Source organism: Rhizobium sp. BK275 (assembly GCF_014193555.1).
Classification (GTDB): domain Bacteria; phylum Pseudomonadota; class Alphaproteobacteria; order Rhizobiales; family Rhizobiaceae; genus Rhizobium.
In genome coordinates this window covers 395,776-453,446 of the sequence record NZ_JACHZL010000006.1, presented here as the reverse complement: position 1 = coordinate 453,446, position 57,671 = coordinate 395,776, and the positions used below count along the sequence as shown (strand labels likewise).

Genomic DNA, 57,671 nt, shown 5'->3' with positions numbered 1-57,671 from the left:
GCGCCCTGGGCTGTCAGTTCGGCCTCTCCCCGGCGAATCGCTTCCTCGTAAAGAAGAGCGGCAGAGAGGTTGTAACGGACGCTCCGTATGTCGCCGAAACCGATCGTCGCCAGCTCGATTGCCTGGTTGTGAACTCCGAACGTCTCCATAGCTTTTCCCTTCGCTGAGGCGCCTTGGCCGCTAAAATCTAAGCGAAAGTAAGAGGAGAAATTTTAAATGGCAATAGCCTATAACTTAGAAAATATAATAATATCAAATAATTAATCGATTTAAATTCCGAGAATCTATTTTAAATCGTTTGAAGACCTCCTGTTGAAACAACTTGTCGCACCACTTGCGATTGCGGCTGATGAGAGCTGGCAATCTACCCCTTTATCTTTGCCACAATTTGTTCCACCTTTATCCTCCATAAGCGCAACCGGTCACGAAGACCGCCTGGGGACGACCAATCCGGGAGATTGCGCACTGATGACGGAGACCAACACCATGCCGACAATCGCGCTCGTTGACGACGACCGCAACATCCTCACTTCCGTGTCGATTGCACTGGAGGCAGAAGGATATAAGGTCGAGACCTATACGGATGGCGCTTCCGCGCTGGACGGTCTGCTGGCGCGCCCGCCGCACCTGGCGATCTTCGATATCAAGATGCCGCGTATGGACGGCATGGAGCTGCTTCGCCGCCTTCGTCAGAAGTCGGACATGCCAGTCATCTTCCTAACTTCCAAGGATGAAGAGATCGACGAGCTCTTCGGCCTGAAGATGGGCGCCGACGATTTTATCACCAAGCCCTTCTCCCAGCGACTGCTGGTCGAGCGCGTTCGCGCAGTGCTGCGCCGCGCTTCGAGCCGTGAGGCCGCCGCTACCGGCGGCGTTGCGACCGTCGGTACGCCAAAGGCAGGTGCGGTTCAGCAGGCCCGTTCGCTCGAGCGCGGCCAGCTGGTCATGGACCAGGAACGCCACACCTGCACCTGGAAGGGTGAGGCCGTCACCCTCACCGTCACTGAATTCCTGATCCTGCATTCGCTGGCCCAGCGCCCGGGTGTGGTGAAAAGCCGCGACGCCCTCATGGATGCCGCCTATGACGAACAGGTGTATGTTGACGACCGCACCATCGACAGCCACATCAAGCGGCTGCGGAAGAAGTTCAAGATGGTCGATACAGACTTTGATATGATTGAAACGCTTTACGGTGTGGGTTACCGCTTCCGCGAAGCAGCCTGACGCTTCAAAGCGCAGGGAGAGACGAATGAGGGCGGCGGGCCGGCCAAGCTGGCCCTGCCCTCCGAAAGGGCCGTGATTGGCACAGTTGGTGCAGGAAAGGGATCTGGATGATGCGGAGGGCGTGAGCACCCGACGCGTCAGGGGTAGGCGTTGGTCGCATCCCTTCACCCTGATCCGCCGTATCTTCGGCAATGCTGTCTTTTCGAGCCTGACGCGTCGCATCGTCTTCTTCAACCTCGCGGCCCTGCTCGTCCTCGTCGGCGGTATTCTCTACCTCAACCAGTTCCGAGAAGGCCTGATCGACGCGCGCGTCGAGAGCCTGCTGACTCAGGGCGAAATCATCGCCGGCGCGGTTTCGGCTTCGGCTTCCGTCGATACGAACTCGATCACCATCGATCCGCAGAAGCTGCTCGAACTGCAGGCCGGCCAGAGCATCACACCGGTGCCGAACGACGAGGATCTCGAATTCCCGATCGATCCGGAAAAGGTGGCGCCGGTTCTTCGACGGCTGATCTCTCCGACCCGCACCCGCGCCCGCATCTTCGATGCCGACGCCAATCTGCTGCTCGATTCCCGCCATCTCTATTCTCGTGGCCAGGTGCTGCGTTTCGACCTGCCGCCGGTGGAGGAAGAAAAGCAGACCTGGGGCGAATGGTTCACGGCCCTCTTCAACAAGGCTCTGCAGCCGGGCAATCTTCCTGTCTACAAGGAAGCACCAGGTGGTGATGGTTCTATCTATCCCGAGGTGATGAACGCGCTGACGGGTGTGCGCGGCGCAGTCGTGCGCACGACGGAAAAGGGCGAGCTCATCGTTTCGGTTGCCGTACCGATCCAGCGTTTCCGGGCCGTGCTCGGTGTGTTGCTGCTGTCGACGCAGGCCGGCGATATCGACAATATCGTGCATGCCGAGCGTCTCGCCATCATGCGCGTCTTCGGCGTTGCAACGCTCGTCAACGTGCTGATGGCGCTCGTGCTTTCCTCGACGATCGCCAATCCGCTGCGACGGCTTTCGGCGGCGGCCATCCGGGTGCGCCGCGGCGCCAAGGAACGTGAGGAAATTCCAGACTTTTCCGCGCGTCAGGACGAAATCGGCAACCTTTCCATTGCGCTGCGCGAAATGACGACGGCCCTCTACGACCGGATCGATGCGATCGAGAGCTTTGCGGCCGATGTCAGCCATGAGCTAAAGAACCCGCTAACCTCGCTGCGCAGTGCCGTCGAAACACTGCCGCTCGCCAAATCCGACGATTCCAAGAAGCGGCTGATGGATGTCATCCAGCACGATGTCCGCCGCCTCGATCGGCTGATCAGCGATATCTCGGATGCATCGCGTCTCGATGCCGAGCTTGCGCGCGTCGATGCGGGATCTGTCGATCTGGAAGTATTTCTGCGCGATCTCATCGACGTGTCGCGCCAGATCCGCAGCACCAAGAAAAAGGTCGACATAGACTATGCCGTGGATCGCAAGCCGAACGTCAAGACGCGCTTTGTCGTCAAAGGGCATGACCTGCGTATCGGCCAGATCATCACCAACCTGATTGAAAATGCTCGCTCCTTCGTGCCGGAGCAGGACGGCAAGATCACGGTGCGCCTGGTCCGTACCCGCTCCCGTTGCGTCGTCTATATCGAAGACAACGGTCCGGGGATCCAGGCAGAGAATATCGACCGCATCTTCGAACGCTTTTATACCGACCGACCGGAATCCGAAGGTTTCGGCCAGAATTCCGGCCTCGGACTTTCCATCAGCCGGCAGATCGCCGAGGCGCATGGCGGTTCATTACGGGCCGAAAACATCGTCGACGACGAAAGCGGTAAATTGCTTGGTGCCCGCTTCATCCTTGCCCTCCCGGCCGATACCGCGGCATGATCAACATCCACGCCACCGCAATCGTCATTGGAAAGACCGGCCTGCTGTTCACCGGCCCTTCGGGCTGGGGCAAGTCGATGACCGCTTTTACGTGCATGGCGGAGGCGCGGCGGCAGGGAATATTTTCTGTCCTCGTGGCCGATGATCAGGTGCTTCTTTCGAAACAGGACGGAGCAATCACTGCCGCCTGTCCGCCTGCCATTGCCGGGCTTATCGAACTGCGCGGCACGGGCATCGTGAAGCACGATCATATTACCCAGGCGGCGATGCATTTTGCAGTCCTGCCAGGCAGCGCCAGGGGCGAGAACCGGCTTCCTGCGGAAGGGGAAACCGCCGTTCTTGCCGAGGGTTTCGAGTTGCCTGCACTGCGATTGTTGCCCAACCTCTCCCTGCCCCTTGCAGTGTTGATGGCAAAAGCGCCGGAAATAGGAAGTTGAGGCCTTCCGGACGGCCTGATACGGCCTATATATTTATATTTTTATCTTGCACTTCGGCTTTTGATCGCCAAGATGTGCCCCCACCGGTGGACGTAATTGCTGCGTTGCGATATTGGGGCCACGGTTTGCGTATGCCATGGGAGCAGTAATATCATGATCGGACTTGTGCTTGTCACTCATGGCAAGCTGGCTGAAGAGTTTCGTCATGCCGTAGAGCACGTCGTCGGTCCTCAGAAATTCATCGAAACGGTCTGCATCGGACCGGAAGACGATATGGACCAGAGACGACAGGACATTCTCGAAGCCGTTTCCGGCGCAGACGACGGCCATGGCGTCGTCATTCTTACCGACATGTTCGGGGGTACACCTTCCAACCTCGCAATCTCTGTCATGAGCAGCGGCCATACCGAAGTCATCGCCGGCGTCAACCTGCCGATGTTGATCAAGCTCGCCGGCGTGCGCGGCGAGAACAATATGGAAAAGGCGCTTGCCGAGGCTTCCGAGGCCGGCCGCAAATACATCAACGTTGCGAGCCGGGTCCTGAGCGGAAAGTAAGAAACCTCCATGACACCGCTTTCCCGGGAACTCCTCATCATCAACAAGCGTGGCCTGCACGCACGCGCTTCGGCAAAATTCGTCCAGACTGTCGATGCCTTCGATGCAACGATCACCGTTTCCAAGGACGGCATGACGGTCGGCGGCACCTCGATCATGGGGCTGATGATGCTTGCGGCAAGCCCCGGCTCCAGCGTCGTCGTCTCGGCGACCGGCAACCAGGCGGCCGAAGCGCTGAATGCCCTCGATGAGCTCATCCAGAACAAGTTCGGCGAAGAGATCTGATCTCCAGCGCCATATAAAGATATAAAGACTTCTTTATATCCCCGTTGCCTTCCCGACCGAAGCCTGCTAAACGGCGAGCATGACGTGCATTCCGCACGCGTTCGTTCCGTTGCGGTCATCGTCGCGTCCTTGCGATGGTTTTGAGACGTTTCAGCCTGGAGAGCCCTATGAGCATTGAAAAAGATTATGTCGTCGCCGATATCGGCCTTGCAGATTTCGGACGCAAGGAAATCACCATCGCTGAAACCGAAATGCCCGGCCTCATGTCCTGCCGCGCTGAATTCGGTGAATCGAAGCCGCTGAAGGGCGCACGCATCACCGGCTCATTGCACATGACAATTCAGACCGCCGTTCTCATCGAGACACTGGTTGCCCTCGGCGCCGAAGTCCGCTGGGCATCGTGCAACATCTTCTCGACGCAGGACCATGCCGCAGCAGCAATCGCCGCTTCCGGCGTTCCGGTCTTCGCGATCAAGGGCGAGTCGCTTGAAGATTACTGGGTTTACACCGATAAGATCTTCCAGTGGGCCGATGGCGGCCTCTCCAACATGATCCTCGACGATGGCGGCGACGCCACCATGTACATCCTGCTTGGCGCCCGTGCCGAAGCCGGTGAGGACGTTCTTTCCAACCCGCACTCCGAAGAAGAGGAAATCCTCTTCGCCCAGATCAAGAAGCGCCTTGCAGCAACGCCCGGCTGGTTCACCAAGCAGCGCGATGCCATCAAGGGGGTGACCGAAGAGACCACGACGGGCGTCAACCGCCTCTATCAGCTGAGCCAGAAGGGCCTGCTGCCTTTCCCGGCCATCAACGTCAACGACTCCGTCACCAAGTCGAAGTTCGACAACAAGTATGGTTGCAAGGAGTCGCTGGTCGACGGCATCCGCCGCGGCACCGATGTCATGATGGCGGGCAAGGTTGCCGTCGTTTGCGGTTACGGCGATGTCGGCAAGGGTTCTGCTGCCTCGCTTTCCGGCGCCGGCGCCCGCGTCAAGGTGACCGAAGCCGATCCGATCTGCGCCCTGCAGGCCGCCATGGACGGCTATGAGGTCGTTCTGCTCGAGGACGTCGTTTCCTCGGCCGATATCTTCATCACCACCACCGGTAACAAGGATGTCATCCGCATCGACCACATGCGTCAGATGAAGGACATGGCGATCGTCGGAAATATCGGCCACTTCGACAACGAAATCGAAGTTGCAGCACTTCGTAACCTCAAGTGGACGAACGTCAAGCCGCAGGTCGACCTGATTGAGTTCCCGAAGGGCAATCGCATCATCCTTCTCTCCGAAGGCCGCCTGCTGAACCTCGGCAACGCGACGGGCCATCCGTCCTTCGTCATGTCGGCTTCCTTCACCAACCAGACGCTGGCGCAGATCGAGCTCTTCACCAAGCCCGGCCAGTATGAAAGCAAGGTCTACATCCTGCCGAAGCACTTGGATGAGAAGGTCGCGCGCCTGCATCTCGACAAGCTCGGCGTGAAGCTCACCCAGCTCAGCGAAGAGCAGGCTGCCTATATCGGCGTGAAGCCGCAGGGTCCTTTCAAGTCTGACCACTACAGGTACTGATCAAATCCTAGATATCCACAAGATGTGGTGGCCCTGGCATTGACAAATGCCGGGGCTTATTTTTTAGGCGCTCTCTTTCCGACGATTCCCTTCCGAAGTATTATTTTAAGACTTGATTCGTGGCTCGGAGCTCTTCGTTTTCCACGAAAATGGGATGTCTTGTCGTGATGCGGCACATTAAAGGACGGAGACATACCGCCGATGTCGGAAATGAAACACAGCCTGCTCGGTCAGGCGGAGGATAGCGCTTATGCTGCTGATCGCCCGCTTCCGGCAGGCCAAAAATATGGGTTTGCCGCAGTCCCCGTGACTGCAGGGCAAAAAAACTGGTCTGTGGCACGTATTGCAAAGCTGTGCGCTGTGAGCACCGCGATCTTCGTCCCGGCTTGGCCGGTTCTGGCGCAAGCAGAGCCCGTCATCGGCGGGTCGGCGCATCTTTTCACCTCCTCGCAGGTTGTCGGCCTTTCCGTCGTCATTGGCGTGATTTCGGCTGCCCTGCTTTCGACGCTCTGGCTGGTGCGCCAGCGTGGCAATCTCGAAAATGAGAGCCGCGAGATTCGCTCGGCGCTGTCGGATGCGCAGCAGCGCATTTCCCAATATCAGGCGCTTATTGCCGACAAGAACCGGCGTATCGTCATCTGGGACGGCGTCGCTCGGCCTGAACTCCTCGGTCAGCTTCCACCGGAAACCGGCGCGCCGCAGGACAATGAATTCCTTGCCTTTGGTCTCTGGCTGAAGGCACGCTCGGCTTCCGAACTGGAACGGGCGATCGGGCGGCTGCGTGAGCAGGCCGAAAGCTTCGACATGGTGGTCGAAACAATCCGGGACGAGGTGCTTGAGGCCCAGGGCCGGGTTTCCGGTGGCCGCGCCTTCGTTCGTTTCGTGGCGCTCAACAATCTGCGCGCTGAACTCGCCGAACTGAAGATCGAGCGCGATCGGTTGATGACGTCGATTTCCGCCTTCCAGACCATGCTCGACGCGATCGACATGCCGGCCTGGCAGCGCGATACCGCCGGCCGCCTGACCTGGGTCAACCATGCCTATGGCGATGCCGTCGAAGCGCAATCACCCCAACAGGCCGTTAATGAAGGCCGCGAAATCCTGACGACCGTTGCCCGTGAGCGCATCCGCGCCACGGCAATGCCGGAATCGCCTTTCCATGACACGATTTCGACCGTCGTGCGTGGCAACCGCACGTTCTTCGATGTGGTTGACGTCAAGGTCCCGAGTGGCTCTGCCGGCATTGCCGTCGACGTCTCCGATGTCGAAGCAGTTCGCGCCGAGTTGGAACGCACGCTGAAAAGCCATGCCGAGACGCTCGACCATTTGGCGACGCCCGTTGCCATCTTCGACGGCGACCGCCGACTGCAGTTCTACAATCAGGCCTTCGTCGCACTCTGGGAACTCGATATCGCGTTCCTCGAGAGCAAGCCCGACAATAGCGAACTTCTGGAGCGCCTGCGCGCCGCCAAGAAATTGCCCGACCAGTTGAACTGGAAATCGTGGAAGGAAACAGCGCTTTCCGTCTATCGCTCGCTCGATACGCAATCCGACCTCTGGCACCTGCCGAACGGGCAGACGCTGCGCGTCTTCGCCACGGCGCATCCGCAGGGCGGTGCGACCTGGGTCTTCGAGAACCTGACGGAGCAGGTCGATCTCGAAACGCGCTACAACACGCTGGTGAAGGTACAAGGCGAAACGATCGATCATCTGTCGGAAGGCGTCGCGGTCTTCGGGCCTGACGGCCGTATCCGTCTCTCCAACCCGGCCTTCCGGGCTCTTTGGGGCATTACCGAGACGGAAGCCAAGCCCGGCACGCATATCCGTGCGATCGGCGAGGCCTGCGCGCCGTCCTATGACCAACCCGACGGCTGGAAGACCTTTGCCGAGCTGATCACCAGCTTCGATGATGAGCGCCGCTCCAGCCAGGGAACGCTCGAACTGCTGTCCGGCCTCGTTCTCGACTTCGCCGTCATCCCGCTGCCGAACGCGCAGACCATGCTGACCTTCGTCAACATGACCGACAGCGTTCGCGCCGAACGGGCACTGACGGAAAAGAACGAGGCGCTGCGCAAGGCAGACGAGCTGAAGAATGACTTCGTGCAGCACGTCTCCTACGAGCTGCGCTCGCCGCTGACGAATATCATCGGGTTCACCGATCTGTTGCGCACGCCGGGCGTCGGCCCACTGAATGAACGGCAGGCGGAATATATCGACCATATCGCCACTTCGTCCTCGGTGCTGCTGACGCTCGTCAACGACATCCTCGATCTCGCGACCGTCGATGCCGGCATCATGCGGCTCAACTATGCGGAAATCGATCTTGCCGATCTTCTGGACGACGTCTCCATGCAGATCGCCGACCGGCTGCAGGAAAGTGGTGTTTCGCTTGAAATCACCGCTCCGGCCTTTCTCGGCTCGATCGTTGCCGATCCGCAGCGGCTGAAGCAGATCCTGCTGAAGCTTCTCGCCAATGCCGCCAACTTCTCGCCGGAAGGTGCATCCATTTCGCTCGAATGCCGCCGGGAAGGCACGGATTTCGTCTTCTCTGTCAGGGATCGCGGCCCCGGCATTTCTCCCGAGATGGTTGCTACGGTGTTCGATCGCTTCGCGACCGGCGCCAAGAGCGGAAAGCGCGGCGGAGCGGGGCTTGGCCTTTCGATCGTCGACAGCTTCGTCAGCCTGCACAACGGTGAGGTCGGCATCGACAGCGAACCGGGCAAGGGGACGACGGTGACCTGCCGCATCCCTTCCATCAACATGCCGCATTCCGTCGCCGCCGAATGACGCAGCGCGACGAAATCTCGCTTTTTCTGGAAGACGAGGCAGCAACCATCCGCCTCGGCAACGATCTGGCGCTGGCGCTGAAAGCGGGTGATTGCCTGGCACTATCAGGCGATCTCGGCGCCGGAAAATCCTCACTCGCACGCGCATTCCTGCGCACGATGGCGGATGACGACGGGCTGGAAGTTCCAAGCCCCACCTTCACGCTGGTTCAATCCTACGAGCTGCGCATTCCGATCTCGCATTTCGACCTCTACAGGCTCGGCGATCCCTCCGAGTTGACTGAGCTCGGCTTCGACGAGGCGCTCGATAACGGCATCTGTATCGTCGAATGGCCCGAGATGGCAGAAGGCGAGTTGCCTGAAACACGCATTTCGCTGCGGCTTGAACACGAGGCCGCCGGCCGGCGGGTGACGATCACGGCACCGGAGAAGACTGCGGCACGTATCCGTCGCGTGCTGGCGATACGCAACTTCCTCGCCGCTGCCGGCTATGGTAATGCCAAGCGGAGGTTCCTGATTGGCGACGCGTCACTCCGCGCCTATGAATCGATCTATCCCGGGAAGGGCGATCGCAAGATCCTGATGGACTGGCCGCCGTTACCCGACGGTCCGCCGGTACTGGACGGCAAGCCTTACCCTAAGGTCGCACACCTTGCGGAAAACGCCTATCCGTTCGTAGCAATCGCTGATGCGTTGCGGCAGCGGGGCTTTGCGACGCCGGAGATCTACAAGGTCGATTACGACCAGGGCATACTGCTGATCGAGGATCTCGGCACTGAAGGCGTGCTCGATGCCAGCGGGCGACCGATCGCCGAGCGTTACCGGCAAAGCGTCGCCTGTCTTGCCTATCTTCATTCCATGCAGATTCCGCAGGATATCCCGGTTTCGTCCACGCATATCCATCACATTCCAGACTTCGATCGCACGGCGATGACGATGGAAGTGCGGCTCGTGCTCGACTGGCATATCGGCTGGAAGCGCGGCACCCCGCCCACCGACGCAGAGCGCGAGGAATATCTCGCGATCTGGGATCATTTGATCGACGAACTGCAACCGGCTGAAACCAATCTCCTGCTGCGCGATTTCCATTCGCCGAATATCATCTGGCGCGGACACGAAAGCGGCATCCGCAAGATCGGCATCATCGACTTCCAGGATGCGATGATCGGGCCGACTGCCTATGATCTTGCTTCCATCGTTCAAGACGCCCGTGTCACCATAGAGCCCGATCTCTTCAGGCATCTGATGGACGATTATCTGTTATTGCGGCGTACTGAGCGCGGTTTCGACGAAGCCGGATTCATGAAGGCATGGGCAATCATGTCAGCGCAACGCAACTGCAAACTCGCCGGACTCTGGGTACGGCTCTTGCAGCGAGACGGTAAACCCGGCTATCTGCAACATATGCCGCGCACGCTGTCCTATCTGAAGGTGGCGCTGGAACACGACGCGCTTGCCCCCTTGCGCGAATGGTGCACAAGGACTGGAATAGTCCAAGTCGAATCATAAGACCGGATCAGCATGACCGTCAGACAAGCCATGGTGCTGGCCGCGGGACTCGGAACCCGCATGCGCCCGATCACCGACACGATTCCGAAACCTCTGGTGAAAATCGGTGGAAAGCCGATGATCGACTATGCGCTGGATTCACTTGTTGGTGCCGGCGTTGAACGCGCTGCCGTCAATGTTCATCATTTCGCCGATCAGATGGAAGACCATCTGAGACATTATCGCGGGCTCGATATCCTCATTTCCGATGAGCGCGATGCGCTGATGAATTCCGGCGGCGGTTTGGCAAAAGGTCTCAAGCTGCTCGATCGGGAGCTGGTCTTCGTGATGAATGCCGACCTTTTCTGGATCGGTGAACCCGCGGGGCAACCGAGCAATCTACAGCGCTTAGCCGGATTCTTCGATGCGAAGCACATGGATATGGCGCTTCTCTGCGTGCGTATCGAAGACACGACGGGTCATAACGGCAAGAACGATTTCAGCCTTGCCGCCGACGGACGGCTGACGCGCTATCGCGACGATCCCTCCAACCCAGTCGTCTATGCCGGCGCGATCGTCATGAGCCCTGCGCTGCTCGACGATGCGCCTGAAGACGCCTTCAACCTCAATATCTATTTCGATAAGGCGATTGCCCGAGGCAGGCTTTTCGGCATGCTGATGAACGGCCATTGGCTGACCGTTGGCACGCCTGATGCGATCGGCGAAGCAGAGGAAACGATCCGGCGGTTCCGGACGTTTGCGTGACGAATGGCGGAGCGGCACCAGCCACGCATTCTCACGATCCCGTCTGGCGTTCCCTTCCTGAAAACGCTGGCGGCATCGCTCTGCGATGGACGCCTGACGCCACTCTTCCGGCATGATCCTGGCGATCCGCTGTCTCTTGCCAAGGTGACGATCTATTTGCCGACGCGGCGTGCCGTACGCGTGCTGCGTTCGGAATTCGTCGATCTACTCGGCGGCCGTTCGGCAATCCTGCCGGTCATTCGCCCGCTGGGAGAGACAGATGACGACAGCGGCTATTTTGACGAGGCGCTGCCCGCAACGATCGACCTTGAGCAGCCGCTTTCCAATACGGCACGGCTTCTGGAGCTGGCGCGGCTGATCCTTGCCTGGCGCAACAAGCTGCCCGAGATCGTCCGGCACATCCATTCGGAATCGCCCCTCGTCGCGCCCGCCAGCCCGGCGGACGCCATCTGGCTTGCCCGCAATCTGGCGGAACTGATCGATTCGATCGAGACCGAAGACCTCGCATGGTCTGAGCTCGCAAAGCTCGATACCGGCGACCATGCAGCCTGGTGGCAATTGACGGCCGAATTCCTGCAGATCGCCAGCGCTTTCTGGCCGGATCGACTTGTCGAGCTCGGCCGTTCCTCACCGGCCCGCCATCGCAATGCCATTCTGCGCGCCGAGGCCGCCAGGCTCTCGACGATGAAGCCTGCCGGGCCGATCATCATCGCCGGTTCGACGGGTTCGCTTCCTGCCACCGCCGACCTCATCGGCGCCGTGGCTTGCCTGCCTGAAGGCGTTATCGTACTCCCTGGTCTCGATCTTTCCATGCCGGAGGAACATTGGCGTCTGGTCGCGCCCGATCTCCTACCGGGCCAGCGGGCCAATCCGGCAAGCCGCACGCATCCGCAATATGGTCTTGCCGTACTCTTGAAGCGCCTGAAGCTCGCTCGCGGGGATGTGCATCCGATCGAGGAACCGGAGGCCGACCTGCGCCTCCGTGCCGAAATGCTCTCGTGCGCGCTGACGCCATCCGAAGCGACAAGCGGATGGGGCGAATGGAAAAAAGGCCTGACCGAAGGCGCAGTCGCCGACGCATTCGCGGATGTTTCGATGATCGAAGCCGCAAATGAACGTGAGGAGGCAACCGCGATCGCCGTTGCCCTGCGGCTTGCGCTCGAGCGGCCGGGCAGCGACGATGAAAGCCGGGCGGCGCTGATCACGCCGGACCGCAATCTTGCCCGCCGGGTCATGGCGGAGCTTTCCCGGTTCGGCATTCTCGCCGACGATTCGGCCGGCACGCCGCTTTCGGCAACGCCACAGGGAACGCTGCTGCAATTGCTGCTGGAGGCGAGTTTACGTCCCGGCGATCCCGTTGCCATCGTCTCGCTGCTGAAACACCCGCTTGCCCGCTTCAGGCTGGAGCGCGACTTTCTGACAAGCTCGGTGGAAGCGCTGGAACTTCTGGCGCTGCGCGGCGGTGTGGCGGAGGTGGATATAGGATCACTCGAGCCGTTGCTCGACCACCAGCTTGCTGAACAGGCGCTCGACAGGCATGCGCCGGTTTGGCGCAAATCGTTGCCGCCAGGGGCTATCGATATGGCCCGACAGCTTGCCCGGCAGGTGGGATGCGCCGTCGAGCCGCTCGTATCGGTACTGGCGCGGCATCCCGGTAACGACGGCCATTCGAAAGGCATTATGCTTTCGCAATGGGCCGAACGAACGGGCCGCGCTCTGGAAGGCGTCGCTGCCGATGAACACGGTAATCTGGCCGGCCTCTGGTCCGGAGAGGCTGGCGATGCCCTTGCAAGCCTGCTTGGTGAGGTGATCGATACTGACGGCCAGATGGAGGCGGAGGGGCCGCAATGGATCGATATCATGCAGGCGTTGTCGGCCGGACATGCCGTCAAGCCCGGTGCGCTCAGTCACCCTCGCCTCTTCATCTTCGGCACGCTGGAAGCCCGCCTGCAGAATGTCGATACGCTGATCCTCGGCAGTCTCAATGAAGGATCGTGGCCCGGCCAGACCGCCAACAACCCCTTCATCTCCCGCATGATGAAGACGGAAATCGGGCTGGAGCCGCCGGAACGGCGCATCGGCCAGCTGGCACATGACTTCGAGATGGCGAATGGCACACGCCATCTGATCTATTCACGCGCCTTGCGCCAAGGTTCGACGCCAACGGTCGCCTCCCGGTGGCTGCAACGGCTGATGGCTCTCGGTGGCGAGGACTTCGAAGAGCAATTGCGCAAGCGGGGCGCGCGCTTCGTTCACTGGGCAAACCAGATAGACATCGGTGACAATCAGGCGCCAGCGCAGAGGCCCTCTCCAAAGCCGCCACGGGAACTGCAGCCCAAATCCTATTCCTTCAGCGAAGTCGGTCGGCTGCGCCGCGACCCTTATGCGATTTATGCGCGACGCGTGCTGCGGCTCGATCCCGTCGACCCGTTCAATCGCGATCCGGGCGCGGCAGAACGCGGTACGCTCTACCACAAGATCATCGATCGTTTTGTTCGCGAAGGCCATATAGCAGGAACGCCGGAGGCGGCAGCGGCGATGGAAATCGTCCTGACCGAACTCTTCGACATGGAGCAGTTGCCGCCGCATATCGACGCCGTCTGGCGGCCGCGCTTCCGCGAAGTCGCGCGCGCTTTCCTGAACTGGGAGGCTGGGCGGCAGCCTGATGTGCAGAAGAGGCTGACGGAAGTCAGGGGCGGCATCGAACTCGATGGGATCGATATCCGGCTCACCGGCGTTGCCGACCGTATCGATATCAAGGGGCCAAACAGCGCCGACATCATCGACTACAAGACTGGCTACAACCCCTCTCCGACACAGGCCCGCGCCTTGCTCGACCCGCAGCTCGCGCTTGAGGCCGCGGCCCTTCAGGCCGGCGCCTTCCGTGATGCCGGCAGCCTCGTACCGAATGACCTGCTCTATGTCCGCTTGCGGCCGGGCAGCCGCTTCCTGGTGGACAAGGTCAATAATGAGGAGGCCAACAGCGACAAGGCAAAATCGGCAATGCAGCTTGCCGAGGAATCGATCGATCAACTCGTGAAATTCGTCACCCTGCTGCAGTCGGGCGAAAAGGGCTTTACCTCCCGGCTGATCCCCGCCCAGCAATTCGACTTCGGTGGCGATTACGACCATCTCGCCCGCGGTGCGGAATGGGCGACCGCCGATCCGGATGGAGGCGGCGATGATTGATCCGACCGCGCTTCCCGAGGGTGACGATCCCGGCACCTGGATCGGCTGGACGACGATCCAGCAGGCGATTGCCTCCGATCCCACCCGCTCGGCCTGGGTATCGGCCAATGCCGGCTCCGGCAAGACACACGTCCTGACGCAGCGGGTCATCCGGCTGCTGCTTGCCGGCGCACGTCCGTCTGCGATCCTCTGCCTCACCTATACGAAGGCCGCCGCTTCCGAAATGTCGAACCGTGTCTTCGAGCGGCTGGCGGAGTGGGCGATTTTTCCCGATGAAGAACTCTCCAAGCGCATCACCCAGATCGAAGGTCGTGAGCCGGATTCTCTGAAACTTGCAGAAGCTCGGCGCCTGTTCGCCAAAGCGCTGGAAACGCCAGGCGGGCTGAAGATCCAGACGATCCACGCCTTTTGCGAAGCGCTTCTGCACCAGTTTCCGCTGGAAGCAAACGTCGCCGGGCACTTCTCGGTTCTCGACGACCGGGCAGCCGCAACGCTGCTGGCCGATGCGCGCCGCTCGCTGCTGACGGCAACGGCGCCGGAGAATGACCCGCCCCTCGCTGAGGCCTTCGCCTATGTGCTCAATCTCGGCGATGAATTCGGGCTTGAAAATTTGCTCGGCGAGATCGTTGCCAACCGCAACGCCATACGCAGCTTCATGACCGCAGCCGAACAGCACGGCGGCGCCGACATGTTGCTGCGAAAGAAGCTCGGGCTCTCACCCGATGATACGGAAGAGGGACTGGCCGAACGATACTGGCCGCTTCCGGGGCTCTCGGGTACGGTGCTTGAGCTCTACCTGGCGCTCGCAGCTGGCAAGGGCGGAGCGAAGGCGCAGGACGTCGCCGAAGGCCTGCGCAGTGCAGCGCGCGAATCCGACATCGCGATACGGATGCAGATTCTGGAGAAGGTTTTTCTGACGTCGAAGGGTGAGCCGAAGACGGACGGGCAATTCTTCGTAAAGGCCATGCTTGCCGAGGCGCCACAGCTTGCCGATGCGATCGCCACGGCACGCGCTCATGTCGTCAATTGTCGGAACCGGCTAAAGATAATGCGGATGCATACGGCAACGCATGCCGCTCTCGTGCTCGCAGATCGCCTGAACGGGGATTACGAGGAACTGAAAAAGCAGCGCAGCCATCTCGACTTCGAAGATCTGATCACCCGCACTGCCGATCTGCTCACCAAGAGCGGCGTCGGCCCGTGGATCCATTACAAGCTCGACCAGGGTATCGACCATATCCTCGTCGACGAAGCGCAGGATACCAGCCCCATTCAATGGAGCGTCATCCAGTCGCTGGCAGAGGATTTCTTCTCCGGCGAAAGTTCGCGGCCCGCGGTTCGCACGCTGTTTGCGGTGGGCGACGAAAAGCAGTCGATCTACTCCTTCCAGGGCGCACGGCCGGAGCGGTTTTCCGAGGAGAAGGAGCGGACGCAGCGCCGGGTGCAGAATAGCGGCCTTGACTTCTCGACGGTTCGTTTGCCGCTCTCTTTCCGCTCCACGTCTGACGTCCTGCTCGCTGTCGACCATATCTTCACCCCGCCGGACAATGCGCGAGGTCTCGGCATGGAGCCGGTCGTTCATCGGTCCAGCCGTATCGGCCATCCCGGCGCCGTCGATCTCTGGGAAATGGTCGTGCCTGATGTCATCGTGAAGGATGAAGACTGGACCGCTCCCTTCGACGCGACACCAGAAAGCGCCCCGGCTGCCATCCTGGCGCGGCGCATCGCCCATACGATCGGTACTCTCGTCGGCCGCGAAACGATTATCGAAAAGGGCAAGGAACGCTTCATCGAGGCCGGTGATGTCCTCGTTCTCGTCCGCAAACGCGACGCCTTCGTCAATGCGCTGACGCGCGAACTTAAACGGCGCGGCGACATTCCCGTTGCCGGCGCGGACAGGCTTGTGCTGACCAGCCATATCGCCGTGCAGGATCTGATGGCACTTGGGCGTTTTCTTCTCTTGCCGGAAGACGATCTCTCGCTTGCTGCCGTCTTGAAGAGCCCGCTCTTCAATCTCTCGGAAGAGGATATTTTCGCGATCGCTGCGCTGCGCAACGACAATGAAAGTGTCTGGGACCACCTTCGCAAATATGCGGCCGACGGCAATGAGCGGCTTGGCGCGGCCGTCGCAAGGCTGGAACTCTTTCTCGCCCAGTCCCGAAACCTCTCAGTCCATGATTTCTATGCCCGGGTTCTCGGCAGCCATGGCGGCCGGCGTCAGTTTTTGGCTCGGCTCGGCACCGAGGTCAGCGATATCCTGGACGAATTCCTCACCTTTGCGCTCGATCATGAGACGTCAACGCTTCCGGGCCTGCAATCCTTCATCTCGACGCTGGAACTCGAGGCGCCGGAAGTGAAACGCGAGCAGGACAAGGGTCGAAACGAGGTGCGCATCATGACGGTGCATGCCTCCAAGGGTCTTGAAGCGCCGATCGTCTTTCTGGTGGACGGAGGTTCCAAGGCCTTTACTCACACGCATCTGCCAAAACTGCGGCTGATCGACGCCGAACCGGGCGAGCCGCCGATACCGGTCTGGATTCCGGTCAGCGATCTCGGCAATTCGCTGACATCGAGCGATGCGGCCCGCATTCAGCTGCTTGCCGAGGAGGAATACCGGCGCCTGCTCTATGTCGCGATGACGCGCGCCGCCGACCGGCTGATCGTCTGCGGTTATCGCGGCGTGCGCCTGAACAACGATACCTGGCATCTGATGATCTCCACCGCGCTCAGCGAAGAGCATCCGCATGTCCAGAAAGCGAGCTTTTCAGGCCCTGATGGGGAATGGGAGGGCGTCCGCTGGCGTGTGCAACAGGTCGAACGCAGCTTCGAGCGGATGGATCGCAGCCCGGAACAGGCAAGCGGCGAAACGGTCCCGCCGGACCTTTTCCGCCCTCTTCCGCCGCAGAAACAATTGCCGCGGCCCCTCAGTCCTTCCGGCGCTGGCACGATCATTGATGAGGAGGCCGATAATCTGCTGGTGACCTCACCGCTCTTCAGCGACCCTGAAAGCAGCGATCGTTCCCTGGAAAAGGGCCGCCTCATTCACCGGATGCTGCAGGCACTTCCGGATATTCCAGAGGAGGAGCGGACTGAGGCGGCAAAACGTTATGCCGAACGCGCGGCGCGATTCTGGCCGACAGTCGAACGGAGAGCTCTGGTCGATTCGGTTATGAAACTTTTGGAAGATCAAAGGCTACGAGCCGTCTTCAACGTCCATGCGCAGGCCGAGATTTCGATCATGGGAACGTTGACGCTGGAGGGACGGGACTATGCGGTTTCCGGCCGTATCGACCGGCTTGCTGTCCTGCCCGAAAGCGTCGTTATCATGGACTACAAGACAAATCGTGTGCCGCCGGTGAGCGACGAGGCCATCCCCTTCGCGCACAAGGCTCAGCTTGCGATCTACCGGGAAATTCTGAAGCCGCTCTATCCTGCCAAGCGGATCGATTGCATCCTGGTATATACGGAAAATGCTACCATCCATATGCTCAGTGAGCAGGCTTTGGCTTCTGCACTTGCAGGACTCAACACAAAGTGAAATATCGGACATTGAAATTCCGGCACCGCACCCTCACATCTTGTCCAACAGCAAATTCCGGTAAAGGAGCAGCCTATGGCTACCGTTAAGGTCGATATCAACAACTTCCAGTCAGAAGTTCTGGAATCGGCAGAACCCGTCGTCGTCGATTTCTGGGCCGAGTGGTGCGGTCCATGCAAAATGATTGCTCCGAGCCTCGAAGAAATCGCCATGGAACTGGCCGGCAAGGTCAAGGTTGCCAAGCTCAACATCGATGAAAACCCGGAACTGGCTGCCCAGTTCGGCGTTCGCTCGATCCCGACGCTTGCGATCTTCAAGGGCGGCGAAGTTGCCGACATCTCTGTCGGTGCAAAGCCGAAGACGGCGCTTTCCAACTGGATTTCCAGCGCATCCTAACGATATCGATGAATTCGATGAGAAAGGCCCGGCATCTGTCGGGCTTTTTCATCTGGGCGGCGTGCCGTTTTCCGCCAGCACATCGCCGACGAGATAGAGCGAGCCGCCGATCAGAATACGCGGCGGTGGCGCTGCCGGGTCAACGGCCGAGGCGATAGCGTCCAGAGCGTCGGTGACGGATGACATCGGTTCTGCTACAAGGCCGGCATCGCAGGCAGTATTGGCGAGAATGACCGGATCGATCGTAGCTTCGCTGCCACGGATCGGCACGCAATAGACCTTTTCCACCAATCCGGCAAAAGCCTTGAAATAACCGACCGGATCCTTGGTGTTGATCATGCCCGAGATCAGGAACAGCGGGCGCGGTTGACGCTCTTCGAAATTCGCCATGGCTTCGGCGATCACTTCACCAGCCCCCGGATTGTGGCCGCCATCGACCCAGATTTCCGATTTCGCCGGTGCATGGCTCAACAGCTTGCCTTTCGTCAGCCTCTGCAAGCGGCCGGGCCATTCCACCGTCTCCATCGCCTTTTCCATCATCGGCTCGGTGACGATAAAGCCCGCAGCCTTGACGGCGCGGATGGCGGCTGCGGCGTTCGCATATTGATGCCGGCCGGGAAGGCGCGGCAATGGCAGGTCGGCGAGGCCGAATTCATCCTGATAGATCAGTCGGCCATATTCTTCATGTGCCATGAAATCCTGACCGAAGACGGCGCTCGGGCAGTTCAGCCGCTCGGCGGTCGACATCAGCACGTCAAGCGCCGCGTCATATTCCTGATGCCCGATGACGACGGAATGGCCGCGCTTCATGATTCCGGCCTTTTCCGCCGCGATCAGTTCCACGCGATCACCGAGATGCGGCTGATGATCCAGCGAAATCGGCATGATGACTGAAACGGCAGGATCTTCGATGACATTTGTCGCATCGAAACGACCGCCAAGGCCGACTTCAATGATCGCGGCATCAGCCGGATGTTCGGAAAAAAGAATGAAAGTGACGGCCGTCAGTATTTCAAAGACGGTGATATTCTCACCATCATTGGCCTTCGCCACCCGCCGCAAGTCTTCGGCAAAGACGGCATCGTCAACCAGTTGCCCACGCCCACCGGCAACGCCCAGACGGTAGCGCTCATGCCAGTTTACGAGATGTGGGGACGTATGGACATGAACGGCATAGCCGCCTGCCTCCAGAAGTGCGCGGCAAAAGGCCGATGTCGAACCCTTGCCATTGGTGCCGGCGATATGAATGACGGGAGGAAGATTGCGCTCGGGATTGCCGAGTGCTTCCAGAAGACGCTTGATGCGGTCCAATGACAGATCGTAGCCCTTAGGATGCAATCCCATGAGCTTTTCGATCTCCTGCGCCGCCTCACTCACCGAGATCTGGCCTCTGTCCGTCATCGGCCCGCCCTATCTTGTGAGGTCTGCTGCTCAGGCGCTCGCCGCCAGAGCAATCACCCCATTGGCATCATTTGCAGCCGAAACCGGCTTCTTGGTCAGGATCTTCAAGAGGCGCGCCAGCGTCTCGGGGATATCGTGACGTTTGACGACCATGTCGACCACGCCGTGCTCCAGCAGATATTCCGATGTCTGGAAGCCCTCGGGGAGCTTTTCACGCAGCGTCTGTTCGATGACGCGCTTGCCGGCAAAGCCGATTTCGGCACCCGGTTCGGCCAGATGAATGTCGCCGAGCATGGCGTAGGACGCGGTCACGCCGCCGGTGGTCGGGTTGGTCAGAACCACGATATAGGGCTGGCCCGCTTCCTTGAGCATATCGACGGCAACCGTCGTGCGCGGAAGCTGCATCAACGACAGGATGCCTTCCTGCATGCGCGCACCGCCGGAAGCCGGGAACATGACGAGCGGGCACTTTTCGGCGATCGCGCGTTCGAAGGCTTTGACGATCGCTTCGCCGGCAGCCATGCCGAGCGAGCCGCCGATGAAGTTGAATTCATGAACGACCGCGACCAGCTTCAGGCCCTGCACGTTGCCGAGACCGGCAAGGATCGTGTCTTCCTGCTCCGTCTTGAGGCGGCTGTCGCGCAGACGGTCGCTATATTTCTTGGAATCGCGGAACTTCAGCGGGTCCTGGGCGACCTTCGGCTGCGGCAGGGCTTCGTATTCGCCCTTGTCGAACAGGTCGGCAAGGCGCGCCTTGGCCGGCATCTTCATATGATAGCCGGAGGCAGGAATAACCCACTTGTTGCTTTCCAGGTCCTTGTGGAAGACCATCTCGCCCGTTTCCGGGCACTTGATCCAGAGGTTCTCCGGCACTTCGCGACGTCCCAGCATGGAATTGATCCGCGGGCGAACGTAGTTGGTGATCCAGTTCAACTCGAATACTCCTATTGACTAGTGCCAATGTGGGGAAACTATTCGGCAGCAACAAGGCGCGCCGAACGCGTTCCTGTGGAAAGACCCCGAACCAGCGTCGCAACGGCCTGAACCGTATCCGCTGTCGCCTTTCCATCCGCCGTCAGCGTATTGGCCACCTGATTGACGATCGCGGTACCGACGACCACGCCGTCAGCCGAGGCGCCGATGACCTTTGCGTGCTCTGCCGTCTTGACGCCGAAGCCGACGCAAACGGGCAAGTCGGTATGCTCCTTGATGCGCTTGACCGCACCCGCAACCAGCGACGGATCCGGCAGCGCCGAACCGGTGATGCCGGTCATCGAGACGTAATAAACGAAGCCAGACGTATTATTCAGAACGGTCGGCAGGCGCTTCTCGTCCGTCGTCGGCGTTGCCAGACGAATGAAATTGATGCCCTTCCTCAGCGCCGGGATGCAGAGCTCATCGTCCATTTCCGGCGGCAGGTCGACGACGATCAGGCCATCGATGCCGGATGCCAGCGCATCGTCGAGGAACTTCTCGACGCCGTAGATATAGATCGGGTTGTAGTAACCCATCATGACGATCGGCGTCGTGTCATTGCTCTTGCGGAAGTCGGCAGCGAGCTGCAGCGTCTTCTTCAGCGTCTGACCGCCCTTCAGGGCGCGCTGGCCGGCCAGCTGGATCGCCGGACCATCGGCCATCGGATCAGAGAACGGCATGCCGAGTTCAATGATATCTGAACCGGCTTCCGGCAGCGCCTTCATGATGCCGAGCGAGGTCTCGTAGTCGGGATCGCCGCCCATGAAATAGGTTACGAGCGCCGGGCGGCCTTCCGCCTTCAGATCGGCGAAGCGTTTATCCATACGTGCGGTCATATCTCTTTACTCACCCATTCCCAGGATCTTGCCGACGGTGAAGATGTCCTTGTCGCCACGGCCGGAGAGGTTCATCAGGATGATCTCGTCCTTGCCCATCTTGGGCGCACGCTTGATAACTTCGGCAAGCGCATGCGAAGGCTCAAGCGCCGGAATGATGCCTTCGAGGCGCGTCAGCGTCTGGAAGGCATCGAGCGCCTCATGATCCATGATCGGCACATATTCGGCACGACCGATATCGTTCAGCCACGAATGTTCCGGGCCAATACCGGGATAATCGAGACCAGCCGAGATCGAATGGCCTTCCTTGATCTGCCCGTCACCGTCCTGCAGCAGATAGGTACGGTTGCCATGCAGCACGCCGGGCGAGCCGGCGGTGATCGAGGCGCAATGTTCATCACCCTGCAGCCCTTTGCCGCCGGCTTCGACGCCGACGATCTTGACGTCCTTATCATCAAGGAAGGGATGGAAGATGCCGATCGCATTCGAACCACCGCCAACGGCAGCGATGACGAGATCAGGCAGGCGGCCTTCGGCCTCAAGGATCTGCTCTCTGGCTTCCGTGCCGATGACGGCCTGGAAATCGCGCACCATTTCCGGATAGGGGTGCGGGCCGGCGGCGGTGCCGATCAGGTAGTAAGTGTTGTCAACGTTGGTGACCCAGTCACGCAGCGCCTCATTCATCGCATCCTTCAACGTGCCGCTGCCAGCCGTAACAGGCTTTACCTCGGCACCGAGCAGCTTCATGCGGAACACATTCGGGGCCTGGCGCTCGACGTCGGTCGCCCCCATGTAGACGACGCAGGGCAGGCCGAAGCGGGCGGCGACGGTCGCGGAGGCCACGCCGTGCTGGCCGGCGCCGGTCTCGGCAATGATGCGCGTCTTGCCCATGCGTTTGGCAAGCAGGATCTGGCCGATGCAGTTGTTGATCTTGTGCGAACCGGTATGGTTCAGCTCTTCACGCTTGAAATAGATCTTGGCGCCACCGAGATGCTCCGTCAGGCGCTCGGCATAATAGAGCGGGCTCGGACGGCCGATATAGTGGGCGCCGAGATGCTTCAATTCCGCCTGGAATTCCGGATCATCCTTCGCCTTGTTCCACTCTTCCTGCAGATCGAGGATCAGAGGCATCAGGGTTTCGGCCACAAAGCGGCCCCCGTAAATGCCGAAGCGGCCGTCTTCGTCGGGACCGGCGCGGAAGGAATTCGGTTTAGGCGTCTCGTTCACTTTCAACTCCCTGAGGTCGTTTCAGGCATACACGCCTGTTCAACCGCATCGAAAAACTCATCGATCATGTCCAGGCTTTTCACACCCGGAGCGCTCTCGACACCGGAAGCGGTATCGACACCCGGAGCCCTGGTCATCGCCAGCGCCTGCCCGACATTGGCCTTGTTGAGCCCGCCTGACAGCATGTAGTCGACGCTGCCGTCAAGCCAGGTGAGCAGACCCCAATCAAAGGAAACGCCATTACCACCCGGTAGTTCAGAGTCTTTGGGCGGCTTGGCGTCGAAAAGGAAGCGGTCGGCAATGCCGATATAGGCCTCAACCCTTTTCAAGTCATCGGCAGTACGGACCGACAACGCCTTGATGATCGGGATGCCATACACCGCCTTGATGGTCAGCACGCGCTCGGGGCTCTCGCTACCGTGGAGCTGCAGCATGTCGGGGCGCAAAAGGGCTACGATTTCATCGAGATCGTCATTGGTTGGATCAACCACGACAGCAACGATCTTCGCCTTGCCACGCGCCGGCTCAGCGAGCTTGCCGGCAATATCGGGCTCAACGTAACGCGGGCTCTTCTGGAAAAAATTGAAGCCGATGTGTGTCGCTCCGCGCTTCAATGCGCGCTCGACAGTCTCAGGCGTCTTCAAACCGCAGATTTTGATATCCGGTCTCATGGCAGCGAAGTGACACGAAACGGGCGAAGAGTCGAGCCAATTTGCAATGCTGGCCGCATTTAACGCGGCGCTTAATCGAAGTCGATCGCGTGCAATTGGCTGCCGTGACGCTTCAGCCAGGACTTCGCCTCTTCCATGTGCGGGCAAAGCCTCTTGCAGAGCGCCCAGAAGTGTGGACCGTGGTTCATTTCCTTCAGATGCGCAACCTCATGGGCGGCGAGGTAATCGATCACCGAAGGTGGCGCCATGACAATGCGCCAGGAGAAGCTCAGATTTCCTTCCGAAGAACAGGAACCCCAGCGGCTGCGGGTATCCTTCATGGAAATCGAGCGGATCGGCGCCTTGATGGAGCCGGCATGCAGGCGCGACAGTCTCTCAAGATCGGCGCGGGCTTCCTTCTTGAGGAAGGTCGCGATGCGCCGGCCGATATGTTCCGACATGCCGCTGACGCGAAGCACCGGTTTGCCGTCCAGCATGACGGCCTCAGTCAGGCCGCGCAAGCTGCCGGTGTGCTCGATGCGATGTCTGATACCGCGAAAGAGAATTTCGCCACCGTCGCGCAGACCCGTATCTGTCGAGAATTTCGCGAGCTTGGTCAGCAGCCAGCCCTGATGCCGATCGAGGAAAGCGTTGACTTCGCGGGCAGCAAGCCCCTTCGGCACCGTCATCTTCAGTGCCCGGCCGCCTGGCTCAATGCGAAGCGTGATCCGGGTTGCCCGATCATGCTGCTTGATCGTCAAGGGCATGAGGCGGCCGGCGACATCGAGCGTCCGCGTTTCGGGCGGCGCCGGTTTTCTTGTCGGGCGGCGGATCTTCGGAAGCGGAAACATAGGGATTTTCTATACGATTCGGCGGAAATCCGCGCAAAGAAAAACCGGCATCGGAAGCGATGCCGGCCGTAGATTTTCTGTGATCACACTTTACGGCGTCTGGTACTCTGCGACTGGACCATTGTCGTCGCGTCTGCCGTTCTTGCGCTCGCGCATGAAGCGGTCGAATTCTTCCTGATCCTTGGCGCGGCGGAGCTCGCGCAGGTAGGAATCGAATTCCTCACGCATTTCATCGAGCTTGCGGCGCTCCTCCTCGATACGATCGAGCTCGGCCTTGCGCCAATCGTCGAAGGCGACGTTGCCCGTCGAGAAATGCGGGCGGTGACGGCCATGCGAACGACGGCAGCCTGCAAAGAAGCCATCGGTCGCCTGGTTCACGTCACGCTTGAAGCCGCGCAGGCGCTCGCCGAAGATGATGTAGGCAAGCATGGCCAGCCCCAGAGGCCAGAAAACCATGAAGCCAAGGATCATCAAGGCAACGGTAGCCGGAGTCCAATCCGGGCGAAGCAATGCTGACTGGTTCATCGTGCGGTATCCTTGCGTTCAACACCCGACACGATGCCGAGTGCTGGAAAACCAGATGGTTACCGCTGAACCGGCCTTCAAGACGATTTCAGGTTAAATCGGACAAGGCTTTGAATCGATGACATTAAATCAGCGTTTTCTAACTCACACCGATTTGCCGCCCTTGATGACCCGCTGGACCGGTGGTTTCGTCGCACGGGAATGCTGGCGCGTGAAGGAGACGATACGGGGCGCAATCTCGCGGCGGAAGCGGGAACCGTTGAAGACGCCGTAGTGGCCGACATCCGGCTGCAGGTAATGCATGCGCATCTCCTGGGGAATGTTCATGCAGATGGTCTGCGCAGCCTGCGTCTGGCCGACACCCGAGATATCGTCATTCTCGCCCTCGACCGTCAACAAAGCGACGTTGCGGATCGCTGAAGGGTCGACGCGTTTACCGCGATGCATCAGTTCGCCCCTCGGCAGCGCGTGCTTCATGAAGACCTGTTCGACAGTCTGCAGATAGAACTCCGCAGTCAGGTCCATGACGGCGAGATATTCGTCGTAGAAATCACGGTGCTTTTCTGGCTCGCCGTCGTTCTTCACGAGATGCATGAAGAATTCCTTGTGGGCAATCAGATGCCGATCGAGGTTCATCGACATGAAGCCTGAAAGCTGCAGAAAACCGGGATAGACGGGGCGCATGAAGCCCGGTTGCGGCCAGGGCACGTTCATGACAACGTTATCGGCAAACCATTCGAGCGGGCGCTCCTTGGCAAGCTTGTTGACGGCCGTCGGATTGATGCGAGTGTCGATCGGCCCACCCATCAGCGTCATGGACGACGGCGAGAGCGGATCCTTGGCTTCTTCCATGATGGCCGCCGCCGCCAGCACCGGCACCGAGGGCTGACAGACGGCGATGACATGGGTGTCATGACCGAGGAAATGCAGCATCTCGATAACGTAGTCTATGTAATCCGAAAGATCGAAGGTGCCTTCCGTCATCGGCACCATGCGGGCATCGATCCAATCGGTGATGTAGATATCGGCGCTCGGCAGCAATGCCTCGACGGTGCCCCGCAGCAGGGTCGCATAGTGGCCGGACATCGGCGCGACAATGAGAATGCGCGGATCGCCGTTATTGCCGGCCGGCACATCGCGGGAAAAATGCAGAAGGTTACAGAAGGAGCGCGCCCAGACGATTTCCTCGCGCACCGCAACCTTCTTGCCGTCGATCAAAGTTTCGTTGAGCCCGAATTCCGGCTTGCCGTAACGGCGGGTCGTTCGCTCGAACATTTCGAGACTGGCCGAAATAGTGCGGCCCATCGGAGTCTGTGAAAAGGGGTTCAGCGGATTGGAATAGGCAAAACGCATGATATCGGCTGCAGCGCGGAACGGTGCCAACGCTGCATGGTTCAATTCATAAAGCTGGTAGAACATGAAGGGCGCCACCTTTCTCTATCCGGCAAAGACGGCGCCAATTGAAGGGCACCGGGTTCTTTCCGTTAACGCTGGCACATCAACGTAGGCTAACAGGTTTTTGTTGCACAGCAACATAACATTACAATCCGAAAGAAAAATGCCGGAAAATTGATCCCCGGCATTATCTTGGTGCACAAAGTTTAAGCTTTTCAGCCGGAAAAATAGTTAACGATCTGCTACGAAGAGCTGCTTCTGAGTGCCGAGACCTTCGATACCGAGTTCGACGACATCGCCGTCCTTCAGGAAACGCGGCGGCTTCATGCCCATGCCGACACCGGGAGGCGTGCCGGTAGAAATGACGTCACCAGGCTGCAGGGACATGAACTGGCTGAGATAGGAGACCACGAAGGCGACGCCATAGACCATGGTCTTGGTGGAGCCGTCTTGCATCGTCTGCCCGTTGACCTTGAGCCACATGCCGAGGTTCTGCGGATCCTCGACCTCATCCTTGGTGACGAGCCAGGGGCCGATCGGCCCGAAGGTGTCACAAGACTTGCCCTTGGTCCATTGGCCGGAACGCTCGGTCTGGAAGGCGCGCTCGGAGACGTCATTGGAGACGCAGTAGCCGGCAACATAATCCAGGGCCTCGGCTTCGCTCACATATTTGGCGGTCTTGCCGATAACGACACCAAGCTCGACTTCCCAGTCGGTCTTTTCGGAACCGCGCGGAATCTGGACATTGTCGTTCGGGCCGACGATCGCCGACGTTGCCTTCATGAAAATGACGGGTTCGGGGGGCACGGTCGCGCCCGTTTCGGCCGCATGGTCTGAGTAATTCAGGCCGATGCAGATGAATTTTCCGGTGCCGGCAACGCAGGCTCCGATACGGCCAGGGGCCAGTTCCGGCAGGCTCTTCGGATCAAGGGCTGCAATCTTCGCAAGGCCAGCGGGCGTGATCGCTTCGCCGCCGATATCGGCGACATGGGCAGAAAGATCGCGGATCTTGCCATCGGCATCGAGCAGGGCCGGCTTTTCGCGGCCCGCTTCTCCAACGCGCATCAGCTTCATGAATATCCTCCTCATGGAAAGCGGGTGCGCCACCTATGAACGAATTATTCATCGGTGTCATTATGCCTTTCCGCGGAAGCGGTACGCCCGGCTAGAAAATTTCGGTGAGTTGCGGTCCGACGGGAACGATGCGGATGGGATTGAGGCTCTCGATCGAATAATAGCCCCGCTTGATGTGATCGAAATTCACGGTCTCGGCGATGCCGGGCCAATCCAGCATCCGGCGGCAGAAAGCCCTGAGGTTGGCATAATCGGAGAGGCGCCGCAGATTGCATTTGAAGAGGCCGTGATAGGCGATATCAAAACGCACCAGCGTGACGAACAGGCGAATATCGGCTTCCGTCGGATGGTCAGCAAAAAGGAAGCTGCGTCCCTCAAGCTGCGGTTCGATCCAGTCGAGGCATGCGAAGACCTCCGCAAAAGCCTCCTCATACGCGATCTGCGTCGTCGCAAAGCCAGTGCGATAGACACCGTTGTTCAGTGACGGATAAATGCGCTCGTTGAAGGCATCTATCTCGCTGCGCCGAGCGGCCGGATAGAGATCAATGTCGCCATCCGCGAGATCACCAAAGCCGCTGTTCAACATGCGCAGGATATCGGAGGATTCGTTGTTGACGATCGTTGCGCGCTTCTTGTCCCAGAGAACTGGGACCGTCGCTCGCCCGGTGAAATCGGGATCCGCCTTGGTATAGATCTCATGCATATAGGTGGCGCCGTTCAACTCATCCGCAGTCGCGCCGGGATAATCGCCAAAACGCCAGCCCTGCTTGCTGAGCGCCGGTTCGACGATCGAAACCGAAACGGCGTCTTCAAGCCCCTTGAGCTTGCGGCCGATCAGCGTGCGCGAAGCCCAGGGGCAGATATAGGCAACATAGAGATGGTAGCGCCCTGCCTCGGCGGCAAAACCACCCTCGCCCGTCGGACCCGCGCTGCCGTCAGGCGTCACCCAGCTGCGGAAGCTCGATATCTGACGGACGAAACCACCCTTCTCGTCCTTCGCCTGGACCGGCTGCCAGCCTTCGGTCCATTTCCCATTCACCAGCATACCGTATTTCCTGATCGATCGGATTTGACGCTGCTTTACCGGGAGTTCCTCGCGCGCGTAAGGCCAGTTTCTGGAAACAGATTGTGCACCGGCTGCGACCAAACTCTGCTTGCCAAGCAAGCGAGCACGGAAATATCACTTAGGTGATCTCTGCGATGGAATCGCCGTCCATCGCCAACTTCCGGAAGCCAGTATGACGAAAGCCAATAGCCGCGAATCCGAATATGCAATCGATCCGATGTTTCTCGACCGCTGGTCGCCCCGCGCCTTTACCGGCGAGATCATCGAAGAGGCTCAGCTGCTGACACTGCTCGATGCCGCACACTGGGCACCGTCCTCCGCAAACATGCAGCCGTGGCGGTTCCTCTATGCATTGAAAGGCTCCGAGCATTGGGAAGAATTCGTGAGCCTGCTCGTCGAATCCAACCAGGAATGGGCGAAGAACGCTTCGGCGCTGATCTTTGTGGTCTCGCGCAGCTTCAACGGCGCTCGCAGCGAGGGACGCTCAAGCTATACGCACTCTTTTGATGCCGGCACAGCCTGGGGCCATCTTGCCATGCAGGCCCGTATTTCCGGCTTCTATGCCCATGGCATGGGCGGCATCAAGCATGACGAGATCAAGGAAAAGCTTGGTGTTCCCGATGGCTATCGCGTCGAAGCCGGCATTGCCGTCGGTCGCATCGCCGACAAGAACACCCTTTCCGAGCGCAACCGCGAGCGCGAATTTCCGAGCCAGCGCAAGCCGCTTTCGGAAGTCGCCTTCAACGGTCATTTCATCGGCAACGATTGATTACAAATAAAAAGCCCCGCAAGCCTGATGGCTGCGGGGCTCTTTCGTGACCGGTTTCGGTCAGATATCGAGGTTTGCGACGCTCAGCGCATTTTCCTGGATGAATTCGCGGCGCGGCTCGACCTCATCGCCCATCAAACGAGCAAAGAGACCGTCGGCATCGGTCGCATCGCTGACCTTTACCTGCAGCAGCGAGCGAACGTTCGGATCGAGCGTCGTTTCCCAAAGCTGCTCGGCATTCATTTCGCCAAGACCCTTGTAGCGCTGCATTGTCAGGCCCTTGCGACCACTTGCAAAAATTGCCTCGAGCAAAGCGCGAGGGCCGGAAATTTCCTGATCGCCGTCCCGCCGGCTCAGTGCGGGCGGGATCTGATAGATTTCTTTCATGCGCGGCGTGAGCTGGTCGATGAGGCGGGCATCCTGGGAACCGATCAGTGCCATATCGAGCACAATAACCTCCTTGACGCCGCGGACCATGCGCTCCAGACGAATGCCGCCCTCGCTGGTGAGGCTGCCTTCCCAACCACGTTCAGTTTCCTCGGCGATAATATCGAGGCGCTTGGCCACTTCTGTCGCCAGTTCCTGAGCGCGTTCGGCATTGCTGACCAGTTCGGCATTGAGCGCGCCGGCAATGGCTGCCTGCTCGACGACCGCGCGATTGTAACGCGAATGCAGGTTATCGAGCAGTGCACGCAGACGCAGGGCATCGTGAATGACCTCGTTCAGGTCCTGCCCGACGCGGACCTCACCGCTGGCGAGCTTCAGCGCCGCGTCATCGAGACCCTGGCCGATCAAATAGTCTTCCAATGCCTTTTCATTCTTGACGTACTGCACCGACTTGCCGCGCGAGACCTTATAGAGCGGTGGCTGGGCGATATAGAGATGGCCGCGTTCGATCAGTTCCGGCATCTGGCGGAAGAAGAAGGTAAGCAGCAGCGTGCGGATGTGGGCGCCATCGACGTCAGCGTCCGTCATGATGATGATCTTGTGATAACGCAGCTTTTCGGCGTTGAATTCGTCCTTGCCGATGCCGGTGCCGAGTGCAGTGATCAGCGTGCCGATTTCCTGGCTCGACAGCATCTTGTCGAAACGGGCGCGTTCGACATTCAGGATCTTGCCGCGCAACGGCAGGATCGCCTGATTTTCGCGCGAGCGCCCCTGCTTGGCCGAGCCGCCTGCCGAGTCGCCCTCGACGAGGAAAACTTCGGACTTGGCCGGATCACGCTCGGAGCAATCGGCAAGCTTCCCGGGAAGCGAAGCAATATCGAGCGCACCCTTGCGGCGCGTCAATTCGCGCGCCTTGCGGGCGGCTTCGCGGGCAGCAGCGGCTTCGACGACCTTGCCGACGAGAACCTTGGCTTCACCGGGATGTTCTTCGAGCCAGGTGCTGAGCGCCTCGTTGACCAGGCTTTCGACAACCGGACGCACTTCCGAGGAAACGAGCTTATCCTTGGTCTGCGACGAGAATTTTGGATCCGGCACCTTTACCGACAGGACGGCGGTCAGGCCTTCGCGGCAGTCATCACCGGTCAGTGTCACCTTTTCCTTCTTGGTGATGCCAGAGGTATCGGCATAGGAGGTGATCTGGCGTGTCAATGCGGCGCGGAAACCGGCCATATGCGTGCCGCCATCGCGCTGGGGAATGTTATTGGTAAAGCAGAGCACGTTCTCGTGGTAGCTGTCGTTCCACCACATGGCGACTTCGACGGTAATGCCGTCCTTCTCGCCGCGGATCGCGACCGGCTTTTCGACGAGCGGCTTCTTGGCGCGATCGAGATAGGAGACGAAGGCCTCGAGGCCGCCGTCATACATCATCTCTTCCTGCTTGATGTCGGAATGACGCTTGTCCGTCAGCAGGATGCGGACGCCGGAATTGAGGAAGGCCAGTTCACGCAGGCGGTGCTCAAGCGTGCCATAATCGAACTCCGTCATGGTGAAGGTTCCGGAGCTCGGCATGAAGCTAACTTCCGTGCCGGTCTCGTTACCGGCTTCGCCGGTCACCTTCAGCGGCGCATCGGCAACGCCGTGGGTGAAGCTCATCTCATGGATCTTGCCGTGGCGGCGAATCTTCAGCTTCAGCCACACCGAGAGCGCGTTGACGACCGAAACGCCGACGCCATGCAGACCACCCGAAACCTTGTAGGAATTCTGGTCGAACTTACCGCCGGCATGCAGCTGGGTCATGATGACTTCGGCAGCCGATACGCCTTCGCCGCTATGGATATCCGTCGGAATGCCGCGGCCATTATCCGTCACAGTCACCGAACCATCAGGATTAAGCGAAACGGTAACGATATCGGCATGACCGGCGAGCGCTTCGTCGATCGCGTTATCGACGACTTCGTAGACCATATGGTGAAGGCCGGAGCCGTCGTCGGTATCGCCGATATACATGCCGGGGCGCTTGCGCACGGCATCAAGGCCTTTCAGAACCTTAATGGAATCTGCGCCATATTCGGTATTTACGCCGTTTTCCGTCGCGGGTGCATCGGTCATTCTGTCGAGATTTTCCCTGTTGTCGTCAGCAACGGCGCGCCTTGCGAATCACCGGCTTTTTCAATGTTGAATATAGGTTTTTTGCAGCGAGTTCCCAATGGCAAGGCCCTAAAACAAGGCATAAATCAGGGGATTATGACGCTTTTCCGTCCCCTTTGCCGCCATTTTCAAGAAACGCCGATAGCCGGGCGATATCGGTGCTGTCAAGGTTGCGAATTCGCTTGGCAAGGCGATTGGCGAATTCGGTATATTCGGGCGGCAGGCCCGAAGTATCCACGATCACACGCGGATCAGAAGAGCCTGCAACGAGGAAGAGTTCCTCCGCCTCATCCCAGATGATGTTGAAGTAGCCGGCGATGCGCTGCAGGAGATCGAAGCTCGGCACGCCGCGCCTTCCATGCTCGAGCGCCGAGAGATAGGCAGGCGAAACATTCAGGGCGGCCGCCATCTGTTTCTGCGTCACGCCCTTGCGGGCGCGCAGCTTGCGGACTGCTTCAGCAAACGGCGTCACGACGTTTCTCCGGAGCGCCGGGAGAGGCGGATATAGAGCGCACCCTCGCCACCATGATGCTGGGCCGCCGACTCATAGGACGAAATCAGAAAGCGGAATTCCGGCTTGGAGAACCAGAGCGGCACGGCACGTTTCAAGGCGCCTTCGCTACCCATGGAGCTACCCTTGCCAGTAATGACGAGAACATGCCGCATACCGCGCTCATGAGCCCGGATCAGGAAATCGAGCAAGAAAGAATGTGCTTCGCTCTGCACCATGCCGTGAAGGTCGATGCGCGCTTCCAGTGCCAGTTTGCCCTTTGCGATCTTGCGCTTGACCGGCCGCTCCAGCGGATGGTGGACGCCCGATGGCTGTTTTGCGGGCATTTGCGGTGCTGGCTGCTGCAGATGAGGTGAAGCCGTCTTCTGCTTTTCGGCCTTTTCCTGTTCGGCCGCTGCTTCGGCTTCCAGCAGGAATGCGTCGAGCGCGGTCAGCTCATCCGTCTTGCCAGGCATAGGCCGGGTGCTGCGGGCTACCCTGCCCCAGAGGATTCTTTCGTCCGAGCTGAGCTTGCGGTCCTTCGCCATCAGAGGAACCTCGCTGCAGCGGTATTCGGAATGAGAATTACAAAATCGGCATCGTTGCGCACCGTCCCTGCCAGTTCTCCCGCAGCATAACCCGAACCGGTGAAAATGTCGCCGCGTGCGGGGCCGACGATTGCCGAACCGGTGTCCAGGGCCAGCATCAGCCGCTGAAACGGCTTGCCGCCATCAAGATGCGTCAGGCTTTCGGAGCGGATGAAGAATGGAAAGCCGAAAGTATGGACCAGGCGGTCGACAGCGAGCGAGCGACCCGCAAGCAATGGTACCTTCGCTGCGGCGATCGGCCCCGCATTCGGATCGCCCACCGGCGCTTCCCGAAAGAAGATATAGGAGCGGTTATGCCAGAGGATTTCGTCGACCTGGTCCGGATGGGCAGCGAGCCAAGCGCGGATTGACTGCATGGATATGTCGGCGCGGTCAATTTCGTCACGGTCGATCAGCAGCTTGCCGATGGCCGAGAACGGATGGCCGGCTTTGGCGGCATAGGTGATACGTCCGATGCTGCCATCCGGATAACGCAGACGAGCGGCGCCTTGGACATGGACGAAAAAAAGATCGGCCTTCGATTTCGCCCAGGCGATCTCAAGACCGCAGCCTTCGAGATAGCCCTGATCGATGTCACGACGATCCGGATAGGCATCGATCAGCCCGTCACGCAACCGCCCGAATACGTAAGAACCATCGAGCTTGCCTGGACGATTTTGATCATCGAGGTCGATGAGGTCCTCCGGGCGCCGGTAGATGGGAAAACGGTAGGTCGCATCCTGTCTGTCGGAAACGTCGATTTCCGGTTCGTAGAAGGCAGTGACGAAACCACTGACGCCGTCGGCCCGGACAATCCGGAACGGCTGACAGTGCTTTTCAAAAAAGGCGCGGGCTTCCTCTGCCGAGGACGGACGAAACGCCTCTGTTTCCTCCAGCAATGGAAGAAGATCGGCTGAACTCAGCCCCAGCGAACCGGTACGATAAGGGTTCGTTTCGGAAATATGACGGCGACAGCTAGCCATGACTTCAAAAAGGCTGGAGGGATCGTCATCCCTCCAGCCTTCCATTGCGTCGAAACTGACTGCCTGAAGGGCAAAGCCGGCTGCGTCACTCATGTTCCGATTCGGTCGCGACGAGTTTCCAGTTGGGGTCTCGCGATCGCGTATCGCGAGCGAAGGTCCAGAGGTCGTTGACCTCGGCGACATTTTCGGCATCGCCGTCGATCAGTGCGTCGCTCTTGTCGTAAGTCGCTGAGATCAGCTGGCTGATGATGCGCACGGTAATCTGCGCCTCGCTGCCCTTGGTCTCGGCATGGGTAATCTCGGCCTTGTCGATACCCACGAAGGTGGACTTCATCTTCTCGCCTTTGTTTTCGCGATCGCTGATCGCCGCGTCGAAGCCGTCATAGACTTCCCGGGAGAGAAGATTCTTCAGCGTTTTACGGTCTCCATCGGCAAAGGCCATGACAATCATCTCGTAGGCCATGCGGGCGCCATTCAAGAATTCCTTGGGGTCGAAGGAGGCATCGGCTCGGTTGAGCGCTCGCAACGATTCGTTCAGCGGCGTGCCGGCCGGTGCGAAAGCGTCGATGGCGGAAAAGCGATCTTCCTCTTCGCCATTCGCATCGCGTCGTGGCAGAGTTACGACCTTGCCGGCATCGGCGGTATCGTTCTGCGCGGCGTCCCGTGGCGTATAGAGATCACGCGGCGGCTTCTCATTTCCGGTGCGACGTCCAAGAACGGACCGAAGCTGAAAGAAAATCAGCACCGCCGCCACCAAGAAAAATAAAGTGATGAAGTCGTTTGAACTCATATCCCGCCGTTCGCTGTTAACATCCCTAATATCTAACCCCATATAGTCCGGCTATACGAATGATTCAAATCATGGCTGGTATCTTCGCCAGTGCCAAGAGGAGCCCGAGCCACTCGGGATAAAGAGATGCGTTTTTCCATGCTGCCGGTTTTCGGGCTGCTTCTGCCGCTTGCCGAGATCGCCGGCTTCGTGATTGTCGGCCGCGCAGTTGGACTTGCCGCGACGCTGGCGCTTGTCGTGCTGGGCTTTGTCGTCGGTTCATTCCTCTTGCGCCGGCAAGGTATCAGCATCCTGCGTCGCATGTCCGCCGAGGGGCGCAGCGGTACCATGCCTGGACGGGAATTGCTCAATCCGGCGATGACCGTAATCGCCGCGCTGCTCTTCATCATCCCGGGCTTTCTCTCGGATATACTGGCGATCCTGCTTCTTATCCCGCAGGTTCGCAATCTGCTTTGGCGGTCGATCGCAAAGCGTTTCGTTGTCGTTGGCACGGCCGGCGGCGGTTTTTCGGCGTCCTCGCGTCCGGATTTTCGAGGCCGGCCAGACAAGTCGGGCGATTCAAAGGTGGTCGATCTCGATGAAGAGGACTATCATCGCGAGCCGAACGGCAAGTCGCCCTGGTCCGGCAAACAGCTCGGTGACTGATGCGGCGGCGTATTAACTGCGCCGGAGGCCCAGGGTTGTAAGCCTATCCCCGAAATGTTAGATGGCGGCACCATTCAATGCCCCTCGAGGAAAAGCCCATGGCAGACGATAACAGCAGCAACGGCGCAGCGAGCCCGACCCTTTCGATCCTTGCCCAATACGTCAAGGATCTTTCCTTCGAAAACCCGGGCGCACCGCGCTCGCTTCAGGCCCGCGACAAGGCACCGGCGATCAACATCAATGTGAACGTCAACGCTAACCCGTTGTCCGAAACGGATTTCGATGTCGTGCTGTCGCTGATCGCTGAAGCCAAGGAAGGCGATAAGACGGTATTCCATACCGAGCTCGTCTATGGCGGTGTCTTCCGCGTTGCCGGCTTCCCGCAGGAGCACATGCTGCCGGTTCTCTTCATCGAATGCCCGCGCATGCTCTTCCCGTTCGCCCGCCAGATCATTGCCGACGTCACCCGCAACGGCGGCTTCCCGCCGCTGATGATCGATCCGATCGATTTCGCGCAGATGTTCGCGCAGCGCGTTGCCGAAGAGCAGGCTCGCTCCAAGGTTCAGGCCGTTCCGAACTGAGCGGCTCTCACAGGCTGGATATTCAAATGCCCGGGCAAAAAACCCGGGCATTTTTGTTTCAGTCGAATTGATCGTATTTGGACCAGACTGCCTTCTGTCCAAGTTTGGCGATCAAGGCGTTGTGGGCTTCGGCTTCCTCTTCGCTCAATCGCGGCGCCAGCGGCCGCGGCCGCTCGATGATGGTGGCGACGATAACCTCTTCCACCGCGACTTCACCCGTGCGCTGGCTTGCGGGACCCGAAAGACCGAGTGCTGCCTGCCGACCGCCGATCATCTCGATATAAACTTCGGCCAGAAGCTCGGAGTCGAGAAGGGCGCCGTGTTTCGTCCGGTGCGAATTGTCGATGCCGTAACGACGGCACAACGCATCGAGCGAGTTTGGACCCATAGGATGCTTACGGCGGGCAAGCGAGAGCGTATCGACGACCCGATCCGGCAGGATGGGTGGCAAGCCGATCCGGGCTAGTTCGGAGTTGACGAAACCCATATCGAAGGTGGCGTTGTGGGCGATCCATTTGCCGTCGCCGAAAAATTCCAGGATCTGGTCGACGACATCAGCAAAGGGCGGTTTGTCCTTCAGAAATTCGTCAGTGATGCCATGCACGGCGAGCGCATCCGGATGAACCTTCTGGTCACCCGGATTGACGAAAAGATGGATCGTCCTTCCTGTCGGAAAATGGTTGAGGAGTTCGATGCCGCCGATTTCAATGATGCGGTCCGAGCGATTGTCGAGGCCGGTGGTTTCCGTATCGAAAATGATTTCACGCATGCGGGGCTTCGTCCTTCGCTATCCGCTTCTTCAGGTCGGCGATGATATCTGCCACTTGTTCCCTTGCCACCTCGATGTCGTGGCCGCTGTCCACGACGTAGTCAGCCCGGCGGCGTTTTTCCGCATCGGGTGTCTGGCGAGAGAGAATCATATTGAATTTTTCTTCCGTCATGTTCGGACGTGCAAGCACTCTCCGTCGCTGAATCTGTGGATCGGCGCTGACGACGACAATAACATCAACCCTCTGTTCGGCGCCGGTCTCGAAAAGCAGGGGTATATCGAGCACTACCATATCTGCCCCCGCGTCCTCCTGCCGCGCCAGGAATTCACTCTCCCGCCTGCGCACCAGAGGGTGGACGATTTGTTCAAGCCGCTTGAAACCAGCCGGGTCCTGAGCGAGCTGGCGGCCAAGTTCCTGACGATCAACAACACCGTTTTTCATCGTGCCGGGGAAAGCCGCATCGACCAAAGGGGCTGCCTCGCCAGCATAGAGATCATGGACGACCGCATCGGAATCGTTAACTGGAACACCAGCTTCCGCAAAGAGCTTCGCCGTCGTCGACTTGCCCATTCCGATGGAACCGGTGAGGCCGATCTTCAGCATCAGTGTTTTTCCATATCCGCTATTATCAGAGCCCGCAGCGTTTCATCGACGACGGGCCGTTTGCCGAACCATTTTTCAAATCCCGGCACGGCCTGATGCAACAGCATGCCAAGGCCATCGACAATGGCGAAACCTTGCTCCTCCGCCTGAGCGAGGATCGGCGTTTTCAGCGGCACATAGACAATGTCGGTAACGACAGCATCCGGGGCCAGCGGCGAAAAGTCGATCACCGGTGCCGCGTCCCCATCCATCCCAAGAGACGTAGTGTTAATGAATAGTCCGGCCCCTTTCATCACTTCGCCGATAGCCGCCATCGGATGGGCATGGACCTTCGGGCCGAAGCGGTCGGCCAGTTCCCGCGCCCGCTCGACCGTGCGATTGACGACGTGGATTTCGCTGAAACCTCGGTCACGGACGGCCTGGATGACCGCTCGGCTCGCACCGCCGGCGCCAAAGATCACGACCCTATCGTGCCGGTCCCAGCCGGGATGGAGTTCATCGAGATTAGCAGTGAAGCCGCGGCCATCCGTGTTGGTGGCGACAAGTTTTCCGTCCTCCAGCCACAGCGTATTCGAGGCGCCGAGTTCTTCCGAGAGTTCATCGGGCTCATCGGCCAATTTGAAGGCCAATTCCTTGTGAGGGATTGTGACGTTGCCGCCGATGAAACCAGCGCTACCGTCTCGCAGGGAGGCGATAAAATTCGCAAAGGCTTCCGGGGCGACCTCATGGGCGCGGTAACTGCCGGGCAGATTGAGCGTCTTTAGCCAGTGACCGTGGATCAGCGGTGAGCGCGAGTGCCTGACTGGAAAGCCCGTGACAAACGCTTTCGGCCCTAGTGTTTCACGTGAATCATCCATCGATCGCTTCCAGTTCCCGGAGTTTTGCAAGGAGCGGTAACATCGGTAGGCCAAGGATCGTGAAATAGTCGCCGTCGATTTTCTCGAATAGCTGGATCCCCTCCCCCTCCAATTGATAGGCCCCGACACTCGCCAGTGCCTTTGCACCGACGCGTTCCAGATGACGCGCGATGAAATCGTCCGTCAGCGGTCGCATCGTCAGTTCGGCGTGCGCGACGTGCCGCCACAAGACTTCACCGTTTCTGACAATGGCGATCGCGCTGTTCAGGCGATGTGTCTTACCTGCAAGCACACGCAGATGATTGGCAGCATCGGTCATATCTTCCGGTTTGTGAAAAACCTGAGAGCCGAGTGACATCGTCTGGTCCGAGCCGATGATCAGCGCGGCGCTGAGGCGCCGGCTGACATATTCCGCTTTTGCCTCCGCCAGAACGAGCGCTACTTCATCCGGCGTCGCCCCGGATTTTTCCAACGGCGCTTCTATTGCCCGCTCGTCGATCTGAGCAGCATGCGCTTCGAAAGCGAGGCCGGCATTTTCCATCAGCATGCGGCGGAACGGGCTCGACGATGCAAGAACGAGCTTCGGTGTCATCCAGGTCCTCGACAACAATTCAGTTGTTCAGCGCTTAACGCAGCTTCGGCCGCAGGGCAACGATGGCCGCCGCCGTTTCCTCGATCGAGCGCCGCGTCACATCGATCATCGGCCAATTATGCCGGGCACAGAGGGAGCGTGCATATTTCAGCTCCTCCGAGATTGCCGCCCGGTCGGTATAATGCTCACGGTCGAAACCGGGTGTCGTTCCGAGCAGGCGATTTTCCCGAACTTGGGAAATCCGGTCGGTGGTGGCGATGAGGCAGACGATCAGGGGTCTGGTTGCAGTCAGCAGACCCTCGGGCAAAGGCACGCCATAAACGATCGGTATGTTCGCCGTCTTGATGCCACGGTTTGCAAGATAGATGCTGGTTGGCGTTTTTGACGTGCGGCTGATCCCGACGATGACGACATCGGCCTCATTATAGTCTTCATGCATCTGACCGTCATCGTGATCCATGGTGAAGTTCAGGGCCTCGATACGCGCAAAGTATCCAGCGTTCATGACATGCTGGGCGCCGACGCGACGCCTTGACGGCGCACCGAGATAGATCTGGAACGCACCGATGACCGGCTCCAGGACATTGACGGATGCCACACCCATTTCCGCGCAGCGCTCATCGATGAGGCTTGCGAGTTCGCGGTCGACGATCGTGTAGAGCACGATGCCGGGTTCATTGTCGATCGCCTGGAGAACCGGCATCAATTGCTTGCGGTTGCGGATCAGCGGATAGACATGCTCGATTGGCTGGGCGGACTTGAATTGCGCTGATGCAGCCCGGCCAGCCGAGATCAGAGTCTCTCCGGTGGAGTCAGAAATCAGATGCAGATGGAAGAAGTTGGTTCTGTTCTCCACGCTATTTTCCGCTGCCTGTTGAAAAGACTGGATAGCGAAGAGCTAATGGGCGGGCCGGGATCGAGGCAAGGGAAAACATGTCCCCTTTTCCACATTCCGGATTTGGCGATGTCATATTGCATCAGCTTGTGGATGATGGGGACTTTAACCAAAGGTCCCGTCGGGATTCACAGCTTATCCACAGCAAGGGTTTCAAATGACATCTAGTGAAACCTCTGGAATCGCTGTCTGATTCGAATTTTCCCTGGTTTTGGGAATCAAACGGCGTTTTCTGTGCGGGCTATTCGTGTCCGCCGTGACAAATAGCGCTGTCCGTGGATGGATTTTAATCCTTGATAGACACCGACTCTAAGAAATAGAAACCTTTTAAAATATCTTTGGATTTTTATAGGGAAGAAGCGCTTGAGCGAAATGCGCCGGAAAATCATGCGGGTTCTCGATGGTGAAACTCTGACCCCACCTCCTCTCTGGCTGATGAGACAGGCAGGCCGGTATCTGCCGGAATACAGAGAAACACGCGCCAAGGCGGGAAGTTTCCTCGATCTCTGTTATTCGCCGGACTATGCCGTAGAGGTTACGCTCCAGCCGATACGGCGCTACGGCTTTGATGCTGCCATCCTGTTTTCAGACATCCTGGTCATTCCTGATGCGATGAAGCGCAATGTGCGTTTCATCGAGGGACATGGTCCGGAAATGGATCCGATCGATGAGACGGGTATTGCCGGCCTGGATGGAGAGAATGTCGTCGGTTACCTGCAGCCGGTGCTGGAGACGGTGAGGCGTCTGAGGAAAGAGCTTCCTTTGGAGACGACGCTTCTCGGTTTCTGCGGAGCGCCGTGGACGGTGGCTACCTATATGATTGCCGGTCACGGCACGCCGGACCAGGCGCCTGCCCGTCTCTTTGCCTACAGGCATCCGCGTGCTTTCGAGCATTTGCTGATGCTGCTTGCCGATGTTTCGGCCGACTATCTCGTGGCGCAGATCGATGCGGGCGCTGATGCAGTGCAGATCTTCGATTCTTGGGCCGGTGTTCTCGGAGAGAGAGAATTCGAGGCTTTTGCTATTCGACCCGTTGCTCGCATGATTGCTTCCATCAAGGCGCGGCGGCCGCAGGCGCGGATCATCGCCTTTGCCAAGGGTGCGGGCTACATGCTGAAGACCTATCGGCAAAAGACAGGAGCTGATGCGATCGGGCTCGACTGGTCCGTCCCGCTCGCTTTTGCGGCCGAGCTGCAGAAGGACGGACCGGTGCAGGGCAATCTCGATCCGATGCGGGTCGTGGCTGGCGGTCGTTCGTTGGAGGAAGGTATCGACGACATTCTTCAGGTGCTTGGAAATGGACCGCTGATCTTCAATCTCGGTCATGGCATCACACCGCAGGCAGATCCGGAGAATATACGCCTGCTCGTCGAGCGTGTGCGTGGCGCGGGGGCCGCGTGATGGAAAAGCAGACGAATCAAAAGCCGGGTGCCTATGCCCGCCGCCGGGCGCATTTTGCGCTGATCTTCTTTGCACTTCTGGCCGTCGGGCTCTTCGTCTGGAACCCCGACAATCTCTATCTCTGGATCAAGGCCCTCCACATCATCGCGGTGATCTCGTGGATGGCCGGGCTTTTCTACATGCCCCGGCTCTTCATCTACCACACGGATGCGGAACCCGGTTCGGTTCAATCCGAGACCTTCAAGGTGATGGAGCGCCGCCTGCTCAGGATCATCATGAACCCGGCCATGATGCTGACCTGGATCCTCGGTCTTTATCTCGCCTGGTCGGTCTATGATTTTCAGGGGGGCTGGCTGCACGCAAAGATCGGGTTGGTTGTCCTTCTGACCATTGTCCATGTCTTTTTCAGCAGGGCTGTGCGGGCCTTCGAACGGGATGAGAACCGTCGCTCGGCCCGTTACTGGCGCTTCATGAATGAGGCGCCGACGGTGTTGATGATCCTCATCGTGATCCTTGTCGTGGTGAAGCCTTTTTGATGCCAGGGGCGGTGCGGGTTAAATTTCAGTCATTTTAAGCAGCCCTCTTGCGGGCCGGGTTCCGACTCGCTATTTTCCGCCCATCTCATCTTCGTGGCATGTGTGTAGAGTTCAGTCGCCTGCGAGCCCTTTCGCAGTACCGAATACGACCCAACATCGCCTTTCCCCTTCTAAAATAAAGAGTATTGGTCACTTCATGGCTGAAATGAAGCTTCAGGAACTTAAGAGTAAATCCCCGACGGATCTTCTGGCTTTTGCCGAATCGCTCGAGGTGGAGAATGCGAGCACGATGCGCAAGCAGGAGCTCATGTTTGCAATCCTCAAGGTTCTTGCCAGTCAGGATATCGAAATTATCGGCGAAGGCGTCGTTGAAGTCCTGCAGGATGGTTTCGGGTTTCTTCGCTCCGCAAATGCCAACTATTTGCCCGGCCCGGACGATATCTACATCTCCCCTTCCCAGATCCGTCGTTTTTCACTGAAGACCGGTGATACGGTCGAGGGTCCGATCCGTGGTCCGAAGGAGGGCGAACGCTATTTCGCGCTTCTAAAGGTCAATACGATCAACTTTGACGATCCGGAAAAGATCCGTCACAAGGTCCACTTCGACAACCTGACGCCGCTCTATCCGAACGAGCGTTTCAAGATGGAACTTGATGTTCCAACCTCCAAGGATCTTTCGCCGCGCGTCATCGATCTCGTGGCGCCTCTTGGTAAAGGCCAGCGCGGTCTGATCGTTGCTCCGCCGCGTACGGGTAAAACGGTTCTCCTGCAGAACATCGCTCATTCGATCACCGCGAATCACCCGGAATGCTACCTGATCGTCCTGCTGATCGACGAACGTCCGGAAGAAGTCACGGACATGCAGCGGTCGGTCCGCGGAGAAGTCATTTCTTCCACATTCGATGAGCCGGCGGTCCGGCATGTCCAGGTCGCCGAAATGGTGATCGAAAAGGCCAAGCGTCTTGTGGAACACGGCCGCGATGTCGTCATCCTGCTCGATTCCATCACTCGCCTTGGTCGCGCCTACAACACCGTCGTTCCTTCTTCAGGTAAGGTTCTGACCGGTGGTGTTGACGCGAATGCCCTGCAGCGCCCGAAGCGGTTCTTCGGCGCGGCACGTAATATCGAAGAAGGTGGTTCGCTGACCATTATCGCGACGGCGCTCATCGACACCGGCAGCCGCATGGACGAAGTCATCTTCGAAGAGTTCAAGGGTACCGGTAACTCGGAAATCGTTCTCGACCGCAAGGTTGCCGATAAGCGTATCTTCCCGGCCATGGATATTCTCAAGTCAGGGACCCGCAAGGAAGATCTGCTCGTTCCGCGGCAGGATCTGCAGAAGATCTTCGTCCTGCGCCGTATCCTTGCTCCCATGGGCACGACTGATGCAATCGAATTCCTCATCGACAAGCTGAAGCAGACGAAGAATAATGGTGATTTCTTCGACTCGATGAATACCTGATCATTAGCCGGATTCCTCAGATTGAGGCTGGTGAGTCGTTATGCGACCGCCAGCCTTTTTCTGTTTTAGATTGATCTGGAAACGAACTGATAGGCTGAAGACCGTATGGAAACGTGGAACGACACCATATTCGCTCTTTCAAGCGGCGCTCCGCCGTCAGGCGTGTCTGTTGTTCGTGTCAGTGGCCCGCAAACCCGTTTTATCCTGGAAGACCTGATCGGCGGAGTTCCGTCACCAAGATCTGCCGCCTACCGAACGATTCGGACGCGGAACGGTTTGACGATCGATTCTGGACTGGTTCTCTTTTTTCCGGGTCCGGCGTCTTTCACCGGAGAGGATTCCGCAGAGTTCCAGGCCCACGGTTCGAAAGCGGTCATATCAGCTCTTTTGAGAGAACTAGCATCGTTTCAGCAAACCCGACTTGCGATGGAGGGAGAGTTCAGCCGCCGTGCCTTTGAAAATGGCAAACTTGATCTCGTTGAGGTCGAGGGACTAGCGGACCTTATTGCGGCCGAGACTGAAATGCAGCGTCGTCTGGCACTTGAGCAGAGTTCAGGTGGTCTGTCGCGCCTATATGATTCGTGGGCGGAACGAATTACGCGTTCTCGAGCGCTGATCGAGGCGGAACTTGATTTTCCGGACGAGGATGATGTTCCTGGATCTGTTTCCGATCAGGTCTGGACGTCGCTGGCAGAGCTCCGGAGAGAAATGGAAGATCATCTTTCCCATGCGGAAATGGGAGAGATCGTCCGCGATGGTTTTAAGGTCGTTATTGCCGGCGCGCCCAATGCTGGTAAGTCCAGCTTGATGAATTGGTTTGCGCAAAGGGATGTGGCAATCGTTACCGATATCGCGGGGACGACCCGTGATGTTCTCCATGTGGATATCAATCTGAATGGGTATCTGGTTAAGCTCTATGATACGGCGGGCCTGCGAGACACAGTCGATATCGTGGAGCAGGAAGGTATCAAGAGAGCACAGATGGCGCTGACCAATGCCGATCTCGTCCTCTTTCTGGCTGATATGGGTTCGGCGCTACCGGTGGATCCTGCCGACTTGGAGCGCGCCTCATCGCATGTTATTGTCGGCACTAAGTGCGATCTGTATCCTTCGGTCGATTCCTATGACCTTCAGATTTCCACAATGACGGGTGAGGGTCTTCCGGAGCTTCGGGACTATGTTTCTTCCTTTATCGAACGGAAGTTTGGGGGATTATCCTTATCCGTCCCGACACGAGGGCGGCATAAAGATTCACTCTCGAAATGTTTGAGCGCCCTATCAGCGGCAATCGATCAGGCAGAGCAAAGTTTGGAGATCAGGGCGGAATCTTTGAGGCTCGCAGGTGATCATTTGGGGCGTATCACCGGACGCGTTGACGTCGAAGATCTTCTTGGCGTCATCTTTTCGGAGTTCTGTATCGGAAAATGATTCACGTGGAACATTCGATGCGACCGAACGGGGATAGTTTCACGTGAAACCTTGGAGTTGCGCATGAGCGCTAGTAACTATGATGTTATCGTGATCGGTGGTGGCCATGCCGGATCGGAGGCGGCCGCTGCGGCTGCAAGAATGGGTGCGAAAACCGCTCTGATCACACATCGCCGCGATACGATCGGTGTCATGTCCTGCAATCCGGCCATTGGCGGGCTTGGCAAAGGACATCTCGTGCGTGAGATCGATGCGATGGACGGTCTCATGGGCCGCGTTGCTGACGCGGCGGGCATCCAGTTTCGTATGTTGAATAAGAAGAAAGGTGCAGCGGTTCGCGGCCCGCGCACGCAAGCCGATCGCAAGCTTTATCGTCTCGCGATGCTGGATGCGATTGAGGCCATCGAAAACCTTGAGATAATCGAAGGCGACGCATTTGACTTAGATATAAGGGATAATCGAGTCGCTGGCGTAATAATGAAGGATGGAAGGCTTTTCGCGAGCCCTTCCGTCGTTATCACCACAGGCACATTCCTACGGGGGCTTATCCATATAGGAAACGAGAAGACCCCTGCTGGCCGCACGGGGGAGCCGCCTTCCCTGGGACTTTCGGTGACGTTCGGGCGCTTGGGCTTGAAATTGGGTCGACTGAAGACGGGGACGCCAGCGCGCCTGAATGGACAAACGATCGATTGGGATTCGGTTGGGCGCCAGGCAGCGGATGACGAGCTGATTCCTTTTTCTTTCATGACGGATCGCATCGTGAATCGGCAGGTCGAGTGCGGGGTTACGCGGACGACCGAGGCAACGCATCGCATCATCGTAGAGAATCTGCAGAAATCGGCAATGTACTCGGGCCAAATCGAAGGCGTAGGCCCTCGTTATTGTCCTTCGATCGAGGACAAGCTCGTCAAATTCGGTGAGAGGGATGGACACCAGATCTTTTTGGAGCCTGAAGGACTGGATGACGATACCGTCTATCCGAATGGGATCTCGACCTCGCTTCCGGCCGACGTGCAGACCGCCTTTATCAGGACAATCCCGGGTCTTGAACATGTGGAAATCCTGCATCCCGGCTACGCGATTGAATATGACCACGTCGACCCGCGGGAGCTGTCGGCGACATTGGAGGTCAAGAAACTCCCAGGGCTCTTTCTTGCTGGTCAAATTAACGGAACGACTGGCTATGAGGAAGCCGGCGCGCAGGGGCTTGCTGCCGGTCTCAATGCAGCACTTTCAAGCAGCAGTTCTGCGCCCATGATCTTCAGTCGCACAGACTCCTATATCGGCGTGATGATCGATGATCTGACTTCACGCGGCGTTACGGAACCGTACCGAATGTTCACGTCGCGGGCGGAATATCGATTGACTCTTCGCGCTGATAATGCTGACGCCCGACTTACACCGATGGCAATCGATCTCGGATGCATTTCCATGGATCGGCGTGACCGTTTTGCGGCATATCAGAGCGAACTCCAGAGCACCAGGTCACAACTCCAATCACTGTCGGTAACGCCTAGCGAGGCTCGTCGTGCAGGTCTCAACCTCAACCTGGATGGTCAGCGCCGAACAGCTTATGAACTTCTTTCCTATCCCGAATATGGTTTTGAGGACCTGCGCAGGATATGGGATGGTCTTGGCACTTTCTCCAAGAAGGTGGTGGAGGCGCTGGAGATTGAAGCAGGCTATTCGGTCTACATGGACCGTCAGGCTGCGGCTATTGATGTGCAGCGACGCGATGAGGCGCGTTTAATCCCAGATGATTTTGATTACAGCATGTTGTCGGGACTCTCGAACGAACTGAAAAATAAACTCAGTGTACACAAGCCCACCAACATCGCCCAGGCCCTTAAAGTGGATGGCATGACACCAGCGGCGATTTCGCTCCTGCTGGTACATCTGCGCCGTCACGAGGGCATCGGTAAGCAAGTCGCGTAGTGGCTGCAAGGTTTGAGAGTCTTTGGGAATGGAATTAAACGGATTACGTGTTTCACGTGAAACACATGAGCGTCTTCAGCTTTTCGCGGAGCTGTTTACAAAATGGGCCAGGGCGATCAACCTTGTTGCTCCTTCTACCATGGACGATATGTGGAGTCGGCATATCGCGGATAGCGCACAAATATTCCAGATCTCCCCTCGCCGTCAAACTTGGGTCGATCTCGGAAGTGGCGGTGGTTTCCCCGGAGTGATTACCGCGATCTTCTTGGCGGAACAGCGAGCTGGCTGGGTGCATCTGGTGGAGAGCAACAATAAGAAGGCAGCATTTCTGCGAACCGTCCTGCGCGAAACCGGCGCGAGAGGCGAGGTGCATGCCATCCGAATCGAGGATGCGCCAGCTACTGTCCCTGTCTGCGATGCCATTTCCGCCCGAGCCCTCGCCGATCTCGAAAAGCTGATCGAATTTGCGTCGCCTTGGATGGTTGGCAAAGAAAATAATCGCGCGTTTTTTCATAAAGGCCGGTATTACCAGAGGGAAATCCGGAAAGCGCATGGTCGCTGGAGTTTCGATCTGCTAGAACACAATAGCGCTGTTGAGCGAGATTCTGTAATTCTCGAAATATCAAATCTCCGGCGCTTGGTTTAACAAAGCGGATATTGCGGCAATGGCTGGCGAACGTAATCGGATTATCACCATCGCAAATCAGAAGGGTGGCGTAGGCAAGACGACCACCGCAATCAATTTGGCAACCGCTCTCGCCGCCATCGGTGAGCGGGTGCTGATTATCGATCTAGATCCACAGGGAAATGCAAGCACGGGTTTGGGTATCGATCGTCGCAATCGTAAGCTTTCCTCTTACGATCTGATGGTCGGGGAAGCCGGCGTCGCTGAGACCGCATTGGAGACGGCCGTACCTAATCTCTTTATTGTCCCGTCGACGATGGATCTCCTTGGGGTCGAGATGGAAATCTCCCAGCAGAGCGATCGCGTCTTCAAGCTCAGGAAGGCGTTGTCCTCTTCAGAGGCGCTGTCTTTTTCTTACATCCTCCTCGACTGCCCTCCCTCTTTCAACCTCCTGACGATGAATGCCATGGCGGCTGCCCATTCGGTGCTGGTGCCGCTGCAGTGCGAGTTCTTCGCGCTCGAAGGTTTGAGCCAGCTTCTGGAGACGGTCAACCAGGTGCGGCGGACGGTCAACCCGCAGCTTGACATCCAAGGTATCGTGCTGACAATGTTCGACGCTCGCAACAACCTGGCGCAGCAGGTCGTCAACGACGTACGGACTCACCTCGGTGAGAAGGTGTATCACACGCTTATCCCGCGGAATGTTCGTGTTTCAGAAGCGCCATCTTATGGCAAGCCGGCGATTCTCTATGATCTCAAGTGTGCCGGTAGCCAGGCCTATCTGCAGCTCGCATCGGAAGTCATCCAGCGGGAGCGGCAGAGGCTGGCAGCCTGAAAGAGCGCATGACAGAGTAAGCGAGTTTTGGACATGAATGACGATACATCGAAAAGACGGCTTGGCCGTGGTCTCGCAGCCCTTATAGGTGAAATGGATCAGCCTGTTCCGGCTGAGGCGGAGCGGTCTGCGGTCAGCGCCGACCGGATGATCCCCATCGAGTTCGTCACTCGTAACCCTCGTAACCCTCGTCGTTTTTTCGATGATGCCGAACTTCACGATCTTGCGAGTTCGATCCGCCAGCATGGTATCGTGCAGCCGATCGTCGTCAGAACGCTCGCGCGGGATCGCTATGAAATCATAGCCGGCGAAAGACGTTGGCGTGCTGCCCAGCTGGCGGGTTTGATCGAAATCCCTGTTATTATCAGGGACGTGGACGATAAAACGGCGCTAGAAATCGCGATCGTTGAGAACGTCCAGCGCTCCGATCTCAATGCTCTCGAAGAGGCGCTTGGCTATGAGCAGCTAATTGCCGAATATGGATATACCCAGAACGATCTCGGTGAGATTATCGGCAAGAGCCGCAGCCATGTCGCCAATTCCTTGCGGCTGTTGAAGCTGCCTGATCCCGTTCGTGAGATGCTGGCTGCCGGAAGCCTTTCCGCGGGTCATGCGCGTGCGCTGGTTTCGACGTCGGACCCCTCCGCACTCGCGCGTACAATCGTTTCTAAGGGCATGTCGGTCCGCGATGCGGAGAAGCTCGCGCAGAACGACATCAAGGCGCAGTCGGAGCCCCAGGCGCCTGCTCAAAAGAGCCAGAAGGATTCCGATACGTTGGCTCTGGAGCGCACGCTGTCAGATACGCTTGGGCTCGATGTGTCCATCAATCACAAGGCGAGTGGCGGTCAGATCCGCATTTCCTACAAGTCTCTGGAGCAGCTCGAGGAAGTCTGCCGACTTCTGGAACGCCGCTAATCAGGCTTGAGGGCGCCTTCCCGATTGCAGTGTGGTGGAGAGCAACGTCTGCATGGCGATGCTGTCTTCCAATATCTGACGCTGTCTCGTCTGCAGGACAGCGGCCTGCAGACGTTTTGTTTCACGGGAAATGGCGTCCGCGCTCCAGCTTTTCAACGCTTGTTCGATAATCGGCTTGCGGCGGAAATGAAGATGCCTGCCCAGCGTCTGCATTATTTGGGCGGGCGGCAGTCTCTTCTCATCCATCTCCGCACGCATTGTATCGAGAAGCTGAAATTGTCGGAGGCAGGCCTGGAGAACTAGAAAAACCGAGGTCTTGGAACTCGTGATCTTCTGCATTGCGTGCAGGAAGGTATTGCTGTCGCCACTCAATATCGCATCAACAGCATCGTCGACTGAAATGGCGCTGGCGTCACCAATTATTTCGGTAACGTGATGATCATCGATCGTTCCCATGCCCCGGCAATAGAGCGCCAGTTTGCGAATCTCATTTCTGGACGCAATTCTATCGCCACCGATCAGTGCGATGAGGGCTTGCCTGGCAGCCGGGGTTATGCCTAGTCCTTCGGCGGAGAGTTCGCCGTCTATCAATGCGTTCAGTGCGCGGCCATCGTCGGCGTAGCAGGGAATGGCAACAGCAGTGCGAGCGGTCTCGACCGTTTTGCGTAGAGCTGATCCCTTCTTCAGGTCGCCTGCTTCGACGATGATACTGGCTGCCTCGAGGGAAGCACCCGATAGAAAGGAAACAGCATCGACGAGATGTTTCTCGTTTGCGGCACCCCTTACCCATATCAGCTTTTCGCCGCCGAAAAGACCGATGGACTGGGCTTCATCGACCAGCCGGCCAGGCTCTTTCTGTAGATCGCCGACATCAAGCTTGGTGACGGAGAACGGATCGTTCTGATCGATGCCCGTCTTTCCAGCGATCATGCCGGCCCGCTCGGAAACAAGTCCGCGGTCCGGGCCATAGATCAGATAGATGCGGTACTGGCGAGCGGATCTTTGCAAAAATCCTTCGAACTCATGGGATTTGATTTCCGCCACGCCACCGCTCCTTTAGCGGCTGAGTGCGGCGGCAAGATCCGCTCCCACGAATTCGGCCGCTTGATTGGCGGCGCGATTTTCCGCATCGAGAATTGCTCGCTGCTTGGCAAATTCCTGGCTCGGGAAGTCAACCAGAGACGTTGCCGAGCGGCTACCTGCCTTGATGATCTGATTGTCCTTCGTCGTCCGCAACGTATAGCTGACCGTCACGTTCGCGCGTCCTGCGCGAGACGTATCGGAGGATTGAACAAGCAAAGTATCGGCAACGTATGACGAAACCTGCATATCAACCATGTAGTCCGGCTTCTCAACTTCACCGGCACCGCGGGAAGCCAGGAAAATCAGACGATTGCGAACTACCTGTCCGACACGCGTACTTGCTTCGGAAAAGCCGACGGAACCGAGCTTTTCGGTAACGCCGGTATTTTCGGAATAAAGTGGCCGGACCTGGCAGGCGGAAAGGAACGCCGTGGAGGCAAGGATCGTGACGATGCCGGCGCGGCGCGCAAGCTTGCGGGCGAAATCAGACGACAATGTTTACAATCCTCTGTGGAACTACGATGATTTTCTTCGGTGCCTGACCGTTCAAGACATTTTTCACCGCGTCCAATTCCAGCACGGCTTCGGTGACGGCATTCTGATCTGCGTCGCGCGAAATTGTCAATTCGGCGCGCTTCTTGCCGTTGATCTGCACGGGAAGGATCACGTCGTTTTCGACGACGAGCGATTCGTCATAATCCGGCCAGGCCGCATGGGCGATGAGGTTCTTGTTGCCGAGGGTCATCCAGCATTCCTCGGCCAAGTGTGGCGTCATGGGTGCAACGAGCTGGACCAGGATCTCGGCCGCGTTTCGGATGGCAGCCCGATAAGCTAGATCGCCCTCGCCGTTTGCCACCTTCGTCAGCGGGCCTGCCAGCGCGTTGACGAGTTCGTAGATGCGGGCGACTGCCTTGTTGAACCAGAGCCTGTCGTAATCGTTCTGGACGGCCTTCAGCGTCTTGTGCGCAAGCTGCGAGATCGCCAGTGCTTCGCCTTCCTTTGCCGGCTTGGGTTCGACGGCGGACAATGCCTCTGCCGCTTCAGAAATCAGGCGCCAGAGGCGCTGCGTGAAGCGATGAGCGCCTTCGACCCCGGCTTCGGACCAGATGACGTCACGATCGGGCGGAGAGTCGGACAGAACGAAGAAACGAGCAGTATCGGCGCCGTAAGACGCGATGATATCGTCGGGGTCTACAACGTTCTTCTTCGACTTCGACATCTTTTCGATCGAGCCGATGGCGATTTCCTCGCCTCCATCAAGCAGATAGGCGCTGCGCTTCCCATCGATCTCCTCGATGCGGATATCGGCGGGCGAAATCCATTCGCGGTGCATGCCGGTGCCGCGGCTATAGGTCTCATGGACCACCATGCCTTGAGTGAAGAGGCCCTTGAAGGGCTCCTTGACGTCTACATGGCCGGTCTCGCGCATTGCCCGCGTGAAGAAGCGCGAATAAAGCAGGTGCAGGATCGCGTGTTCGATACCGCCGATATACTGGTCGACCGGCAGCCACCGATTGGCTGCGGCCGGGTCCGTCGGCTGCTTCTCCCAAGGTGCCGTGAAGCGGGTGAAGTACCAGCTCGAATCGACAAAGGTGTCCATCGTATCCGTCTCGCGACGCGCATCCTTGCCACATTGCGGGCAGGAGACGTGACGCCAGGTCGGGTGGCGATCCAGCGGATTACCGGGCTGATCGAAAGTCACATCCTGCGGCAGCTTTACTGGTAGATCCTTCTTCGGAACCGGGATAACGCCGCAGTCATCGCAATGGATGACCGGGATCGGGCAGCCCCAGTAGCGCTGGCGGGAGATACCCCAGTCGCGCAGGCGGAAATTGATCTTGCGTTCGCCCTGCGGCGCATTGCCGAGCAGGGTGGAAGACAGCCTGTCGGCAACGACCTGGAAGGCTTCGTCCGTCGACTTGCCATCGAGGAAGCGCGAGTTGATCATTACGCCTTCGCCGTCATAGGCGACATCGCCGACGGTGAAGCTTGCGGCATCGCCGTCCTTCGGCATGACGACCGGCACGACCGGCAGACCATATTTATGAGCGAAATCCAGGTCTCGCTGGTCGCCGGAGGGGCAGCCGAAGATGGCGCCCGTGCCATAATCCATCAGAACGAAGTTGGCGACGTAGACCGGCAGCTCCCAGGAAGGATCGAGCGGATGTTTCACGCGGATGCCCGTATCCATACCTTTCTTCTCGGCCGTCTCGAGTGCGGCAAGAGAAGTACCAGCGCGGCGGCATTCCTCGCAGAAGGCTTCGATATCGGCATTCTTGCCCGCCATCTCCTTGGCGAGCGGATGATCGGCGGCGATCGCCAGGAAGGAAGCGCCGAACAGCGTATCTGGGCGCGTTGTATAGACCGTTACTTCAGTTTCGCCGGCAGGTGCGGTTTCCGGAACGACTTCCCAGCGGACCGTCAGTCCTTCGGAGCGGCCGATCCAGTTCTTCTGCATCAGGCGCACTTTTTCCGGCCACTGGTCGAGCGTATCGAGCGCGTCCAGCAGGTCCTGGCTGAAATCGGTGATCTTGAAGAACCATTGCGTCAATTCGCGCTGTTCCACCAACGCGCCGGAGCGCCAGCCACGGCCGTCGATGACCTGTTCATTGGCGAGAACGGTGTTGTCGACCGGATCCCAATTCACCTTGGACTGCTTGCGGTAAACGAGACCCTTTTCCAGGAAGTCCAGGAAAAGGTGTTGCTGTTGCTGGTAGTATTCGACGTCGCAGGTCGCAAATTCGCGCGACCAATCCAGCGACAAGCCCATCGCCTTCAGCTGTGCCTTCATCGAGCCGATATTCTGATAGGTCCAGGAGGCGGGGTGTACGCCGCGCTCCATCGCTGCATTTTCTGCCGGCATGCCGAAGGCATCCCAGCCCATCGGATGAAGGACGTTGTAGCCACGGGCGCGTTTGTAACGTGCCACCACATCACCCATGGCATAGTTGCGGACATGGCCCATGTGGATACGGCCCGACGGATAGGGGAACATTTCCAGGACGTAATATTTCTCGCGCGGATCGGAATTGTCGGTCTCGAAGACCTTTTCCTCGTTCCATTTTTGCTGCCAGCGGGGCTCAGCATCGCGCGGATTGTAACGTTCGGTAGCCATAGTATCAGAATTTCCGGAAAATCAGGGGAGGTTGGTCGAGACCTTCACCATGAAACCATCCAAGCGTCAAGTTTTGCGGGCGCTTCAGGCGTTCGATCTCGGCTTTGGGGTGATTTCGTGGAGAGAAGTCTTGGCAAGGCCACTGCAGGTGATTAGTGCATTGCCAGTGAATTATGTGTGATGTCGGGGCAGCGCGATGGAACTTCAAGAGCGGTTGAACGAGGTGCGGTCCAAGATCGCTGCGGCAGAGCGGGATGCGGGGCGCTCCGCACGCTCCGTCGAGCTTGTGGCTGTCTCGAAGACCTTCGAGGCCGACACCATTGGCATGGCAATCGAAGCGGGCCAGCGCGTCTTCGGAGAAAACCGCGTCCAGGAAAGCCAGGGAAAATGGCCGGAGCTGAAAAAGGAAATGCCCGGCATCGAGTTGCACCTCATCGGTCCGCTGCAATCCAACAAGGCTGCCGAAGCAGTTGCGCTCTTTGACGTCATCGAGACCATTGACCGTGAGAAGATTGCCCGTGCCATAGCCGAGGAAATGAAGCGGCAGGGCAAGGTGCTGCGTCTTTATGTGCAGGTCAATACTGGCCTGGAGCCACAGAAGGCTGGCATAGCACCAGATGATGCAGCGGCTTTCATACACTTTTGTCGCGATGAGCTCGGCCTCACCATCGAAGGGCTGATGTGTATTCCACCGGCAGAAGAAAATCCCGGCCCGCACTTTGCCCTGCTCGCTACGCTCGCCGAAAAATGCGGCCTGAAAAAGCTTTCGATGGGCATGTCCGGCGACTATGAAACTGCCATAGCGTTCGGCGCGACCAGCGTGCGCGTCGGCTCGGCGATTTTCGGCGCACGTTAACGAATAGCGCAAGAGTGCTCTTCGAATCAGAGGATTACTCATGATTTGAGTGGGTATCCAGCGGCCGTTGTTTGGAAAGCGATAATATTCATTAATACGAAAAAAGTTTAAGCGGGCGATTTCTCTGGTTAAGCTCAAATTGAGCAGCACCCGCGATAACTTCCTAAGCTTCTTAAATCATTGAGGAATTCCTGCCGATTTCCGAAGCTTTCCCAAAGCCGATCGATTGCGGCCGCAAGCCCTAACGAGAGCTTAAATTAAATTTTCCGCAAGGCTAATTGAGGAATTGTTAACTATGTTGGGCGCAACCATTCGTTAACGGCAATGACCCGGCTCTCTCGGGTTTTGCATGAAGCGTCGCCGTTACCGGATTCGTCCGGATGACCCCTTTCACTTTGATTGCGGAAAACGGAACATGACAAGCATCCTCACCAACAACGCTGCCATGGCAGCGCTGCAGACCTTGCGCGGCGTAAACGACAGCCTCAAGGATACCCAGGGCCGCGTCTCCTCGGGTTATCGTATCGACAAGGCTGCTGACAACGCTGCCTATTGGTCGATCGCAACGACCATGCGTTCGGACAACAAGGCCCTCTCGGCCGTTTCCGACGCCCTCGGCCTCGGCGCTGCCAAGGTTGACACTGCCTATACCGCGATGGACAATGCCATCGATGTCGTCACGGAAATCAAGGCCAAGATCGTCGCCGCGACCGAAAAGGGCGTCGACAAGACCAAGATCCAGGAAGAACTCGACCAGCTGCAGGAACAGCTGGTAAGCATTGCTCAGTCGGCTTCCTTCTCCGGTGAAAACTGGGTTGCCGGTGCTTCGGGCACGAAGAGCGTCGTCTCCTCATTCGTCCGTGACGGTTCCAATGCCGTCTCGGTCAAGATGACTGACTATGTTCTTGATGCGGGCACGCTCGGCAATGTGCTGTTCGGCATGAACAGCAACGGTACGATCCAGACGACGAGCGGCATCATTGGCACTGCATTCAACGGGACCTATGGCAACACGGTTATCGTCATGCCGTCGATTTATGCTCTCGATATTACCAACTTCACGCAAGGCCAGCTTGACGGAGCGCTTTCCGGCGTCGAACTCGTGCTCCAGGCCCTGACGAATGCAGGCTCGCAGCTCGGCTCGATATCGACCCGAATTCAGCTGCAGGAAACCTTCGTCAGCGCCCTGGGTGACTCGATCGACTCAGGCGTCGGCCGCCTCGTCGACGCTGACATGGAAGAAGAGTCTTCCAAGCTCTCTGCCCTGCAGACGCAGCAGCAGCTTGCGATCCAGTCGCTCTCGATCGCCAATTCCTCGGCACAGAACATTCTCTCGCTCTTCCGCAGCTAATAGCGCGCAGGAGAACGGCAACAAAAAACCCCGCCATTGGCGGGGTTTATTCATTTCAGGATATGACGATCTCAGAACTGATCGTCTTCATCCTCGTCCTTAGGCGTCGAACGCAGCGAGCTCAGCTTGCGGAAAACGGCATCGGCATCGATTTCCTTTTCTTCCTCGCGCTCGTAGCTTGGCGTCAGACGCTCGGTTTCCTGAGCGGACTGCAACGTTGCGCCGAGTTCGGCAGCGGTCGGCAACGGACGGCCCTTGGACGCCTTTTCCACTTCCATGTCGAGATCGATCTGGCTGCAAAGGCCGAGCGTGACCGGGTCCATCGGTGCCAGGTTTGCCGAATTCCAATGGGTGCGCTCGCGGATCTGCTCGATTGTGGACTTGGTGGTGCCGACGAGACGCGAGATCTGGGCATCCTTCAGTTCCGGATGGTTGCGAACCAGCCAGAGAATGGCGTTCGGGCGGTCCTGGCGCTTGGAAACCGGCGTATAGCGCGGGCCGCGGCGTTTGGATTCCGGCACGCGGACCTTCGGTTCGGAGAGCTTCAGCTTGTAGTTCGGGTTGCCTTCGGCGCGGGCGATCTCATCGCGAGAAAGCTGTCCGGTGGCGATCGGGTCGAGGCCCTTGATGCCCTGCGCGGCTTCGCCATCGGCGATTGCCTTGACTTCGAGCGGATGCAGTTTGCAGAACTGAGCGATCTGGTCGAAAGACAGGGCTGTATTGTCGACGAGCCAGATGGCAGTCGCCTTCGGCATGAGCAGCTGTTGAGCCATGGATATAGTCCTTCTATCGTCCGCGCCGGTCGCGGTCCGTGGATTGTCACCACAATGTCCGGGAAATATGGCGCTATATAATCGCACTGTCGCAGAATTGCAATTCTTCAGAAATGAAATGACCTTTGTCTAATTGCCGTCATCAGACTACCTGATATGAATTGCGCAATTCGAGTCCCGGTCGCTGCGTCGGAACCATCGGCCGTTGCATAGCCTTGTGAGGAGGAGTTTCCATGTCGGAGAATATCTATCCGGTTTCCAAGCCGGTGAAGACCCGTGCGCTGATCGACCAGGCTAAATACGAGCAATGGTACGAGGAGAGCATTGAAAACCCCGACAAGTTCTGGGGCAAACACGGTAAGCGGATCGACTGGTTCAAGCCTTATACCAAGGTCAAAAATACGTCCTTCACCGGCAAGGTCTCAATAAAATGGTTCGAGGACGGCCAGACGAATGTTTCCTACAATTGCATCGACCGTCACCTGAAGACGAACGGCAACCAGACCGCCATCATCTTCGAAGGGGACAATCCCTATATCGATAAGAAGATCACTTATAACGAGCTCTACGAGCATGTCTGCCGGATGGCGAACGTGCTGAAGAAGCACGGCGTCAAGAAGGGTGATCGCGTTACCATCTATATGCCGATGATTCCGGAAGCAGCCTACGCGATGCTCGCCTGCGCCCGCATCGGAGCGGTCCACTCCGTCGTTTTCGGCGGCTTTTCCCCCGAAGCGCTCGCCGGCCGTATCGTCGACTGTGAATCCACCTTCGTCATCACCTGCGACGAGGGTATCCGCGGCGGTAAGCCGGTGCCGCTGAAGGACAATACAGATACGGCCATCCACATCGCCGCCCGTCAATATGTGGCGGTCAACAAGGTGCTCGTCGTGCGCCGTACCGGCGGCAAGACAGGCTGGGCGCCAGGCCGCGACCTCTGGTACCACCAGGAAATCGCCAAGGTGAAGCCGGAATGCCCACCGGTGAAGATGAGGGCCGAAGATCCGCTCTTCATCCTTTATACTTCGGGTTCGACGGGCAAGCCGAAGGGTGTTCTGCACACGACGGGTGGTTATCTCGTCTATGCGGCGATGACGCACGAATATGTCTTCGATTATCACCCTGGCGATATTTTCTGGTGCACGGCTGACGTCGGCTGGGTCACCGGCCACTCCTATATCGTCTACGGACCGCTCGCGAATTGTGCCACCACGCTGATGTTTGAAGGTGTGCCGAATTTCCCGGATCAGGGGCGCTTCTGGGAAGTCATCGATAAGCATAAAGTCAATATCTTCTACACGGCGCCGACGGCGATCCGTTCGCTCATGGGCGCCGGCGACCATTTCGTGACGCGCTCTTCCCGTGAGAGCCTGCGCGTGCTCGGCACGGTAGGCGAACCGATTAATCCGGAAGCTTGGGAATGGTATTACAATGTCGTCGGAGACAAACGCTGCCCGGTCATCGATACCTGGTGGCAGACGGAAACCGGTGGGCATATGATCACGCCGCTGCCGGGCGCGACCGACCTAAAGCCAGGCTCGGCCACCAAGCCCTTTTTCGGCGTCAAGCCGCAACTCGTCGACAATGAGGGCAAGGTGCTGGAAGGGGCGGCCGACGGCAATCTCTGCATCACCGACAGCTGGCCGGGCCAGATGCGCACGGTTTATGGCGATCACGAACGCTTCATCCAGACTTACTTCTCCACCTACAAGGGTAAGTATTTCACGGGCGATGGCTGCCGTCGCGACGAAGACGGCTATTTCTGGATCACCGGCCGCGTTGACGACGTTCTGAACGTTTCGGGCCACCGTCTCGGTACGGCGGAAGTCGAATCCGCCCTCGTCTCGCACAATCTCGTCTCCGAAGCGGCCGTCGTCGGCTATCCGCACCCGATCAAGGGCCAGGGCATCTATTGCTATGTCACGCTGATGGCGGGCAACGAAGGTTCGGACGAACTGCGCCAGCAGCTTGTCAAACATGTCCGCGCCGAAATCGGCCCGATCGCGGCCCCGGACAAGATCCAGTTCTCACCGGGCCTGCCGAAGACCCGCTCCGGCAAGATCATGCGCCGCATCCTGCGCAAGATTGCCGAAGACGATTTCGGTTCGCTTGGCGATACTTCCACGCTGGCAGATCCGGCTGTCGTCGACGATCTGAT

General features: G+C 58.4%; 51 protein-coding genes (2 of these 51 only partly in view). 26 read left to right on the top strand and 25 right to left on the bottom strand.

Going from position 1 to position 57,671, the window contains the following annotated elements:
- Window positions 1–149 carry the 5' end (the start) of a phosphoenolpyruvate carboxykinase gene (locus FHT82_RS21055; RefSeq protein WP_183734617.1) on the bottom strand. Its footprint begins 1,462 nt before the window's first position, so only the first 149 of its 1,611 coding nucleotides appear in the window; the start codon lies at window positions 147–149; its stop codon lies beyond the left edge, outside the window.
- Between the two features lie 337 nt (window positions 150–486).
- Here FHT82_RS21055 and FHT82_RS21050 point away from each other — a divergent pair, with 337 nt between their 5' ends.
- The 12 genes from FHT82_RS21050 to trxA all read left to right on the top strand — a co-directional run bounded on the left by FHT82_RS21050 (window position 487) and on the right by trxA (window position 18,098).
- Complete coding sequence (locus FHT82_RS21050; RefSeq protein WP_210276856.1) at window positions 487–1,224, top strand: response regulator transcription factor; 738 nt, start codon at window positions 487–489, stop codon at window positions 1,222–1,224.
- 76 nt (window positions 1,225–1,300) lie between these two features.
- The gene (locus FHT82_RS21045) at window positions 1,301–3,091 is read left to right on the top strand and encodes a sensor histidine kinase (RefSeq protein ID WP_183734615.1); all 1,791 of its coding nucleotides are present in this window, start codon (window positions 1,301–1,303) and stop codon (window positions 3,089–3,091) included.
- Window positions 3,088–3,528, top strand: a complete 441-nt coding sequence (locus FHT82_RS21040; RefSeq protein WP_183734614.1) for a serine/threonine protein kinase — start codon at window positions 3,088–3,090, stop codon at window positions 3,526–3,528. Before FHT82_RS21045 ends, FHT82_RS21040 begins: the two co-directional genes overlap by 4 nt.
- Before the next feature lie 153 nt (window positions 3,529–3,681).
- Complete coding sequence (locus FHT82_RS21035) at window positions 3,682–4,083, top strand: PTS sugar transporter subunit IIA (protein ID WP_007813746.1); 402 nt, start codon at window positions 3,682–3,684, stop codon at window positions 4,081–4,083.
- A gap of 9 nt (window positions 4,084–4,092) precedes the next feature.
- Window positions 4,093–4,368, top strand: coding sequence for an HPr family phosphocarrier protein (locus FHT82_RS21030; protein ID WP_183734613.1), 276 nt, complete (start codon window positions 4,093–4,095; stop codon window positions 4,366–4,368).
- A 167-nt stretch (window positions 4,369–4,535) separates the two neighbouring features.
- On the top strand, window positions 4,536–5,936 hold the full coding sequence (gene ahcY, locus FHT82_RS21025) for an adenosylhomocysteinase (RefSeq protein WP_183734612.1): 1,401 nt from the start codon (window positions 4,536–4,538) through the stop codon (window positions 5,934–5,936).
- Window positions 5,937–6,137: 201 nt separating this feature from the next.
- A complete protein-coding gene (locus FHT82_RS21020; RefSeq protein WP_183734611.1) occupies window positions 6,138–8,723 on the top strand; it encodes a PAS domain-containing sensor histidine kinase in 2,586 nt (861 codons plus the stop codon).
- The gene (tsaE, locus tag FHT82_RS21015) at window positions 8,720–10,231 is read left to right on the top strand and encodes a tRNA (adenosine(37)-N6)-threonylcarbamoyltransferase complex ATPase subunit type 1 TsaE (protein ID WP_183734610.1); all 1,512 of its coding nucleotides are present in this window, start codon (window positions 8,720–8,722) and stop codon (window positions 10,229–10,231) included. The genes FHT82_RS21020 and tsaE overlap by 4 nt, the downstream gene beginning before the upstream one ends.
- Window positions 10,232–10,243: 12 nt before the next feature.
- Complete coding sequence (locus tag FHT82_RS21010) at window positions 10,244–10,975, top strand: nucleotidyltransferase family protein (RefSeq protein ID WP_183734609.1); 732 nt, start codon at window positions 10,244–10,246, stop codon at window positions 10,973–10,975.
- Window positions 10,976–10,978: 3 nt separating this feature from the next.
- Window positions 10,979–14,164, top strand: a complete 3,186-nt coding sequence (gene addB, locus FHT82_RS21005) for a double-strand break repair protein AddB (protein ID WP_183734608.1) — start codon at window positions 10,979–10,981, stop codon at window positions 14,162–14,164.
- On the top strand, window positions 14,157–17,702 hold the full coding sequence (addA, locus tag FHT82_RS21000) for a double-strand break repair helicase AddA (RefSeq protein WP_183734607.1): 3,546 nt from the start codon (window positions 14,157–14,159) through the stop codon (window positions 17,700–17,702). Before addB ends, addA begins: the two co-directional genes overlap by 8 nt.
- Before the next feature lie 75 nt (window positions 17,703–17,777).
- Window positions 17,778–18,098, top strand: coding sequence for a thioredoxin (gene trxA / locus FHT82_RS20995; protein ID WP_183734606.1), 321 nt, complete (start codon window positions 17,778–17,780; stop codon window positions 18,096–18,098).
- Between the two features lie 48 nt (window positions 18,099–18,146).
- On the opposite strand, the gene FHT82_RS20990 is transcribed toward trxA, so the two are convergent.
- The 10 genes from FHT82_RS20990 to FHT82_RS20945 all read right to left on the bottom strand — a co-directional run bounded on the left by FHT82_RS20990 (window position 18,147) and on the right by FHT82_RS20945 (window position 28,077).
- On the bottom strand, window positions 18,147–19,499 hold the full coding sequence (locus FHT82_RS20990) for a folylpolyglutamate synthase/dihydrofolate synthase family protein (RefSeq protein WP_183734605.1): 1,353 nt from the start codon (window positions 19,497–19,499) through the stop codon (window positions 18,147–18,149).
- A gap of 30 nt (window positions 19,500–19,529) precedes the next feature.
- Entirely contained in the window at window positions 19,530–20,432 is a 903-nt protein-coding gene (gene accD, locus FHT82_RS20985) for an acetyl-CoA carboxylase, carboxyltransferase subunit beta (protein ID WP_183734604.1), read from the bottom strand.
- 38 nt (window positions 20,433–20,470) lie between these two features.
- Window positions 20,471–21,310 (bottom strand): tryptophan synthase subunit alpha, encoded by an 840-nt coding sequence (trpA, locus tag FHT82_RS20980; RefSeq protein WP_183734603.1) that lies wholly within the window; start codon window positions 21,308–21,310, stop codon window positions 20,471–20,473.
- A gap of 6 nt (window positions 21,311–21,316) precedes the next feature.
- Window positions 21,317–22,537, bottom strand: coding sequence for a tryptophan synthase subunit beta (gene trpB, locus FHT82_RS20975; RefSeq protein ID WP_183734602.1), 1,221 nt, complete (start codon window positions 22,535–22,537; stop codon window positions 21,317–21,319).
- Window positions 22,538–22,539: 2 nt separating this feature from the next.
- Window positions 22,540–23,208 (bottom strand): phosphoribosylanthranilate isomerase, encoded by a 669-nt coding sequence (locus tag FHT82_RS20970; protein ID WP_183734659.1) that lies wholly within the window; start codon window positions 23,206–23,208, stop codon window positions 22,540–22,542.
- 71 nt (window positions 23,209–23,279) lie between these two features.
- A complete protein-coding gene (locus FHT82_RS20965) occupies window positions 23,280–24,038 on the bottom strand; it encodes a M48 family metallopeptidase (RefSeq protein ID WP_183734601.1) in 759 nt (252 codons plus the stop codon).
- Between the two features lie 90 nt (window positions 24,039–24,128).
- A complete protein-coding gene (locus FHT82_RS20960) occupies window positions 24,129–24,563 on the bottom strand; it encodes a DUF2852 domain-containing protein (protein ID WP_183734600.1) in 435 nt (144 codons plus the stop codon).
- Between the two features lie 144 nt (window positions 24,564–24,707).
- Complete coding sequence (gene phaZ / locus FHT82_RS20955) at window positions 24,708–25,982, bottom strand: polyhydroxyalkanoate depolymerase (RefSeq protein WP_183734658.1); 1,275 nt, start codon at window positions 25,980–25,982, stop codon at window positions 24,708–24,710.
- Window positions 25,983–26,189: 207 nt separating this feature from the next.
- The gene (locus FHT82_RS20950) at window positions 26,190–27,032 is read right to left on the bottom strand and encodes a fumarylacetoacetate hydrolase family protein (protein WP_183734599.1); all 843 of its coding nucleotides are present in this window, start codon (window positions 27,030–27,032) and stop codon (window positions 26,190–26,192) included.
- A gap of 91 nt (window positions 27,033–27,123) precedes the next feature.
- Complete coding sequence (locus FHT82_RS20945) at window positions 27,124–28,077, bottom strand: glutathione S-transferase family protein (RefSeq protein WP_183734598.1); 954 nt, start codon at window positions 28,075–28,077, stop codon at window positions 27,124–27,126.
- 193 nt (window positions 28,078–28,270) lie between these two features.
- On the opposite strand from FHT82_RS20945, the gene FHT82_RS20940 reads away from it, so the two are divergent.
- A complete protein-coding gene (locus tag FHT82_RS20940; RefSeq protein ID WP_183734597.1) occupies window positions 28,271–28,867 on the top strand; it encodes a nitroreductase family protein in 597 nt (198 codons plus the stop codon).
- A gap of 60 nt (window positions 28,868–28,927) precedes the next feature.
- On the opposite strand, the gene gyrB is transcribed toward FHT82_RS20940, so the two are convergent.
- The 5 genes from gyrB to FHT82_RS20915 all read right to left on the bottom strand — a co-directional run bounded on the left by gyrB (window position 28,928) and on the right by FHT82_RS20915 (window position 34,252).
- The gene (gene gyrB, locus FHT82_RS20935) at window positions 28,928–31,363 is read right to left on the bottom strand and encodes a DNA topoisomerase (ATP-hydrolyzing) subunit B (protein WP_183734596.1); all 2,436 of its coding nucleotides are present in this window, start codon (window positions 31,361–31,363) and stop codon (window positions 28,928–28,930) included.
- A 133-nt stretch (window positions 31,364–31,496) separates the two neighbouring features.
- Window positions 31,497–31,874 (bottom strand): helix-turn-helix domain-containing protein, encoded by a 378-nt coding sequence (locus tag FHT82_RS20930; RefSeq protein WP_183734595.1) that lies wholly within the window; start codon window positions 31,872–31,874, stop codon window positions 31,497–31,499.
- Window positions 31,871–32,440, bottom strand: a complete 570-nt coding sequence (locus FHT82_RS20925) for a Smr/MutS family protein (protein ID WP_183734594.1) — start codon at window positions 32,438–32,440, stop codon at window positions 31,871–31,873. Before FHT82_RS20925 ends, FHT82_RS20930 begins: the two co-directional genes overlap by 4 nt.
- Window positions 32,440–33,555, bottom strand: coding sequence for a murein transglycosylase A (locus tag FHT82_RS20920; RefSeq protein ID WP_183734593.1), 1,116 nt, complete (start codon window positions 33,553–33,555; stop codon window positions 32,440–32,442). The genes FHT82_RS20925 and FHT82_RS20920 overlap by 1 nt, the downstream gene beginning before the upstream one ends.
- Window positions 33,548–34,252 carry a Tim44/TimA family putative adaptor protein gene (locus FHT82_RS20915; protein WP_183734592.1) on the bottom strand — a complete coding sequence of 235 codons (705 nt, stop codon included), beginning with the start codon at window positions 34,250–34,252 and terminating at the stop codon, window positions 33,548–33,550. The genes FHT82_RS20920 and FHT82_RS20915 overlap by 8 nt, the downstream gene beginning before the upstream one ends.
- Window positions 34,253–34,378: 126 nt before the next feature.
- Between FHT82_RS20915 and FHT82_RS20910 the strand changes: the two genes are divergently transcribed.
- Together FHT82_RS20910 and secB are read left to right on the top strand one after the other, a co-directional pair.
- On the top strand, window positions 34,379–34,897 hold the full coding sequence (locus FHT82_RS20910; RefSeq protein WP_183734591.1) for an FxsA family protein: 519 nt from the start codon (window positions 34,379–34,381) through the stop codon (window positions 34,895–34,897).
- A 98-nt stretch (window positions 34,898–34,995) separates the two neighbouring features.
- A complete protein-coding gene (secB, locus tag FHT82_RS20905; RefSeq protein ID WP_007813799.1) occupies window positions 34,996–35,478 on the top strand; it encodes a protein-export chaperone SecB in 483 nt (160 codons plus the stop codon).
- A gap of 58 nt (window positions 35,479–35,536) precedes the next feature.
- Here the strand turns inward: secB and dnaQ are convergent, their stop codons facing one another.
- Genes dnaQ through FHT82_RS20880 form a run of 5 tightly spaced genes read right to left on the bottom strand, consistent with a single transcriptional unit; the run spans window position 35,537 to window position 39,156 of the window.
- Complete coding sequence (gene dnaQ, locus FHT82_RS20900) at window positions 35,537–36,247, bottom strand: DNA polymerase III subunit epsilon (RefSeq protein WP_183734590.1); 711 nt, start codon at window positions 36,245–36,247, stop codon at window positions 35,537–35,539.
- Entirely contained in the window at window positions 36,240–36,851 is a 612-nt protein-coding gene (gene coaE / locus FHT82_RS20895; RefSeq protein ID WP_183734589.1) for a dephospho-CoA kinase, read from the bottom strand. Before coaE ends, dnaQ begins: the two co-directional genes overlap by 8 nt.
- Window positions 36,851–37,708 (bottom strand): shikimate dehydrogenase, encoded by an 858-nt coding sequence (locus FHT82_RS20890; RefSeq protein WP_183734588.1) that lies wholly within the window; start codon window positions 37,706–37,708, stop codon window positions 36,851–36,853. The genes coaE and FHT82_RS20890 overlap by 1 nt, the downstream gene beginning before the upstream one ends.
- Complete coding sequence (locus tag FHT82_RS20885; protein ID WP_183734587.1) at window positions 37,701–38,300, bottom strand: Maf-like protein; 600 nt, start codon at window positions 38,298–38,300, stop codon at window positions 37,701–37,703. Before FHT82_RS20885 ends, FHT82_RS20890 begins: the two co-directional genes overlap by 8 nt.
- A 34-nt stretch (window positions 38,301–38,334) precedes the next feature.
- Entirely contained in the window at window positions 38,335–39,156 is an 822-nt protein-coding gene (locus tag FHT82_RS20880; RefSeq protein ID WP_183734586.1) for a pyruvate, water dikinase regulatory protein, read from the bottom strand.
- A 402-nt stretch (window positions 39,157–39,558) separates the two neighbouring features.
- On the opposite strand from FHT82_RS20880, the gene hemE reads away from it, so the two are divergent.
- The 8 genes from hemE (at window position 39,559) to FHT82_RS20840 (ending at window position 48,335) form a co-directional block, all read left to right on the top strand.
- The gene (gene hemE / locus FHT82_RS20875; protein WP_183734585.1) at window positions 39,559–40,596 is read left to right on the top strand and encodes a uroporphyrinogen decarboxylase; all 1,038 of its coding nucleotides are present in this window, start codon (window positions 39,559–39,561) and stop codon (window positions 40,594–40,596) included.
- A complete protein-coding gene (gene hemJ, locus FHT82_RS20870) occupies window positions 40,596–41,132 on the top strand; it encodes a protoporphyrinogen oxidase HemJ (RefSeq protein WP_183734584.1) in 537 nt (178 codons plus the stop codon). The genes hemE and hemJ overlap by 1 nt, the downstream gene beginning before the upstream one ends.
- 196 nt (window positions 41,133–41,328) lie before the next feature.
- Window positions 41,329–42,594 (top strand): transcription termination factor Rho, encoded by a 1,266-nt coding sequence (gene rho, locus FHT82_RS20865; protein ID WP_029868909.1) that lies wholly within the window; start codon window positions 41,329–41,331, stop codon window positions 42,592–42,594.
- A 105-nt stretch (window positions 42,595–42,699) separates the two neighbouring features.
- The gene (mnmE, locus tag FHT82_RS20860; protein ID WP_183734583.1) at window positions 42,700–44,022 is read left to right on the top strand and encodes a tRNA uridine-5-carboxymethylaminomethyl(34) synthesis GTPase MnmE; all 1,323 of its coding nucleotides are present in this window, start codon (window positions 42,700–42,702) and stop codon (window positions 44,020–44,022) included.
- Between the two features lie 63 nt (window positions 44,023–44,085).
- Window positions 44,086–45,960 carry a tRNA uridine-5-carboxymethylaminomethyl(34) synthesis enzyme MnmG gene (gene mnmG, locus FHT82_RS20855; protein ID WP_183734582.1) on the top strand — a complete coding sequence of 625 codons (1,875 nt, stop codon included), beginning with the start codon at window positions 44,086–44,088 and terminating at the stop codon, window positions 45,958–45,960.
- Window positions 45,961–45,988: 28 nt separating this feature from the next.
- The gene (gene rsmG / locus FHT82_RS20850; RefSeq protein ID WP_183734581.1) at window positions 45,989–46,606 is read left to right on the top strand and encodes a 16S rRNA (guanine(527)-N(7))-methyltransferase RsmG; all 618 of its coding nucleotides are present in this window, start codon (window positions 45,989–45,991) and stop codon (window positions 46,604–46,606) included.
- Between the two features lie 19 nt (window positions 46,607–46,625).
- Window positions 46,626–47,420 carry a ParA family protein gene (locus tag FHT82_RS20845; protein WP_183734580.1) on the top strand — a complete coding sequence of 265 codons (795 nt, stop codon included), beginning with the start codon at window positions 46,626–46,628 and terminating at the stop codon, window positions 47,418–47,420.
- A 33-nt stretch (window positions 47,421–47,453) separates the two neighbouring features.
- A complete protein-coding gene (locus FHT82_RS20840) occupies window positions 47,454–48,335 on the top strand; it encodes a ParB/RepB/Spo0J family partition protein (protein WP_183734579.1) in 882 nt (293 codons plus the stop codon).
- Here FHT82_RS20840 and holA read toward each other — a convergent pair whose 3' ends face one another.
- From holA to leuS, 3 genes are read right to left on the bottom strand one after another with little or no spacing between them, the layout of a single operon-like run.
- The gene (holA, locus tag FHT82_RS20835; RefSeq protein ID WP_183734578.1) at window positions 48,336–49,379 is read right to left on the bottom strand and encodes a DNA polymerase III subunit delta; all 1,044 of its coding nucleotides are present in this window, start codon (window positions 49,377–49,379) and stop codon (window positions 48,336–48,338) included. It lies immediately after the preceding gene.
- 12 nt (window positions 49,380–49,391) lie between these two features.
- Window positions 49,392–49,913: an LPS assembly lipoprotein LptE gene (gene lptE, locus FHT82_RS20830; protein ID WP_183734577.1), complete on the bottom strand. Its 522-nt coding sequence runs from the start codon at window positions 49,911–49,913 to the stop codon at window positions 49,392–49,394.
- Window positions 49,903–52,533 (bottom strand): leucine--tRNA ligase, encoded by a 2,631-nt coding sequence (gene leuS, locus FHT82_RS20825; RefSeq protein ID WP_183734576.1) that lies wholly within the window; start codon window positions 52,531–52,533, stop codon window positions 49,903–49,905. The genes lptE and leuS overlap by 11 nt, the downstream gene beginning before the upstream one ends.
- Before the next feature lie 196 nt (window positions 52,534–52,729).
- On the opposite strand from leuS, the gene FHT82_RS20820 reads away from it, so the two are divergent.
- Together FHT82_RS20820 and FHT82_RS20815 are read left to right on the top strand one after the other, a co-directional pair.
- Entirely contained in the window at window positions 52,730–53,389 is a 660-nt protein-coding gene (locus FHT82_RS20820; RefSeq protein ID WP_183734575.1) for a YggS family pyridoxal phosphate-dependent enzyme, read from the top strand.
- A gap of 415 nt (window positions 53,390–53,804) precedes the next feature.
- A complete protein-coding gene (locus FHT82_RS20815) occupies window positions 53,805–54,740 on the top strand; it encodes a flagellin (RefSeq protein WP_183734574.1) in 936 nt (311 codons plus the stop codon).
- A gap of 71 nt (window positions 54,741–54,811) precedes the next feature.
- Here FHT82_RS20815 and FHT82_RS20810 read toward each other — a convergent pair whose 3' ends face one another.
- Window positions 54,812–55,513, bottom strand: coding sequence for a DUF1013 domain-containing protein (locus FHT82_RS20810; protein ID WP_112544952.1), 702 nt, complete (start codon window positions 55,511–55,513; stop codon window positions 54,812–54,814).
- A gap of 233 nt (window positions 55,514–55,746) precedes the next feature.
- Here FHT82_RS20810 and acs point away from each other — a divergent pair, with 233 nt between their 5' ends.
- Window positions 55,747–57,671 carry the 5' portion of an acetate--CoA ligase gene (acs, locus tag FHT82_RS20805; RefSeq protein ID WP_183734573.1) on the top strand. Its footprint extends 31 nt past the window's final position, so only the first 1,925 of its 1,956 coding nucleotides appear in the window; the start codon lies at window positions 55,747–55,749; its stop codon lies beyond the right edge, outside the window.

What these genes read in the sequence shown, in the direction of transcription:
- mnmG (WP_183734582.1), top strand. Translation starts at nt 44,086, where the DNA reads ATGAGCGCTAGTAACTATGATGTTATCGTGATCGGTGGTGGCCATGCC.
- FHT82_RS20940 (WP_183734597.1), top strand. Translation starts at nt 28,271, where the DNA reads ATGACGAAAGCCAATAGCCGCGAATCCGAATATGCAATCGATCCGATG.
- hemJ (WP_183734584.1), top strand. Translation starts at nt 40,596, where the DNA reads ATGGAAAAGCAGACGAATCAAAAGCCGGGTGCCTATGCCCGCCGCCGG.
- FHT82_RS20890 (WP_183734588.1), bottom strand. Translation starts at nt 37,708, where the DNA reads ATGGATGATTCACGTGAAACACTAGGGCCGAAAGCGTTTGTCACGGGC.
- FHT82_RS20945 (WP_183734598.1), bottom strand. Translation starts at nt 28,077, where the DNA reads ATGCTGGTGAATGGGAAATGGACCGAAGGCTGGCAGCCGGTCCAGGCG.
- FHT82_RS21020 (WP_183734611.1), top strand. Translation starts at nt 6,138, where the DNA reads ATGTCGGAAATGAAACACAGCCTGCTCGGTCAGGCGGAGGATAGCGCT.
- FHT82_RS20845 (WP_183734580.1), top strand. Translation starts at nt 46,626, where the DNA reads ATGGCTGGCGAACGTAATCGGATTATCACCATCGCAAATCAGAAGGGT.
- FHT82_RS21050 (WP_210276856.1), top strand. Translation starts at nt 487, where the DNA reads ATGCCGACAATCGCGCTCGTTGACGACGACCGCAACATCCTCACTTCC.
- ahcY (WP_183734612.1), top strand. Translation starts at nt 4,536, where the DNA reads ATGAGCATTGAAAAAGATTATGTCGTCGCCGATATCGGCCTTGCAGAT.
- rsmG (WP_183734581.1), top strand. Translation starts at nt 45,989, where the DNA reads ATGGAATTAAACGGATTACGTGTTTCACGTGAAACACATGAGCGTCTT.
- phaZ (WP_183734658.1), bottom strand. Translation starts at nt 25,982, where the DNA reads ATGTTCTACCAGCTTTATGAATTGAACCATGCAGCGTTGGCACCGTTC.
- addA (WP_183734607.1), top strand. Translation starts at nt 14,157, where the DNA reads ATGATTGATCCGACCGCGCTTCCCGAGGGTGACGATCCCGGCACCTGG.
- FHT82_RS20950 (WP_183734599.1), bottom strand. Translation starts at nt 27,032, where the DNA reads ATGAAGCTGATGCGCGTTGGAGAAGCGGGCCGCGAAAAGCCGGCCCTG.
- dnaQ (WP_183734590.1), bottom strand. Translation starts at nt 36,247, where the DNA reads ATGCGTGAAATCATTTTCGATACGGAAACCACCGGCCTCGACAATCGC.
- rho (WP_029868909.1), top strand. Translation starts at nt 41,329, where the DNA reads ATGGCTGAAATGAAGCTTCAGGAACTTAAGAGTAAATCCCCGACGGAT.
- gyrB (WP_183734596.1), bottom strand. Translation starts at nt 31,363, where the DNA reads ATGACCGATGCACCCGCGACGGAAAACGGCGTAAATACCGAATATGGC.
- FHT82_RS20885 (WP_183734587.1), bottom strand. Translation starts at nt 38,300, where the DNA reads ATGACACCGAAGCTCGTTCTTGCATCGTCGAGCCCGTTCCGCCGCATG.
- tsaE (WP_183734610.1), top strand. Translation starts at nt 8,720, where the DNA reads ATGACGCAGCGCGACGAAATCTCGCTTTTTCTGGAAGACGAGGCAGCA.
- FHT82_RS21040 (WP_183734614.1), top strand. Translation starts at nt 3,088, where the DNA reads ATGATCAACATCCACGCCACCGCAATCGTCATTGGAAAGACCGGCCTG.
- trxA (WP_183734606.1), top strand. Translation starts at nt 17,778, where the DNA reads ATGGCTACCGTTAAGGTCGATATCAACAACTTCCAGTCAGAAGTTCTG.
- leuS (WP_183734576.1), bottom strand. Translation starts at nt 52,533, where the DNA reads ATGGCTACCGAACGTTACAATCCGCGCGATGCTGAGCCCCGCTGGCAG.
- trpA (WP_183734603.1), bottom strand. Translation starts at nt 21,310, where the DNA reads ATGACCGCACGTATGGATAAACGCTTCGCCGATCTGAAGGCGGAAGGC.
- FHT82_RS20920 (WP_183734593.1), bottom strand. Translation starts at nt 33,555, where the DNA reads ATGAGTGACGCAGCCGGCTTTGCCCTTCAGGCAGTCAGTTTCGACGCA.
- FHT82_RS20915 (WP_183734592.1), bottom strand. Translation starts at nt 34,252, where the DNA reads ATGAGTTCAAACGACTTCATCACTTTATTTTTCTTGGTGGCGGCGGTG.
- FHT82_RS21010 (WP_183734609.1), top strand. Translation starts at nt 10,244, where the DNA reads ATGACCGTCAGACAAGCCATGGTGCTGGCCGCGGGACTCGGAACCCGC.
- FHT82_RS20815 (WP_183734574.1), top strand. Translation starts at nt 53,805, where the DNA reads ATGACAAGCATCCTCACCAACAACGCTGCCATGGCAGCGCTGCAGACC.
- FHT82_RS21035 (WP_007813746.1), top strand. Translation starts at nt 3,682, where the DNA reads ATGATCGGACTTGTGCTTGTCACTCATGGCAAGCTGGCTGAAGAGTTT.
- FHT82_RS20810 (WP_112544952.1), bottom strand. Translation starts at nt 55,513, where the DNA reads ATGGCTCAACAGCTGCTCATGCCGAAGGCGACTGCCATCTGGCTCGTC.
- secB (WP_007813799.1), top strand. Translation starts at nt 34,996, where the DNA reads ATGGCAGACGATAACAGCAGCAACGGCGCAGCGAGCCCGACCCTTTCG.
- FHT82_RS20925 (WP_183734594.1), bottom strand. Translation starts at nt 32,440, where the DNA reads ATGGCGAAGGACCGCAAGCTCAGCTCGGACGAAAGAATCCTCTGGGGC.
- FHT82_RS20990 (WP_183734605.1), bottom strand. Translation starts at nt 19,499, where the DNA reads ATGACGGACAGAGGCCAGATCTCGGTGAGTGAGGCGGCGCAGGAGATC.
- mnmE (WP_183734583.1), top strand. Translation starts at nt 42,700, where the DNA reads ATGGAAACGTGGAACGACACCATATTCGCTCTTTCAAGCGGCGCTCCG.
- FHT82_RS20820 (WP_183734575.1), top strand. Translation starts at nt 52,730, where the DNA reads ATGGAACTTCAAGAGCGGTTGAACGAGGTGCGGTCCAAGATCGCTGCG.
- FHT82_RS21030 (WP_183734613.1), top strand. Translation starts at nt 4,093, where the DNA reads ATGACACCGCTTTCCCGGGAACTCCTCATCATCAACAAGCGTGGCCTG.
- FHT82_RS20965 (WP_183734601.1), bottom strand. Translation starts at nt 24,038, where the DNA reads ATGTTTCCGCTTCCGAAGATCCGCCGCCCGACAAGAAAACCGGCGCCG.
- FHT82_RS20960 (WP_183734600.1), bottom strand. Translation starts at nt 24,563, where the DNA reads ATGAACCAGTCAGCATTGCTTCGCCCGGATTGGACTCCGGCTACCGTT.
- FHT82_RS20970 (WP_183734659.1), bottom strand. Translation starts at nt 23,208, where the DNA reads ATGAGACCGGATATCAAAATCTGCGGTTTGAAGACGCCTGAGACTGTC.
- FHT82_RS20910 (WP_183734591.1), top strand. Translation starts at nt 34,379, where the DNA reads ATGCGTTTTTCCATGCTGCCGGTTTTCGGGCTGCTTCTGCCGCTTGCC.
- addB (WP_183734608.1), top strand. Translation starts at nt 10,979, where the DNA reads ATGGCGGAGCGGCACCAGCCACGCATTCTCACGATCCCGTCTGGCGTT.
- FHT82_RS20840 (WP_183734579.1), top strand. Translation starts at nt 47,454, where the DNA reads ATGAATGACGATACATCGAAAAGACGGCTTGGCCGTGGTCTCGCAGCC.
- coaE (WP_183734589.1), bottom strand. Translation starts at nt 36,851, where the DNA reads ATGCTGAAGATCGGCCTCACCGGTTCCATCGGAATGGGCAAGTCGACG.